45 protein-coding genes (1 of these 45 running past the window's edge) are annotated in these 57,671 nt (G+C 54.1%); 29 read left to right on the forward strand and 16 right to left on the reverse strand.

Going from position 1 to position 57,671, the window contains the following annotated elements:
* Window positions 1-145: 145 nt before the first annotated feature.
* The 9 genes from IEX74_RS21190 to IEX74_RS21230 all read left to right on the forward strand — a co-directional run bounded on the left by IEX74_RS21190 (window position 146) and on the right by IEX74_RS21230 (window position 7,506).
* On the forward strand, window positions 146-1,069 hold the full coding sequence (locus IEX74_RS21190; protein WP_188816089.1) for a VapE domain-containing protein: 924 nt from the start codon (window positions 146-148) through the stop codon (window positions 1,067-1,069).
* Between the two features lie 323 nt (window positions 1,070-1,392).
* Window positions 1,393-1,776, forward strand: coding sequence for a hypothetical protein (locus IEX74_RS21195; RefSeq protein ID WP_188816091.1), 384 nt, complete (start codon window positions 1,393-1,395; stop codon window positions 1,774-1,776).
* Between the two features lie 19 nt (window positions 1,777-1,795).
* Window positions 1,796-2,002: a hypothetical protein gene (locus tag IEX74_RS21200; protein ID WP_188816092.1), complete on the forward strand. Its 207-nt coding sequence runs from the start codon at window positions 1,796-1,798 to the stop codon at window positions 2,000-2,002.
* A 30-nt stretch (window positions 2,003-2,032) separates the two neighbouring features.
* Window positions 2,033-2,374 (forward strand): hypothetical protein, encoded by a 342-nt coding sequence (locus IEX74_RS21205; protein ID WP_188816093.1) that lies wholly within the window; start codon window positions 2,033-2,035, stop codon window positions 2,372-2,374.
* Window positions 2,375-2,430: 56 nt separating this feature from the next.
* Window positions 2,431-3,258 (forward strand): hypothetical protein, encoded by an 828-nt coding sequence (locus IEX74_RS21210; RefSeq protein WP_188816094.1) that lies wholly within the window; start codon window positions 2,431-2,433, stop codon window positions 3,256-3,258.
* A gap of 113 nt (window positions 3,259-3,371) precedes the next feature.
* Window positions 3,372-4,447 (forward strand): IS3 family transposase gene (locus IEX74_RS21215; RefSeq protein ID WP_373285592.1). Its coding sequence is split into 2 segments (ribosomal slippage): window positions 3,372-3,624 and window positions 3,624-4,447, totalling 1,077 coding nucleotides; the frame shifts between segments, so codons are not numbered across the junction.
* Between the two features lie 175 nt (window positions 4,448-4,622).
* Window positions 4,623-6,455, forward strand: coding sequence for a hypothetical protein (locus IEX74_RS21220; RefSeq protein WP_188816095.1), 1,833 nt, complete (start codon window positions 4,623-4,625; stop codon window positions 6,453-6,455).
* 19 nt (window positions 6,456-6,474) lie between these two features.
* Complete coding sequence (locus IEX74_RS21225; RefSeq protein WP_188816096.1) at window positions 6,475-7,059, forward strand: hypothetical protein; 585 nt, start codon at window positions 6,475-6,477, stop codon at window positions 7,057-7,059.
* A gap of 45 nt (window positions 7,060-7,104) precedes the next feature.
* On the forward strand, window positions 7,105-7,506 hold the full coding sequence (locus tag IEX74_RS21230) for a hypothetical protein (RefSeq protein WP_188816097.1): 402 nt from the start codon (window positions 7,105-7,107) through the stop codon (window positions 7,504-7,506).
* Between the two features lie 360 nt (window positions 7,507-7,866).
* On the opposite strand, the gene IEX74_RS21235 is transcribed toward IEX74_RS21230, so the two are convergent.
* Window positions 7,867-8,382 carry a hypothetical protein gene (locus IEX74_RS21235; protein ID WP_188816098.1) on the reverse strand — a complete coding sequence of 172 codons (516 nt, stop codon included), beginning with the start codon at window positions 8,380-8,382 and terminating at the stop codon, window positions 7,867-7,869.
* 215 nt (window positions 8,383-8,597) lie between these two features.
* On the opposite strand from IEX74_RS21235, the gene IEX74_RS21240 reads away from it, so the two are divergent.
* From IEX74_RS21240 to IEX74_RS21260, 5 genes are all read left to right on the forward strand, one after another.
* A complete protein-coding gene (locus IEX74_RS21240) occupies window positions 8,598-9,242 on the forward strand; it encodes a hypothetical protein (RefSeq protein WP_188816099.1) in 645 nt (214 codons plus the stop codon).
* 23 nt (window positions 9,243-9,265) lie between these two features.
* Window positions 9,266-9,955, forward strand: a complete 690-nt coding sequence (locus IEX74_RS21245) for a glycosyl hydrolase 108 family protein (protein ID WP_188816100.1) — start codon at window positions 9,266-9,268, stop codon at window positions 9,953-9,955.
* Between the two features lie 625 nt (window positions 9,956-10,580).
* Window positions 10,581-10,883: a type II toxin-antitoxin system HigB family toxin gene (locus tag IEX74_RS21250; RefSeq protein ID WP_188816101.1), complete on the forward strand. Its 303-nt coding sequence runs from the start codon at window positions 10,581-10,583 to the stop codon at window positions 10,881-10,883.
* Between the two features lie 40 nt (window positions 10,884-10,923).
* Complete coding sequence (locus tag IEX74_RS21255; protein ID WP_188816102.1) at window positions 10,924-11,286, forward strand: hypothetical protein; 363 nt, start codon at window positions 10,924-10,926, stop codon at window positions 11,284-11,286.
* A gap of 273 nt (window positions 11,287-11,559) precedes the next feature.
* Window positions 11,560-11,883 (forward strand): hypothetical protein, encoded by a 324-nt coding sequence (locus IEX74_RS21260; protein ID WP_188816103.1) that lies wholly within the window; start codon window positions 11,560-11,562, stop codon window positions 11,881-11,883.
* A 709-nt stretch (window positions 11,884-12,592) separates the two neighbouring features.
* Here the strand turns inward: IEX74_RS21260 and IEX74_RS21265 are convergent.
* The gene (locus IEX74_RS21265; RefSeq protein ID WP_188816104.1) at window positions 12,593-13,990 is read right to left on the reverse strand and encodes a hypothetical protein; all 1,398 of its coding nucleotides are present in this window, start codon (window positions 13,988-13,990) and stop codon (window positions 12,593-12,595) included.
* 526 nt (window positions 13,991-14,516) lie between these two features.
* On the opposite strand from IEX74_RS21265, the gene IEX74_RS21270 reads away from it, so the two are divergent.
* Window positions 14,517-15,524 (forward strand): SDR family oxidoreductase, encoded by a 1,008-nt coding sequence (locus tag IEX74_RS21270; protein WP_188816105.1) that lies wholly within the window; start codon window positions 14,517-14,519, stop codon window positions 15,522-15,524.
* A gap of 423 nt (window positions 15,525-15,947) precedes the next feature.
* Here IEX74_RS21270 and IEX74_RS21275 read toward each other — a convergent pair whose 3' ends face one another.
* Window positions 15,948-17,249, reverse strand: coding sequence for a PQQ-dependent sugar dehydrogenase (locus IEX74_RS21275; RefSeq protein ID WP_188816106.1), 1,302 nt, complete (start codon window positions 17,247-17,249; stop codon window positions 15,948-15,950).
* A 584-nt stretch (window positions 17,250-17,833) separates the two neighbouring features.
* Here IEX74_RS21275 and IEX74_RS21285 point away from each other — a divergent pair.
* Window positions 17,834-18,136 (forward strand): hypothetical protein, encoded by a 303-nt coding sequence (locus tag IEX74_RS21285; RefSeq protein ID WP_188816108.1) that lies wholly within the window; start codon window positions 17,834-17,836, stop codon window positions 18,134-18,136.
* Window positions 18,137-18,249: 113 nt separating this feature from the next.
* Here IEX74_RS21285 and IEX74_RS21290 read toward each other — a convergent pair whose 3' ends face one another.
* On the reverse strand, window positions 18,250-18,981 hold the full coding sequence (locus IEX74_RS21290) for an SDR family oxidoreductase (protein ID WP_188816109.1): 732 nt from the start codon (window positions 18,979-18,981) through the stop codon (window positions 18,250-18,252).
* 322 nt (window positions 18,982-19,303) lie between these two features.
* Between IEX74_RS21290 and IEX74_RS21295 the strand changes: the two genes are divergently transcribed.
* Window positions 19,304-22,006 carry a glycoside hydrolase family 3 C-terminal domain-containing protein gene (locus tag IEX74_RS21295; RefSeq protein ID WP_188816110.1) on the forward strand — a complete coding sequence of 901 codons (2,703 nt, stop codon included), beginning with the start codon at window positions 19,304-19,306 and terminating at the stop codon, window positions 22,004-22,006.
* A gap of 228 nt (window positions 22,007-22,234) precedes the next feature.
* Here the strand turns inward: IEX74_RS21295 and IEX74_RS21300 are convergent, their stop codons facing one another.
* On the reverse strand, window positions 22,235-23,305 hold the full coding sequence (locus tag IEX74_RS21300; protein ID WP_188816111.1) for an NAD(P)H-dependent flavin oxidoreductase: 1,071 nt from the start codon (window positions 23,303-23,305) through the stop codon (window positions 22,235-22,237).
* Between the two features lie 206 nt (window positions 23,306-23,511).
* Between IEX74_RS21300 and IEX74_RS21305 the strand changes: the two genes are divergently transcribed.
* Complete coding sequence (locus IEX74_RS21305) at window positions 23,512-23,802, forward strand: hypothetical protein (RefSeq protein ID WP_188816112.1); 291 nt, start codon at window positions 23,512-23,514, stop codon at window positions 23,800-23,802.
* An 82-nt stretch (window positions 23,803-23,884) separates the two neighbouring features.
* On the opposite strand, the gene IEX74_RS21310 is transcribed toward IEX74_RS21305, so the two are convergent.
* The 4 genes from IEX74_RS21310 to IEX74_RS21325 form a co-directional block, all read right to left on the reverse strand.
* A complete protein-coding gene (locus IEX74_RS21310; RefSeq protein WP_188816113.1) occupies window positions 23,885-26,110 on the reverse strand; it encodes a xanthine dehydrogenase family protein molybdopterin-binding subunit in 2,226 nt (741 codons plus the stop codon).
* A complete protein-coding gene (locus IEX74_RS21315; RefSeq protein WP_188816114.1) occupies window positions 26,110-27,102 on the reverse strand; it encodes an FAD binding domain-containing protein in 993 nt (330 codons plus the stop codon). Before IEX74_RS21315 ends, IEX74_RS21310 begins: the two co-directional genes overlap by 1 nt.
* Before the next feature lie 3 nt (window positions 27,103-27,105).
* Window positions 27,106-27,639 (reverse strand): (2Fe-2S)-binding protein, encoded by a 534-nt coding sequence (locus IEX74_RS21320; protein ID WP_188816115.1) that lies wholly within the window; start codon window positions 27,637-27,639, stop codon window positions 27,106-27,108.
* A gap of 505 nt (window positions 27,640-28,144) precedes the next feature.
* Window positions 28,145-28,585, reverse strand: coding sequence for a hypothetical protein (locus tag IEX74_RS21325; protein WP_188816116.1), 441 nt, complete (start codon window positions 28,583-28,585; stop codon window positions 28,145-28,147).
* A gap of 688 nt (window positions 28,586-29,273) precedes the next feature.
* On the opposite strand from IEX74_RS21325, the gene IEX74_RS21330 reads away from it, so the two are divergent.
* From IEX74_RS21330 to IEX74_RS21345, 4 genes are all read left to right on the forward strand, one after another.
* Window positions 29,274-32,483 carry a SusC/RagA family TonB-linked outer membrane protein gene (locus tag IEX74_RS21330; protein ID WP_188816117.1) on the forward strand — a complete coding sequence of 1,070 codons (3,210 nt, stop codon included), beginning with the start codon at window positions 29,274-29,276 and terminating at the stop codon, window positions 32,481-32,483.
* Window positions 32,484-32,501: 18 nt separating this feature from the next.
* Window positions 32,502-34,022 (forward strand): RagB/SusD family nutrient uptake outer membrane protein, encoded by a 1,521-nt coding sequence (locus IEX74_RS21335; RefSeq protein WP_188816118.1) that lies wholly within the window; start codon window positions 32,502-32,504, stop codon window positions 34,020-34,022.
* Between the two features lie 105 nt (window positions 34,023-34,127).
* Complete coding sequence (locus tag IEX74_RS21340) at window positions 34,128-37,895, forward strand: DUF4450 domain-containing protein (RefSeq protein WP_188816119.1); 3,768 nt, start codon at window positions 34,128-34,130, stop codon at window positions 37,893-37,895.
* A gap of 75 nt (window positions 37,896-37,970) precedes the next feature.
* Window positions 37,971-40,133: a hypothetical protein gene (locus IEX74_RS21345; RefSeq protein ID WP_229755407.1), complete on the forward strand. Its 2,163-nt coding sequence runs from the start codon at window positions 37,971-37,973 to the stop codon at window positions 40,131-40,133.
* 74 nt (window positions 40,134-40,207) lie between these two features.
* Here the strand turns inward: IEX74_RS21345 and IEX74_RS21350 are convergent, their stop codons facing one another.
* A complete protein-coding gene (locus tag IEX74_RS21350) occupies window positions 40,208-40,912 on the reverse strand; it encodes an SGNH/GDSL hydrolase family protein (protein WP_229755408.1) in 705 nt (234 codons plus the stop codon).
* 429 nt (window positions 40,913-41,341) lie between these two features.
* Between IEX74_RS21350 and IEX74_RS21355 the strand changes: the two genes are divergently transcribed.
* A complete protein-coding gene (locus tag IEX74_RS21355) occupies window positions 41,342-42,148 on the forward strand; it encodes a M57 family metalloprotease (RefSeq protein ID WP_188816121.1) in 807 nt (268 codons plus the stop codon).
* A 214-nt stretch (window positions 42,149-42,362) separates the two neighbouring features.
* Here IEX74_RS21355 and IEX74_RS21360 read toward each other — a convergent pair whose 3' ends face one another.
* Together IEX74_RS21360 and IEX74_RS21365 are read right to left on the reverse strand one after the other, a co-directional pair.
* On the reverse strand, window positions 42,363-45,017 hold the full coding sequence (locus IEX74_RS21360; RefSeq protein ID WP_188816122.1) for a S8 family serine peptidase: 2,655 nt from the start codon (window positions 45,015-45,017) through the stop codon (window positions 42,363-42,365).
* 132 nt (window positions 45,018-45,149) lie between these two features.
* On the reverse strand, window positions 45,150-46,796 hold the full coding sequence (locus IEX74_RS21365; protein ID WP_188816123.1) for a glycoside hydrolase family 28 protein: 1,647 nt from the start codon (window positions 46,794-46,796) through the stop codon (window positions 45,150-45,152).
* Window positions 46,797-47,029: 233 nt separating this feature from the next.
* Here IEX74_RS21365 and IEX74_RS21370 point away from each other — a divergent pair, with 233 nt between their 5' ends.
* Window positions 47,030-48,235, forward strand: a complete 1,206-nt coding sequence (locus tag IEX74_RS21370) for a glycoside hydrolase family 88/105 protein (protein ID WP_188816124.1) — start codon at window positions 47,030-47,032, stop codon at window positions 48,233-48,235.
* Window positions 48,236-48,482: 247 nt separating this feature from the next.
* Here the strand turns inward: IEX74_RS21370 and IEX74_RS21375 are convergent, their stop codons facing one another.
* Window positions 48,483-49,454, reverse strand: coding sequence for a hypothetical protein (locus IEX74_RS21375; RefSeq protein WP_188816125.1), 972 nt, complete (start codon window positions 49,452-49,454; stop codon window positions 48,483-48,485).
* A 334-nt stretch (window positions 49,455-49,788) separates the two neighbouring features.
* Between IEX74_RS21375 and IEX74_RS21380 the strand changes: the two genes are divergently transcribed.
* The 5 genes from IEX74_RS21380 to IEX74_RS21400 all read left to right on the forward strand — a co-directional run bounded on the left by IEX74_RS21380 (window position 49,789) and on the right by IEX74_RS21400 (window position 55,505).
* The gene (locus IEX74_RS21380) at window positions 49,789-50,649 is read left to right on the forward strand and encodes a TssN family type VI secretion system protein (protein WP_188816126.1); all 861 of its coding nucleotides are present in this window, start codon (window positions 49,789-49,791) and stop codon (window positions 50,647-50,649) included.
* Window positions 50,650-50,741: 92 nt separating this feature from the next.
* Window positions 50,742-51,926 carry a hypothetical protein gene (locus IEX74_RS21385; RefSeq protein WP_188816127.1) on the forward strand — a complete coding sequence of 395 codons (1,185 nt, stop codon included), beginning with the start codon at window positions 50,742-50,744 and terminating at the stop codon, window positions 51,924-51,926.
* 159 nt (window positions 51,927-52,085) lie between these two features.
* Window positions 52,086-52,985, forward strand: coding sequence for a hypothetical protein (locus IEX74_RS21390; RefSeq protein ID WP_188816128.1), 900 nt, complete (start codon window positions 52,086-52,088; stop codon window positions 52,983-52,985).
* Between the two features lie 178 nt (window positions 52,986-53,163).
* Window positions 53,164-53,589: a GPW/gp25 family protein gene (locus IEX74_RS21395; RefSeq protein WP_188816129.1), complete on the forward strand. Its 426-nt coding sequence runs from the start codon at window positions 53,164-53,166 to the stop codon at window positions 53,587-53,589.
* Window positions 53,590-53,651: 62 nt separating this feature from the next.
* The gene (locus IEX74_RS21400) at window positions 53,652-55,505 is read left to right on the forward strand and encodes a type VI secretion system baseplate subunit TssF (protein ID WP_188816130.1); all 1,854 of its coding nucleotides are present in this window, start codon (window positions 53,652-53,654) and stop codon (window positions 55,503-55,505) included.
* Window positions 55,506-55,510: 5 nt separating this feature from the next.
* Here the strand turns inward: IEX74_RS21400 and IEX74_RS21405 are convergent, their stop codons facing one another.
* The 3 genes from IEX74_RS21405 to IEX74_RS21415 form a co-directional block, all read right to left on the reverse strand.
* Window positions 55,511-56,647 carry an adenylate/guanylate cyclase domain-containing protein gene (locus tag IEX74_RS21405; protein ID WP_188816131.1) on the reverse strand — a complete coding sequence of 379 codons (1,137 nt, stop codon included), beginning with the start codon at window positions 56,645-56,647 and terminating at the stop codon, window positions 55,511-55,513.
* A 65-nt stretch (window positions 56,648-56,712) separates the two neighbouring features.
* Entirely contained in the window at window positions 56,713-57,546 is an 834-nt protein-coding gene (locus tag IEX74_RS21410) for an AraC family transcriptional regulator (protein ID WP_188816132.1), read from the reverse strand.
* A gap of 97 nt (window positions 57,547-57,643) precedes the next feature.
* Window positions 57,644-57,671, reverse strand: the 3' portion of a protein-coding gene (locus IEX74_RS21415; protein ID WP_188816133.1) for an SDR family NAD(P)-dependent oxidoreductase. Its footprint extends 992 nt past the window's final position; the window shows 28 of its 1,020 coding nt (coding positions 993-1,020); its start codon lies beyond the right edge, outside the window — the gene reads right to left on this strand; the stop codon is at window positions 57,644-57,646.

Here is a 57,671-nt window from a genome sequence, read left to right on the forward strand (position 1 = left end):
ACCGCCGACACTCCGCACTAGGCTACCGCTCACCGCACCAATTCGAACTTGACTGCCAGATTAACTTATCTTAGCCAGCTGTCCGTTTTTACTGGACCACCCCAATCAGGAGACTAACTACCTACAGGCTCAGCTGAATTGGCTGATGGCTATCGAGTACGATGGTCAGGACTACCTTCAGGACCTCTTGGATTCGATTCAGACAGACTCACAGGAGCTATTTAAAGTACAATTTAAGAAATGGTTGGTTTCGCTGGTAGCTCAGGCATTTGAGAAGGACAGAAATGACTATGTGTTCGTTTTGGTGGGACAGCAAGGGTCAGGCAAGACGACCATTATGGAGAACCTGCTGTGGGATGATAAATGGTTTGCGTCAATGCCTGACTTTAGCTTTGGCAACAAGGAACATAGACTCCTGATGGCTACAAAAGTGCTGATTCTATTAGATGAGATGCACCAGTACAGTAAAGCTTCGGACGTTCGTCAGCTCAAAGCTGGTATGTCGCAGAGCAAGATTACAGCAGACAAGAAGTTCCAGGAATCTGGAGACTATAGCCGTGCTGCTAGCTTCGCTGGTGCTTCAAACTCTTCTGATTTTCTGAGAGATGACACGGGGGACCGGCGTTTTTTAGTGTTCAATCAAGTTGGTCTTGACCTGGAAAAATATAAATCAGTAGATAAAAGAAAGCTTTGGGGTCAATTGGTATACCTGTTCAAATCTGGATTCGATTACAAGATTAGCCAAGCTGAAATCAAGGACATTGTTAGTCGCAACCTGGAAAATTATACGGTGCATAAGCCAGAGGATACCTTCATTTCCGAAATGTTGGAGGTTACTCAGGACCAGCAGGACTTCTTGAGTAACATCGAGTTGGAACAGCTGGTGAACTCGTACATGGTTAACTATAACCTTCGAGGCTATGGCATCAGCATCAGCACTGTTAAAGCCAAATTGAAGCTGCTGGGCGCACAACTGAGCGTGGTTAAAAAGCGGAATGGCATAGCCTGTAGAGGTACTGCATGTATAAAGCGCAAACTAGACTGCTTGGCTAGTGTGGACTTGGTATAATAGACCTTAATCCACGATAAATAACTGATAACCAAAGAGGTTACACTTGGTTACACTTGGTTACACTTCAAAACTGCCAAGTGTAACCTGTAACTAGCTGACAAACTACTACTTACAGCAAAGGTTACACTAGTTACACTAAAAAGAGAGTATAATACATGAGAGGATTCCCATTATGGGAATATGTAGATTATATATGGTTGAAAAACTAGTGTAACCGTGTAACTAGTGTAACCTTTCGAGATAAGCAACTGATAATCAACAAAATAAGGGTTACACTTCGAAATCAATAAAGTGTAACCTCGGGGGTAACAATTCAGAAAATGAGAACCACAGATAACAAATCAGAACAACAAGTCTATAACCTATATCTTAATTCGGATGAGCAGGAGTATGCAAAACAATTAGATAGCACGACCACGAGCTTCTTCAATATCTTATGCCTGTTCAATCACGACGTGCAGCAAATAAAGAGCTGGGTAGATAAAAACCATCAACATCATCTTTCTATCTACGAGCTAGTAGAAAAAGGCTGGTTACAATGGCTTCGGGACATGAAGGATATGCGAGAGGATTTCTACCAGAAGTTGTACCAGCCAGAAGTGGAAGCCAACTTCTGGAAATGGTGGAATTCTATACCTGAGGATAAACCAGATAGAAAAGTGCTGCAAGAAGAATTAGACAGAGATTTCTTCGCTTCCTTCTAGCCCTAAGAAAGCACTAGCCTTGCAACGTCAGGAATCTGAAATCATCATTGATGGTGTAGTAAACCACATCACTCAGCATTATTATCCTCAAGACTTCTTTGCCTTGACCATACATGATAGCATCACCACGACGTCGGATAACGCTGATTATGTCCAGGGGCTGATGCTACGGGAGTTTAGAAAATGGGGAGTAACCCCGATGATAGCAAGGGAAGAAATCAACTAACTTCCGGTCATTCACCCAACTTGAAATAAAATGCCAAGACTAAAAACTGTTTACTCTGATGACATTCTGGAGATACTGAGGGAAACAGCTTCTGATGCACTCGTAAACTTCAGCTTTCCCCCAGGCAAGAAGAAAGGAACTTGGCTATTACATGTAGGTTCGAATATCTACAACATCAATACACCCACTTTCAATATTATGAACCATTGGTGGCCGCACAACCTTCCAGAAGCACTGGAACGGCGTAGGCTTGAATCCCCAGATGGTTTTCTACACGGACAGACCAAAACTCAAGCTGAATTCTGTGCGGATTATCCTCCCATTACAGTAGAGGAGGTACTAGTCAACAGAGAAATTGCCAAGGGCACATAATACTAATCCATATTAAGATTTAGCCTACAGTAACCCCCTATAAGTAACACCCAGATATGCTCACTAAGCTTAAGGATAATCTACCTCTCGTTACCGTCTACTTGCTGGTAGTTTGTTTAACTAAATTGGTTGTATTCTACAAAGTCTTTGGTATAAACATAGTCGAATACATTGAAATAACGGAAGTAATAACTCTCCTTTCAGATTATCTTCTTTCCGTATTTGGTATAGCTATATTTTTTATATCATTATTTGTACTTATGTCATTGTTGTTTCCGGATGCTGAAGCAAGTAAATTTTATCTCCGAAGAGTGTATCCAAACTCTAGGCAACAAGAGAAGCCTAAACCTGAGTCTGTATCTGATAAAGATGAACAGAGTACTGCTGGTTGGATTATCTTTATTTTGGTGTTTGGTATTATTCCTTTGGGTTTTATGATTTTTGTTGAAGGATTTGAGTTTGTTTTTTATGTCGTTATTATTGTTATCGTGCTTTCTGTTGTAGTAATCTCTGTACTGTTTACAACAATGGGGCTCGTAAAAAAACACGAAGTAGAGGGAGATAATGATAAAATAGGACGAATAAAGGAATTGGGATTTACTATTCTTGGGCTACTAATATTTATAGGTTTCAATAGTTATTTATCCTTTCTTCAAGCAAGTGGTGTGAAGTATAATAAAATGGACCATTATTACAGTAGATACTTTGGGGAGAAGCCATACATGCATATAACTATTGAGTATGAAGGCAAATTAATTAGAACTTCTCCAACATATGCCTATATAGGTCGAACAAAGAACTTTACCTTTTTCTACAACAAGCAAACCAAGTACGCCCACGTGTATCCAAATTCCGGAATCAAGCGCGTGTACATGCGTGATTAAGAAATAATTATACGGGTGCTCTGTTGAAATCAGGAGTTACTGTACGCTTCCCTAAATAGAAGGCCAGTTGTGAGTAGAGAAAGACGTAACTTTCACTACCTGACGACTGACGAATGAAAAAGGGACGATTCAGCGAAGCCCAAATTGTGGCCATTCTCCAACAGCAAGCCAGCGGCCAGACCGTCGCCCAGATTGTGCGCGAGCACGGCCTGAGCGAGGCGACGTTCTACGCGTGGAAAAGCAAGTACGCCGGCGCCAGTGTGGCCGAGTTGGCCCGACTCAAGCACTTGGAAGAAGAGAATAGAAAACTCAAGCAGATGTTCGCGGACCTGAGCTTAGAGAATCAGGCTATCAAGGAGATCCTGCGAAAAAAGTAGCTAGCTCTGCGGCGCGGCGCCAGGCAGCGCAGGGCTTAGTAAGTAAAGGCTGGAGCCAGCGCCGGGCGTGTGCCCTGGTCGGGCTTGCGCGCGGCAGCTACCACCCGGTAGCGCACGGGCATAATGACGAGCCCGTGCAGCAGGCACTGCGGGCGTTAAGTGGGCGGCACCCAGGCTGGGGCTTCTGGAAACTGCACCACCGCTTGCGCAAGAATGGGCTAGTAATCAATCACAAGCGCACACTACGCATTTATCGGGCGCTGGCGCTAAACCTACCCCGGCGCCTGAAAAAGCGGGTGCCTGCTCGCGTCAAGCAGCCCTTAGCGGTGCCCACGACGGCCAACGTGTGCTGGTCGCTCGACTTTACAAGTGATGTGTTGACCGATGGCCGACGCTTTCGGACGCTAAACGTGCTCGACGACTACAACCGCCAGCTACTCGGCGTGGAAATTGACTTTTCTTTGCCAGCTAGTCGCGTCGTGCAGGTACTGACGCGCTTGGTCGACTGTCATGGCTGCCCCGCGCAGCTGCGCACGGACAACGGACCCGAGTTCATCAGTGCCCGGTTGAGCGAGTGGTGTGAGCAGCAAGGCATTATTCTGCACTGGATTCAGCCCGGCAAGCCGACGCAAAACGCCTATATCGAACGCTTTAACGGCTCGTTTCGCCGCGAACTGCTCGACGCCCACCTATTTCGCTCGCTGACCCACGTGCGCCAACTCGTGGACGAGTGGATGCACGACTACAACACCCAACGGCCCCACCAAGCTTTGAATTTTATGACCCCCATCGAATTTAAACAAGCTGCTTAGCCTCTGCTAACTACTGGCTTACCGAACGGGGAAGCGTACACTTCAGCTCTCCTCTACTGAGGTTGGTATCACTGCCACTAATAACATCTCGTTAAACGTACAGGGTAAGTTTATTGACTTCAAGCCAGATGCTAATGATAGACGGATTAATGCTTACTCCCCTATCTTTACTACAATGCTTTATAATGATTATAAAGCGGCTACAGTAGCTGATAAACGTGCTCTGCTTACTCGTGAACTGGGTGAAGAGCTATTTGCCCCTATTGGCAGCACTGGCAGCACTGGTTCTACACCCTATAATGACAGTGAGCTACGTACGCTTATTAATGCCAGAATTCCATTATCAGGTACAACCACAGCGAATCCAGTAACAGGTGATATCCATATAAACCACAGGTTGAATTTGCGTTTCCTAGGCAATGCGAATTCGAGTGGCGCTACGCTACAAATCGGTACCTATGGCTATACTACTAATGCAAATGCACAAAGCCAAGGTGGAAGTATTAGAAGCACATTCTTGGGTCCGTTCCTGTTTAATATTGACAGTAGCCTAAATGTTTACTCTAAGCAAGGTGGTAGCATCACGGCGATAAACCCAGGTAGTCAGCAAGATGCCAATATTGTAGAATGGAACTTCACAGGTATGCGTTTCTATAACGTCCCAGTCTACATAGGAACTGCTCAAAAAGAAGAGGAAGCTTACAGTAATAGCACTGGTGCGCTGGGTGTAGGAGATGCACTTATCACAAAATCACGTCTCCTGAAGGTTCTCAGTGGATATACAGGTGGTTCTAGTGGTACGACTTACAATGATACGGAGCTACGTAACCTGATTGCCGCCAAGCAAACTAAAGGTGATATCATCCAAGTCCAAGGTCCAGCTGGCAGTCAAGAACCACTGGTGAAACTTGTGGCTAGCAATGGAAATGAGTTGTCGTTTACCAAGGATGCCAACTCCATCCAGACTTCTGGAGCTTTCTATTTTAATGGCGGTGGTAATCTAGTCTTCCAGTCTAGTAATCAAGATGTTCTGGAACTTACGTCTGGCGCTATTTATCCAAAGAAGCCACTAGCAGAAGCCAGATTTACGAATGGTTTGCAATTGCAGCCAGGGTTATCCGGCACAGTAGGCCAGAATGGTACGCTGGAAACAGATGGCGACGACCTGTATGCGACACTTACTGGTAACCGAGTAAAATTACCGAAAACAGATGTCTCAGGTGCCGTAACTACGCTCCAAAATCATGACAATGCACCGCTCATGTGCTGGGGTTATAATCAATCCGCGCCTAAGTACCACTACTCCCTAAAAGCGGCTTTTGAGGACCCAGCTTTGCAATATGGTATTGTTGTCTGCCGCCAATCTCACATAGAAGCTGATGGTGATATCACCAATACAACCATTGAGAGCTTCGTTGGTAATGGTGGTATTTTCTACGCGAGTGGTCACAGTGTTAAGATGCCGCCGAGCGTGTATAATACTCGTTTTGCGGGTGGTACGGGCGGATTCGTAGCTTCTACAACTAATGGTAGCATTAGTACTGTCCTAGGAACGACCTACTATAACTGTCAATTTTCTAACCAGACCTTAGTTCCTGGAGGTCGGACAATCAAATTGGTGGAGTGTATGGCGGTTCTTTCCTATGGACTCAACACGGTGTTCACGTCGGGTGCAGGTACATTAATAATTGGTAATGGTTGTGAAATCCAGCCATCACTGGACCCTGCCACAACAATTGTTGATTTACGTGTTAGTTCAGTTAGTTCAAGTACTACTCTGGATTTCAGGTTTGAAGCTGGTTACGCACTAACCTACACGACAACAATTACCAGTGCGGACGCTGCTACTTATACAACTGCTTCTACCAGCAATATTGCCAGTGTAGAATATCGCGTAAATAATAATGTGGTAACCCTGCCATTTGCACTGGTAGCAGGTAACTCCTTAACAGTAACCATTACCAAAACAGATAACGCTGTTGGTGCTGTGGTTGCCATTAGAAATTAATAGTACCTAAAGTTATCTAATGTTAAGACGTCATATATTTTATTCCACTCGTATTCCTCAAGCTAAAAAGTATATAATTGACCCAGCTTCTATTACAACCAGTCCGGGTGATGTGTTTAGAGGTTACCCGAGACTTGGTGTCAATCAAGGTAACTACACCGTGCCATTATTTGACACGTCCGGAGTTACTTCAAGCAAGATTTTGACTGTAACCAGTGCTGGTGCAATTGGTGTTAACGGTGGTTACAACAATGCTGCTGGTGCTTTAGGTTATGGTCAAGATAGCTGGTTTACAGCACATTATGCTAACTCTGGCACTACTGTTAGCTACCAGTTCACAGGCTTGAATGATGCTGCTGTCTATGAATTAACCTTGATTGGTTCCCGAGCTGGTTCGACGGAAGTGCGGGTAACCAACTACACAGTGAGTGGAGTAACCAAGAGCCATCAATCCACGACGCAAGACGGTCTGGGTAACCGAACATTAACCAGTGTGTTTTCTAATCTGAAGTCAGCAGGTGGAAAGCTAAGCTTCAGTTTTAACGCTGCTCCTGGTAGCACGTTTGGTTACTTGAATATTATTCAACTTGTAGAAGTAGTGTAATTAATTACCCGCAGGCTATTTACTTCTATATATACTATTCAGAAATTGATACTAAACACACTATTACTACAAACACAAGTAGATACAGGATGGGATTGGAATAAGATTATACCAACCGCAGTTGGTGGCTTATTGGTAGCCATTATTATGCTGCTGATTAACAACTATAGGGATGGTAGAAATCAGTACAACAATCGTATTAAGGCCCTAGAAACGAAGGCTGTAGAACACGATTACAGGCTTGGTCAAATAGTCCTTGACCGTGAAAACCTCGTGGATAAGCTTGAAACCAGATTTGTAAGTGTAGAAAAGAAGTTAGCCACAGTTGACAACCTAACGATAGAGGTAAACCGCTTGACAACGGAGATTTCTCACCAGTCAAAAGCGATTGAAAAGCTTGAGAATAAGCTGGATAGAATAATTGAAGGATTGCGTGTGAGTAAATAATGTTTGGTTGGTTCCGAGACATCACTACCAATGCCAAGACGAATCATGTCGTAGCGTTGGACCTATTCAAAGCCCTATCGTTTTTCGCTGGCTTATTCTATTTCCTGCTACTAGTTCCTACTGTCATTCTGGTTACCCCATCTCATTTGGTTTTGCCAATGGAGCCTGGATTTTTCTTGACTGCGAACGGTTTTGGCTTGCAGGTGGTGAAGGAAGGTGCTAAGTACTTGGCAAGGAAAACAGCTGATGACCAAGGTAACCCGTTGGCTACTCCTACCAGCGTTGAACCTCCTTGTGAGCCTAAGCTAATGCCTCAGGTTCCCTGATGGATTAGGAATCTGAAATAGTGGCGCTACGCTATTACTTCATAAACGAGATTTCGACAACAGAATCTTTGGGGAGTTGTACAAACTTCGCCGGGATAAGACCGTTTTGATACAGGCTGTCCGCAACGATTTGCAAATTATACTCCGACATCACACCCCCCGCTGCGGCCATGTGCAGGTAGATAGCTGGGTTGTTATAATCCCAACGCTTCTCGGGAGAGTTGACTTTGATGAAAAGCTTCGAAAAAGGGCTATTCGTCATTAAGGAGCGTTCCACAACAATGGTGTCATTCACGACAACTTTGATGGATTGGGCATGGCCGCGCTTGAAGCAACAAAATATATTGTAGTAGTCGGCAATGTCGTTCGGCGCTAAGGCCAGTTCTGCAATGGTGTTTGTGTCTAAGTATACTCTAATAGGGTGAACCTGCTTCAAATCTTGGCTCTGAATGTAAAGCTTAAAATCCTGCTCCTGGGGCACGCAACTTGTTATTCCGAACAGCAGCCAACTCGGGAGTCTGTGAATGCGTGGAAGCTGTGGAATGTGCATGTGTTTGACAAAGGGGATGATGAGAAGCGTAGATATTGAATAGAGCCTAAATAACTGATTGATATACCATGAATACGAGTGTCAGATTTCAAATTATTCTACCCCAAATTGATTGCCAATGAGGGTGGATACGCAAATAACAAGCAAGACTTTTAGTCCATCCTGTGATTCCTTTCTACGTCTCGTCTTGACGTATCTATTTACACACAATAGATATGAAAAGATTGGATTTAAAGGGTCAACAATTTGGTAGATTAACTGTAAACGAATTCGCTGGTAGTAAGAGAGTAGGAAACCGCTACCGTACGTTTTGGCAATGCGAGTGTGAGTGTGGACAACAAACAGAGGTTAACACGGATAACTTAAGGAATGGGACTACACAAAGCTGTGGGTGTTTGCACCGTGAGTCCACAGCCGCTATCAACTACAAACACGGAGAAGCCAACTATTCAAAAGAAAACAAAACTTGGTTCGGTATTAAAGCTCGGTGCTACAACCCGAATGCAGAGAAGTATCCTCAGTATGGTGAGAGAGGGATTACAGTCTGTGAGCGTTGGCTGGATTCGTATGAAGATTTCCTACTAGATATGGGTAGAGCACCAACAAAAGACCATTCTATTGAACGTATCGATGTGAATGGTAACTATGAGCCTTCTAACTGTCGTTGGGCTACCGCTAAAGAGCAAGCCAATAATAAGACTACCAACGTGTTCTTAGAATTAAACGGTGTGATTAAAACATTAGCGCAGTGGGCTGAAACCCTAGGCTACAACTACAAAAGCTTTCACCGTTACATACGATATCAAAACAAATCCTTAGCTGATTTAGCAAGAGCTAGGGGATATAACCTAACAAGCTAATTACTTGAAAGTAAACTTTATAATTGTCTGATTTTAAATTATTCTACCCTAAGCTGATTGCAAATGAGGGTGGCTATCAAGCTAATCCAAAAGACCTAGGCAACGGACCCAGAGGAGAAACCTATAAGGGAATAGCCTCTCGATACCATCCGGCGTGGGCAGGGTGGAAGATTGTACACGCCTACCGTGAACAATGGTTAGCAGTAGGTAAGAAGCTCCAGACGAGCAAGGATTGGCTAGCCTTTAGCAAGTACTTGGCTCAGTCCACAGAGCTTGAGCAACTAGTAATACGTTTCTACGAGGCTCAATACTGGGACTCGTTGCTCCTGGACCTAGTAGCTAATCAGTCCGTAGCTGAGAGCCTAGCTGATGCGGGTGTGAACGCTGGCACGGGCCGCGTTGGATGGATGATTCAGTGGATATTGAGAGTAAGCTTCAATAAAGACCTAGCCTTGGATGGTAAGATAGGCCCGTTGACCTTGAAGGCTCTCAATGCTGTTGACCAAGCGCAGTTCCATGCTTGTTTTGCTCAGTTGCGCCGTGATTTCTACCGCTATAGGACTGGTCAATTTGGGAGTTACCAGCAAGAGCCAAGGTTAGTGGCGCTACACAAATTCTTCCGTGACAAGCTGCACTTGAAAACGGATGTGAGCCAGAAGGTATTTCTCAGGACGTGGTTACAGAGGGTAGACCATATGAAGTTCTCTGCCTAGGGTTACTCAGGAGTATTTAAGTAGTATGAAGAATCTTGTAACCAAACTACTTACCAATTTATACCCCGAACACGATGGGGGTACTGCCATGTTCATTTCAGGCCTATTGTTGTCTGCTATCATGATGACAATCATCACTATCAGTGATGCTCTAACTGAAGGTGCTGATATGTATGAAGTCGCGTGCATACTAATGTTCGTGTTGCTAGCTGCTGCTACCTACGTGTTTGGTAAGTCTACTCAAGAGTAGGGATGGTCAAAAGTTACACTTCAACTGCTACTAGGTGTAACCAACATGTGCCTGATTATCATTACGATAGCCAATAAGGTTACACTAGTTACACGGTTACACTAGTTTTTCAACCATACATAATCTACATATTCCCATTATGGGACTACTCTACACATATTATACTCTCTTTTTAGTGTAACCAGTGTAACCTCTAAGGTAAGTAGTATTATATCAGCAAGTTACGGGTTACACTTGGCAATTTTGAAGTGTAACCTTGTGTAACCAAGTGTAACCTGTTGCTGATTTTTATTTTGTTTTTGGTAAGTTTATTTTGATTGTGGTAAGTATTTACCTACCTTTGGTGTATACCAAGCAAGCCAAATCAGACTGACCATGCGAATCTTTACCAGAAAAGCAATCCAGGATTTTTCGCAAGCCAATGCACAAGCCAAGGAAGACCTAGCTGTTTGGTTTAAGCAAGTAGAACTAGCTGATTGGAAGGATTTTAATGCTGTGCGTAGCGATTTCCCGAGCACAGATTATATTGGTGACAATCGCTACGTGTTTAACATAAAAGGCAATCATTACAGGTTAATCGCAATGGTGTTCTTTCCACCTAGACAAGTCTATATAAGAGGTATTTTTACACATGCAGCTTACGATAAGCTTAGTAAACAGCAGATAATTAATCTGTAGCTCCAACCACAGTTCAGTTTCTCACTCAATTTCTCAGGCCATGTTCACCAGCATCACCAACGATAAGGAACACGAAGAAGCGGTAAACCAGCTTATTCAATGGAATCAGGCTCCTGACGCACATGAACGACTAGCAGAAATCCAAGCACTAGGAGAACTAGTAGAAGCTTACGAAATCGCAGCAGGCCACACGCCAGACCCGCCACAGACACTACGGGGTATTCTGGAAGTTGAGATGTTCAAGCGCCGAATAAGACAGAAGAACCTAGCTGAAATGCTGGAAGTAACCGAAACACGTTTATCAGAAATAATGCGAGGTAAACGGGAAATGAACATGGATTTCGCTCGTAAGCTCTACACCAAGTTGAAGATACCTGCTGATGTTATCTTAACCATAAGCTAGAACTGTCTAAACCCTTCGTACAAATTGATAGTGAGCCTCTTGGAGAAATCCGGGAGGCTTTTTTGTTGCCTTAAGTTGTCTTGAATTATTTGTAAGAAAATAATCTTACAAAGGTATTGTGTTGTAAGAAAATGTTCTTACATTTGAATATCAGAATGGCACACGGCTAAACTGATACTGTCTCAGCTCTTTGAAATCTGGAAGTAAACAAACCTAACCGACCTGCTACTAGCATTCAGTTGCTAATAGCCCCAACCTTCAAATTTACACAAAATGGAAACCGCAATCGTAAATCTCGAAACCATCTACAGCAAATTGGAAAAGATTTTCCGGACTAAGAAAGCTGTAAAAGTTGTCTGCTTTGACCACAAAGTAAAAGTGATTCACTACCAGACAACAATTTTCGAAGTGAATCAGGATGGTGAAATCACCTTAGACAATGGTGGTTACATGACCAGAACGACAAAAGACCACTTGAATGAATGCTTAGAAGCCCTAGGGAAAGTGGAGAGAATTTACCAGAAGAAAGGCAAGTGGTATGTATCAGGACTTGATACCACAGAGTTTACCCGAGGCTTTAAAATGACCACTTACTAGAAAAAGAAAAATGGAGCTGGTGAGACAGCGGCTCCTACTTCTTTTTATTGCTAACCTGAAAAAGAAAGTGGTCATGACTCGTTTCGCATTCGTATTCTTGGAAGAATTGAAAACCCAGGTAAAGCCTTTATATGGTTCAACATGAAAGCTGAGAGGGTAGAAGTTAATAAGGGTTTCATTATTAGCTGCCTACAGAATTCGCATCAACAAGCAACAGAAAATAAATTGCTCAGGATGATAAAAACCCAGGGTTATACCAAAGCCAGAATTTGGGAAGATAAAGAAAATCCAGGCTCTTATAGATATATCAGAGTCGATTAAATCAGAAGGGTAGGGGCTCCATGTCTCTACCCTTTTTTATGCGTAAATTTGTCCCTGCAACACTGAAATCACCTATCTGATGCCACTATCCACAGACCCTAATAAATTGCCCCACGTCAAAGCGCTTTTGAACGATTGGGGTATATCTGCTACCGATTTAGCTAATGGTATCGGTCTGAATACCAAGACAGTAAGTAATAAATTTAGCCCTAGCTTCCGTGATACCTTCAGTCCAGACCAACAGCAAGCAGTTAAGGAGTACCTGAAGCACTTGAGAGACGCCGTAGACCACTTACTCCAAGACTGGGAGTAAAGCCGTATCTTTGCATCAAAATGTAGCCGTTCGCGGTTTTCATTTTTGTGTAAATTGAAAGTGCCTGGGTCTTGCTCAGGCACTTTTTGTTTTAATTGCTTGCGCAACTCTTTCCCGTGCTTTTGCTTCTGCTTTCTCCTTTACGTTGGCTTTCTCAACCTTCAAGTATTTCAGGATTTCATTCGAAGTACTACCCAGCATCGCTTTTATTTCCTCTACTGAATACTTGTGTACGTTGTACATGTTGGTGACAAAACCTCGGCGTGATGAGTGATTGCTAATTAGTTCGTGCTTCTGGAATTCGAAATAGAAGGGTTGACGCCACTTATATTTTACAATATGGATGGTGTGCTGGTTTACCCCGTGACGCTCAAATATTTTCTTCAGGATTAGCTTGATATACTTATTATATTTTACCTCCGATACAAGGTTTAACTTCATTTCATATTTATTCAATATCTGCTCTATTCGTTCGTCAGTTGCCAATGGAATGAAGTAAGAGGTTTTGTTCTTGGTATTTCTACCTACTAACATTTCATCTTCTACCCAGAACTTACTATTCTGGATATCACTAACTCGCAAGCCTGTCAGGTTACCGAATACGCACAGGTCAATATACTTTTGCTCCCAGGTTTCTTGAGGCTGATAAGCACATATAAGATTTAATTCCTTCGGAGTTAGATAAATAATTTCCTTGACTTCACTCAAGACTTCAAAGGACCTATAGGCTGGATTTACTTGTATTCCATCTGCTACGCACTTATTGAGGAAGGTCTTCAACTTTTTAACGTTGGCTCCAAACCATCCATCAAAACTATCTCTCAATAACCAGTCCCCGTAGGCTTTGTAGAAAGCCTTATTCATGTTGTCGAAAGTCAGGGTAAACCCAGTTTCTTCGCCAAACTTGAGCAAGGTATTTTTCCAGCTAGTGATTTGTTGCCTCACTAGTTTGCTGGACTTGATGAAGGTGGCTGGATACTCGTCTAAGAGCTGACGAAAGTGAGCTACTGCCTTGGCTTGTTCGTCATCGTTGGCGTCTACAAAGGCTTGGGTAGATGCTATAAAGTTCTTATATGTTTCTACTGTCTCCTTGGTTTCCCTAGCCTGCCTGACTTTCCTCTCCCTAGGTGATTTGTCTTCTAGCTCATTCTGATAAGCATCAGTTTCCATTGCCAACCAACGAGCAAACAAAGCTTGAACCTGCTGCCAATCCTCTTTATCCTGAGCCTTGCTAGCTGCTATTTCCAACACACGCTTCTGGAAGGTAAGCTTGTTGTTTAGTTGGAAGGCTTCGTCATGGTCGTCACTTACTTTCTCATTTGTGGCGTCCCAGAGGTTAGGATGAATATTCAGCCCCAAGGATTTCCAATACTGTTGCCGAGCGACTGTGTAGCGTAAAAACAAGGGTATCTCACCTTTCTTACTGGGTTTACCTTTGGCCCGGATGGCTACGCTGAATGTCGTCTCTTTCATGTCTGTATCTCGTTGGATTCCAGAAGACAAGATACAAAACTACTCCTACATTTTTCTCATTTTCACTCCTACATTTCAAGAAAAAAGTGCTCCTATTGGCTGGAAATGAGGTTTTAGTTTGCTTTCGAATCCCAGCGGAATCACGAAAGCCTCGACGAAAGTCGAGGCTTTTTTGTTGTCTATTGAGCCAAGGCTCGGGATTTGTCGCCTCTGTGCTTACTGCGCGAAGCTCTCCTTTCCCATGCTTCGCAGCGTGGCTTACTAAACCCATGAGTTAATCCACGGGCTTACTGGTGAGGAGCTAGGTTTTACAGGCACAAAATTAAGGCTTTAGTAACCGTTTTTCGCTGGTTTTAGTATCAGAGACAGAATGACTTCTGAGCGGGGAAAGCTGATCGGAGCACAGGCATGAGGAGAACATCAAAAAAGGTGATTCTGTCAGGTTGCGTGACCTAGGTGCCGGCGGAGTAGGCCGGCTCAGAAAAGAGTCATTCTGACCAAACCTTAAAAAGAGCACAGCATTATCATGACAGAGGAACACAAACTCAGCCGGCGCAAAGTACTCGGCGGACTAGGCGTTAGCTTGGCCGCGGCGGCGGTTTCGCCGGTTTTGTCGGTTGAAGGCGCGCCCATTGCGGAAGCCTCGGCCCCGGAACCCCTTACCGACCCGACTACTAAATACCCTAAGCCGCCATTCAAAGGGCAGTCGCAGCCCTGGCCGGGACTGGCCAGCCAGATGGACCCGCGCCCCGACCACGGCGAGAGCAGCTACAAGGGCTCGGGCCGACTGAAGGGCCGCCGGGCGTTGATTACGGGCGGCGATTCGGGCATGGGCCGTGCGGCTGCTATTGCCTACGCGCGGGAAGGTGCCGATGTGGCCATCAATTACCTGCCCGCGGAAGAGGCTGATGCTAAAGAGGTTATTGCCCTGATCAAGAAAGAAGGCCGCAAAGCCATTGCCATTCCTGGTGATTTGCGCGATGAAGCTTTCTGCAAGCGGCTGGTCGATGAGGCCGTGCGTGGCCTGGGCGGACTGGATATTCTGGTCAGCAATGCGGCCCGGCAGCAGCAACACCAGTCCATTCTGGACCTCTCGAGCGAGGACTTCGACGCGACGATGAAAACCAACATCTACGCCCCATTTTGGATCATTAAGGCTGCGCTGCCCCATTTGCAGCCCGGCTCGACTATCATTGGCACTACTTCCGAGCAGGCCACCGATCCTTCCGCCGATCTGTACGATTACGCCCAGACCAAAGCTGCTACTACCAACTATGTCCGGTCGCTGGCCAAGCAGCTGGCTCCGAAAGGCATCCGGGTGAATGGCGTGGCGCCCGGCCCGATCTGGACACCTTTGCAGGTGAGCGGCGGCGCGACTCAGGAAAAGCTCAAGAAGTTCGGCGGCGACACCCCAATGGGGCGGCCTGGGCAGCCCGTGGAGCTAGCTTCTATTTATGTACAGCTGGCTGCGAGTGATGCCAGCTATGCCACCGGTCAGGTTTACGGAGCCGCCGGCGGCGGCGGGCAGCCCTAGGAGGTTGTTGTTGAAAGTGTTACAAGATTATAAAACGAATCTTGTAAAAGAAAAAAGGGGCTGCGTCAGCAGCCCCTTTTTTGTGTCTTGCTATTTAAGAAAAACCTAGGTAGGTGGTTAGTGTTGCCGTTCGTCTCAGTGTAGCGCTGACTTTGTAACCTTTGTAACTCAGGTTGTGAAGTCGTCGGACCGAGCCCCAGTGGGGCGGCATGTCGGTAGAACGTAGGAAGTACAAACGACCGAGCCCCAGCGGGGCGGCACCTAGGTTCCAAAGCCAGGTGCCGCCCGCTGGGGCTCGGGTAAAACAATACACGAACTTTCTATACCGATATGGCGCCCCGCTGGGGCTAACGCTGCCACTTGGGTTTTATACTCCGAGCCGTGAACGGGCTAAGCGCGGGCTACAAAGTCTGCGCTAGTGCGCTAGTTCTTGTAGCTCACGCGCCAGATTACGCCGCCACCATCTTCGGCAATCAGCAGCGAACCATCGGCGGCGGTAATAACGCCTACCGGCCGGCCCCACACCTGCGGGGCCGCTTTCACGCCTGCATTGAGATGCCAGCCCGTTACAAAATCTTCGTAGCTCGCACCCCGGCCGTTGGCGCTGGCGGTTTCGGGCAGACCGGCTGCATTCATGCGGATGCGTACTACCTTATAGCCAGAGCCCTCCGAACGGTTCCAGGAGCCGCGCATCGCCACAAAGATGTCGCCGCGGGCGTCTGAAGGGAACATGTTGCCGGTGTAAAATGTCAGGCCCAAGGCTGCGGCGTGGGCCTCAAACAGCACTTCCGGTGTGCGGGTGCTGGCTACCTGCGTGGGTAGCGGCCCCGTAATCCTAGGGTCGCGGTTGGTGGGCGCCAGGTACACCCAGGGATAGCCAAAGAAGCCATTACGGGGCACGGCCGTGGCATAGTCGGGCACCAGGTTGTCGCCTAGCTCGTCGCGCTCGTTCACGGCAGACCAGATTTCGCCGGGCCGGGCCGGGTTCACGTCGAGGCCCTGCGGGTTGCGCAGCCCCGAGGCGTACGTGGTCTGCCCGCTGCCATCGAGGTTAAACTCCTGAATGGTTGCGCGGCGGCTGTCCTCTTCCACCGAGGCGTTCTGTGATGAGCCAATGCCCACGTAGAACTTGTTGTTATAGATCAGTAGCGAACGGGCTGGGTGCTGACCTCCGCCAGGCAGGTCGGCTAGCTTAGTAGGCGCGTTGCCGGCCGCGGTTTGCCCGCTGGTATAGTCGTAGCGAAGTAATGCGTTAGAACAAGCCACATAAAAGGAGTTGCCCTGAAAGGCCATGCCCATCGGCCGATTTAATATGCCGCCACTGGCCCACACGGTTTTCTGATCGGCGCGGCCATCCCGGTCGCTGTCGCGCAGCACCGTAATCTGATTCAGGTTCATTTGGGCCACGAACACGTCGCCGTTGGGCGCAATAGCCATCCAGCGACCCGTCGCCAGGCTATCCTGGAAGATGTTCACGGCGTAGCCCTGGGGCACGCGCAGCTTGGCGTTGGCAGGGCGCGTATTTAGCACCTGCGGATAATTGGTCACCGACATAGTTGCGTAGGGTGCCGGCAAGTCGGCCACGCGAATGGTCGTCGGGTTGGGGGTTAGGGTTTCCGTAGGGAAGTTCGTGGAGATGGGCGGCGTGCCGCCATCATCATCCTGGTTGCAGGCGGCCAGCCCCAGCAGGCTTAGGCCGGCTAGCAGAAGGGTAGTGACTTTCATGAGCGAAAAAGAGTAAAAGGTGGGAAATAGGATTAGAATGTGTAAATGGAGTAACTTTCTGTTAATCAGAAGCTTATTTTCTGGCTGATGCGCAGAGTCAACCTAGGTCTGGTAGTTTGCAGCACGCGGGTCAGCTAAGCGCAGCTTCCCCCTGACGAGCGCCCGACAACGAGAGACCTAGGTTCTGGTCGGGTGAGGAATACGGCTGCGCTCCGCCAACCTGGGTCGGCACCCCGGCTTGCTTTTCTTGATCTTGTCCAGCAGCCTCTGAACGTTGTGAATAGCGCAACTTGCTCAGGCATAATAAGAAAGCGCGAAGGGGGTGAGCTGTAAGTACGGCTAAGCTATACGCCTGAGTTGCGGCCCGCTGCCCGAAAAAGAGTACATCTTCTTGGGTATTCCTGACGCCGGCAACATCTGGTTTGTCGCGGCCGGGCTTCTCTCCTGAAATGTGCTGCCAACTGCCCAAGTATTGCCCCAATACACCGCACTATTATCTGCTCAGCCAACGGTTCGTAAACTGAACCGTAGCTGGCTACGTAGAAGGGATAGTATTTCTAACTATTTGTATAACAACTTCTTCTATGGCAGATCCGAAGAATCCTACCAACCGCACCCCGGAAGACCTAGCTTCCAAGGGTACTCCGGACAGTCAGCCCGATAACTCGGCGGCGAACCAGCCAGGCGAAGCGGCGCCCGACGCAACACCCGACCCGACAACAAGCAGCTCACCGGCCGCAACGCCCGTGCAAACGGATGCCACGGCTACGCCAGCACCGCAAGAAGAGGAGCTATCAGTCGATGCTGATGCCGCAAACACCAGTTCCGGTGGCTACGACGACACCGATGCCAGCGCCAGCAACAGCACCGATATACACCCGCTGTAGCCCCTTTTGCGCCCGTAGCTTTGTGGTCTGTGCACAAAGGACCTAGGTTTTGGTGCGCTGATTATAAAGGAGCCAGCACACCAAAACCTAGGTCCTTGGTCAGTCGAAACCGCTTAGAGCGATTCGGCCATCGTGCGCATCTGGATTTCGATGATGCGCGAGCCGGGCGACTGAGTGCAGGCCAGCAGCACCGCGCCGGCTACATCCTCCGGCTCCAGCATTCCTGATTGCGACACGCCTTCTTCGGTGCGGCCCTTGCCCAGGGCAAACTCCGTTTTCACGCCGCCCGGACAAATCACGCCCACTTTGATGCCTTCCGGCCGCAACTCTTTGTCCAGGGCCTGGGCGAAGCCGACCTGCGCAAACTTGGTGGCGCAATACACTGCTTCGCCGGCAAAGCCATACAAGCCCGCCATCGACGACAGCATCAGGATGGTGCCGGATTTCTGAGCGAGCATAGCCGGCACGGCGTGCCGCGTGAACAGGAACGTGGAGCGCATGTTGGTGTCCATCATCTCATCGTAGTCGTCGGCGCTGGTGTCCACTAGGTTTTTGTAGTTGCCCGCGCCGGCATTGTTGATGAGAATATCGAGTTTGCCGAACGTATCGAGGGCGGCTTGCACGCTGCGGCGGGCGGTGTCTTCGGCGCGCACATCGCCGGCCACAATGACCACCTGCGTGCCTTGCGGGTGCAGCTCAGCCTTGAGCGCCTCCAAGCGGTGCTCCCGACGGGCCGTCAGCACGAGGTGGGCACCTTCCGCCGCTAGGGCCCGTGCGCACGCTTCGCCGATGCCGGCACTCGCGCCGGTGATGAGAACTACTTGTCCGGTTAATTTTCCTGCCATGATTCTGCTTTTTTAGATGGTTGGTCCTGGGCTTGTACGTTAGCCATCGGCTTACGGGCGAGGTAGGCAAGCTGCTGTTCTGCTCCGAAAAAAATAATATCACAATCGATTGCATCGATTATTTCAGCCGGAATACTGCGGGTTTGGTCCTGAAACGATTGCGCTAACTTTCCAGGGGCCTACTTTAGAGGTGTTCTTGAGGCTTTATGCGTAATCGGTAATCGGCGAAGCGCGGCGCAAAGTGGCATCTAATAGCCCTTGCGCGCCGCATAACCTAGGTGCTGGTACGCATGAATACTTACCCTTTCACCACTTCCAACGCATGAAAAAACCCATAATCGTCTTGTCGCTGCTGGCGCTCACCGGAGCAATCCAGAGTCAGATCCAGCAGGGCAAAACCAATACTGGCTCGCAGGCAATGGCTGCCAGCAAAGCCGAAGACTTTCCATTTCGCAATCCCGACCTGCCCATCGATCAGCGGGTAGATGACCTAGTCGGCCGCCTGACGCTGCCCGAGAAAGTGTCGCAAATGCTGAACGCCTCACCCGCCATCGATAGGCTAGGTATTCCGGCCTACAACTGGTGGAACGAAGCCCTGCACGGCGTGGCCCGCACGAGCATGAAGACCACCGTCTTCCCGCAGGCCATCGGTATGGCCGCTACCTTCGATAAGGAAGCTATGCTGAAGATGGCTACCATCACCTCCGACGAAGCAAGGGCCGTGCACCAGGAGTACGTACGGCGGGGCGAACGAGGTATTTATCAGGGGCTTACGTTCTGGACTCCAAACATCAACATCTTCCGCGACCCGCGCTGGGGCCGCGGCCAGGAAACCTACGGCGAAGACCCGTACCTGACCGGGCAGCTAGGTTCGGCGCTGGTAAAAGGCTTCCAGGGCGATGATCCAAAGTACCTGAAAATCACGGCCTGCGCCAAGCACTTTGCCGTGCACAGCGGCCCCGAGCAGCTGCGCCACGAGTTCAACGCCAAGATCAGCGACTACGACTTGTGGGACACGTACTTACCTGCTTTCCGCGACCTGATTGTGGATGCGAAAGTGGCGGGCGTGATGTGCGCTTACAACGCCTACGCCGGTCAGCCCTGCTGCGGCAGCGACATTCTGATGAACCAGATTTTGTATGATAAGTGGAAGTTCAAGGGCTATGTTACCTCGGACTGCGACGGCATCAACGACTTCTGGCAACACCACAAAACTGACCCAGATGCCGCTACCGCTGCCGCCAATGCCGTGCTGCACGGCACCGATATTGAGTGCGCCACGGGTAAGCTGTTTACCTACAACTCCTTGTTGGAATCGGTGCAGAAGAACCTGATAACGGAAAAGCAGCTGGATGTGTCGGTGAAGCGGCTCTACAAGATTCGCTTTCAGCTGGGTATGTTCGACCCAGTGGAGCGCGTGAAGTACGCCCAGATTCCGATGAGCGTGGTGGAAAGCCAGCCGCATCAGGTGCACGCCCTCAAAATGGCCCGCGAATCCATCGTGCTGCTGAAGAACGACAAGAACACCTTGCCGCTGCGCAAAGACATCAAGAAGATTGCCGTGCTCGGCCCGAATGCCAACAACGAAAGTGTGCAGCTCGGCAACTACAACGGCTTCCCGACGGACATTGTGACGCCGCTGGAAGGCATCAAGGCCAAGCTAGGTAAGAATGCGGAAGTGACCTATATACAAGGAGTTGACTACGCCAGCAACACCGTATATGAAACCTTCGACATCAATAAGAACCTAGCTTACAACGGCAAGCAAGGCTTCAATGCCGAGTACTTTACCGGCACTGAGCTGGCCGGCAAACCCGTAGCAACCCAGATTGAGCCGGGCCTCGACCGCTACCTGGCCAACACCAAACTGGAAATCGTGAAGGGCTTGCCTTCCGAGAACGTGTCGGCGCGCTACACGACGACGTTCACGCCCGAGAAGTCGGAGGAACTGGCTTTGCAAATCACCGGCGACGATGGCTACCGCCTGTTCGTGGATAACAAGCTGGTGATTGACAACTGGAAAAGCCGCGGCGTATCGACTAACCAGCACACGCTGAAGGTGGAAGCCGGCAAAAAGATTGACATCAAGATTGAGTACTTCCAGGCGGTGAGCCGCACCATTCTGAAGTTCACCGCGGCCCACATTGTGCCCATGAACGCGCAGAATATTCTGGCGCAAGTGAAAGATGCTGACGCCATTGTGTTCGTGGGCGGCATCTCACCTAGGTTGGAAGGCGAGGAAATGAAGGTGGACGTGGAAGGCTTCAGCGGCGGCGACCGGACCAGCATCGCGCTGCCTAAAGTGCAGACCGAGCTGATGAAGGTGCTGCACTCCACGGGCAAGCCGGTGGTGTTTGCTATGATGACGGGCAGCGCCATTGGCTGCCAGTGGGAAGCCGCCAACCTGCCGGCCATCGTGAACATCTGGTACGGTGGGCAAGCAGCCGGCACGGCTCTGGCCGATGTGCTGTTTGGTGATTACAACCCCAGCGGCCGCCTGCCCGTGACGTTCTACAAGTCGGAAAGCCAATTGCCGGCCTTCGACAATTACAGCATGGAAGGCCGCACGTACCGTTATTTCAAGGATACGCCTTTGTTTCCTTTTGGCCACGGCCTAAGCTATACCACCTTCAAATACAGTAACTTGAAAGTTGGTTCTGCTCCGCAAACCGGCAAGCCGGTGAGTGTGACTGTGGAGGTGCAGAACGCTGGTCAGCGCGCCGGGGAGGAAGTGGTGCAGCTCTACGTGAAGCACCCCGACGCGAAAGGTCGCGTGGCGCTGCACGCCTTGGAAGGCTTCCAGCGCGTGTCGTTGAAAGCGGGCGAAAAGAAAACGGTGCAGTTCACGCTTACCCCGCGGCAACTGTCGATGCTCGACGCCAAAGCGCAACGTGTGGTGCTGGCAGGCAAGGTGCAAATCTTCGTTGGCGGCGGCCAGCCTCTGAGCAAAGACCTGGCAGCCGGTCGCGTACTGAAAACCGACGTGGCGCTGACGGGCGGTATTTTTGTGGTTGATAAGCAATAACCTAGGTTGTGCTCATGGAAAAGGCTGGTTTCCCTTCTCGGCTGAGAAGGGAAACCAGCCATTTTGTTAGCCATAAAAAGTTGATAGCGCGTCATGCTGAGCATGTCGAAGCATCTCTGCCGCTTCGTTGTTGGCATTCTAATTACCACTGCGGTAGAGATGCTTCGATAAACTCAGCATGACTAGGTTCAAAATCCCAAACCCACTCTGAATTCTTTACGCAGAAAGCTAGCCACCTAGGTTGGCTTCCCGCATTTCCTCCACCAGCACGCGCACGAGTTCGGCGGCAGGCAGCGCACGCGCCAGCGCTACGCCTTGCCCGGCCCAATGCGCGGCGAAGTCGGTGGGGGTGCCGTACTGGCGGGCGGCGGCTATCAGGAGCTTGCCCGCCTCGTAGGCCTGCGGAAAAGGCGCGGCTTCCGGCCGCCCTGGCTGGTCTACTTCGCGCGCAAACCGATTGACTAGTCCGCGCGCCGGGCGTCCCGAAATAGTGGCCGTAATGGCCGTGAGTGGGGGAGGGCTTTGCAGCAACGTAGCCCGATATACCTCATCGGCCGCCGACTCGGGGCACGCTATAAAGGCCGTGCCCATTTGCGCCGCTACGGCCCCCAGGCGCCGCACTGCTGCAATGCCTGCGCCATCCATAATGCCGCCGGCTGCTACCACCGGAATGCGCAGCCGCCGCACCAGCAGGCGCGTGAGGGCTAGGGTGCCCAGGCCGGCGTCGCCCTGCTCGGGCTCGAACACCCCGCGGTGGCCACCAGCCTCCACGCCTTGGGCCACTACCACGTCAATGCCTGCTGCCTCGATGATGCGAGCTTCGGCCAGGGTAGTGGCGCAGGCGAGCAGCGTAGCGCCAGTGGCCCGCAAGGCCGCGAGCTGATCAGCAGGAGGTAAGCCAAAGTGAAAGCTGATGACTGCTGGGCGGGTTTCGAGCAATAGCCTGAGCATGGCCTCATTCTCTACGAAGCTCTTGTAGGGCTTGGGCAAACTAGCTGGTGGCGTGCTACCTAGCTCTGCAAAGAACGGACCTAGGTATTCCAGCCAACGGCTTTCGCGGGGCACGTCGGTGGCGCTGGGTCGGTGGCAGAACACGTTCACGTTGAACGGCCGCTCGGTGGCCTGGCGTACCTCGGCTATCATTTGGCCCACCGCTTCTACGGAAGCGCCACCGACGCCCAGCGAACCTAGCCCACCTGCATTGGACACGGCCGCCGCCAGGCCAGGGGTAGCGGTGCCGGCCATAGGCGCCTGAATAATGGGGTGGTCGAGTGCCAGCCGGGGAGATAAAGAAGTCATTTGTTTTGGACTGATGCGGTAAAGAACTTCTAATATAGGATGGTTTGTATCAATTAATTATTCAAAAAAGCTAACTCCTATTTCTCGGTAGCTGCTGTTGGGCCTGCAATCCGTTTTTCCGCTGAGCCCGTAGGTTGCCGCTTTGCTGGCCTGATCTTCGCTGCAATATCTCTGACGATTTTGACCTGGCTATTATCTATATCACATTGCGTCTTACTACGTTGGCTCCTGATCATCTGCTCACTTACCGTAGCCACGGCTACCGGGTAGAAGTATTGCACCGCATTGGTCGGTGTCAGCTCACATGCGCGCGCCACGCCTTTGCCGAGGACGTGTACATTGCCACCTGGGGCTCCTACAAAGTAACGGCTACAAGCGCGGCCAAAGCGCTGCACCATCTGCGCGACTGGGTGCGGGTAGAGCGCCTGTATGGTCAGTTCTGGCCCTGGGATGATTCCCGTCGGAACAATCATTCTTCGCAGGAAGAAGGGGGCTAGGTTTTTTTAAGCAGCCGAAAGCCAACAAAAAAGCCTCCCGATGAGGAAGGCTTTTTTGCTGTTGGTATTCGTTTAGTCTTATTTACAGCAGCTTGTCCAGCGTAATCGGGAAGTCGCGGACGCGCTTGCCGGTGGCGTGATAGATGGCATTGCCCACGGCCGCCGCTACGCCCACGAGGCCGATTTCGCCCAGGCCTTTCGCGCCCAGCGGGTTTACAATCTTATCGTGTTCTTCCACAAAAATCACCTCCAGGTCGTGAATATCGGCGTTGACCGGTACATGGTACTCCGAGAGGTTATGATTCATAATGCGGCCGAAGTCGTGGTCGAGCACGCTTTCTTCGTGTAGGGCCATGCTGATGCCCCACACAATGCCGCCCAGGATCTGGCTGCGCGCCGTTTTGGGATTGATAACACGGCCGCCCGCAATGGCACTCACCACGCGGCGCACGCAGATCTGACCTAGGTCTTCGTCCACTTCTACCTCCACAAACACGGCGGAGTGCGTGTTGCGGGAGTATTTCATCTGCTTCAGGAAATTGGGCAGGGCCGTGGTTTCTTCTTCGATGTAATTTATTCCGGTTTGCCGCATCGTCTCGATGATGGAGACGCTGGCTGAGGGGTTGCCTTTCAGCTGAATCCGGCCATCGGCAAACGCAATATCTTCGAAAGCAGCTTTTTTCAGCGGAGAGTCTTTGAGCTTTTTTGCCAGCTTAAAAAGCTTTTTGCCAATAGCCTCGCACGCTTCCTGCACGGCCGTACCCACCGAGGATACCGTCCAGGAGCCGCCTTCCAGCGGGGCTTCGGGCAAGGTGGTGTCGCCGAGCTTAAACGTAACAGCCTCAATCGGCAGACCTAGGGTTTCGGCGGCAATTATCGACATGGCCGTGTAGGTGCCGGTGCCGATATCAGCTGTGCCGCTTGCTACTACCAGCTTTCCGTCGACGGAAAGGTTGGCTTTGGCGGCGGCTTTCTTTTGCTGCGCATCCCAGATGCCGGTGGCCATGCCCCAGCCAATGAGCTTGGTGCCTTCGCGAGTCGAGCGGGGCACAGGGTTGCGCCTGGACCAGCCAAACCGCTCGGCGCCCTGGGCGTAGCACTCGCGGAGCGCCTTGCTGGAAAAAGGCTTGCCTTCCAGCTGATTCACTTCCGCGTAGTTGAGTAAGCGCAGCTCCAACGGGTCCATACCTAGCTTGTAGGATAGCTCGTCCATGGCCGTTTCGGTTGCCAGCACACCCGTGGCGGCACCAGGCGCGCGCATATCCATTGGCGTAGAAACGTCGAGGTTACGCAGGTAGTAGTCGAGCTTCACATTGTCGCACTGGTAGAGCGAGCCTGACCAGTTCACGATAACCTCCGTGTATTCCTCCCCGCGCGACGTTTCGCTCAGGGCCTCGTGCTTAATGGCTTGCAGCGCACCCGCTTCGGAAGCCCCCAACGATACCGTTTGCAGCGTGGCCGGGCGATGCCCGAGGCTGAACATCTGCTGGCGCGTCAGGGTCACGCGCACTGAGCGTTTCAGCTCCAGCGCGGCCATCACGGCCAGGTACAGCTGGTACTGCGGGCGCAGGCCCGACCCGAAACCGCCGCCCACGAAGGGTGATACTACCCGCGCTTCATCCTTGCTCAGCCCAAAAACCTGCGTAATGTACTTCTGACTATTGAAGGCGCTTTGCGTCTTGTCGTAGATCTTCAGCTTGCCCTCTTCGTCCATAAGCACCGTGGAGGAAAACATTTCCAGCGCATTATGGTGCTCCGGCATGTGCACGTACTCGGCCTCAAACTGCACATCGGCCATTTCGAAGGCTTTTTTCGCGTTGCCGCGGTCCTTGGGGGGAGTGAAGCCCGATTTGCCTTTGGGCGCTTTGTGCCCTTTGGGCTTGCTCGTGAGGTCCGTTTCCGGCTTTTCGGCTTTATATTCTACTTCAACAAGCGAAGCGGCGTAGCGTGCAATTTCAAATGTATCGGCCACAACCAGCGCAATCGGCTGCATGCTAAAACCGATTTCGGGGCTATAGAGCGGCTTGAGCGGCGCGCCGGCTACGGCGTCGTCATCCTTAAAGCTTCTATCGAAGTGTGCCGGGCGAGGCGCGTTTTCGTGGGTAAATACCTGCAAAACACCCGGTATGCTCAGCGCCTGCGAGGTGTCGATCTTGGTGATTTTGCCCTTGGTAATAGCACTCGAAACCACGTAGCCATAGACCAGACCCGCGGTGTTGAACTCGCCGGCGTACTTTGCTTCGCCGGTTACTTTGGCGCGGCCGTCGACGCGGCTTATCGGCTTGCCGACATAGGTAGTTGCTGCCATTATTTCTTCTTCATTTCGGTGGCCATCACCAGCGCCCGCACGATGGCGCGGGGAGCCAGCTCAATCTTAAACGTATTCGCGCCAAAGCCTTTGGCACCTTCCAACAGGGCCTCAGCCACTTTGCGGAAGTTCTCTTTGGTCGCTTTCTGGCCTTTCAGCAAAGCTTCGGCTTCGGGCTTGCGCCAAGGCATGTGCGCCACGCCGCCCAGGGCCACGCGTGCTTCCCTGATGGTGTCGCCTTCCAGCTCGAGGGCGGCCGCTACCGATACCAGCGCGAAGGCATACGACGACCGGTCGCGCAGCTTCAGGTAGTTGTAGTTATTCGCGAAGCCGTTTGCGGGCAGATCAATGCTGGTCACGATTTCGCCGGCTTCCAAATTATTGTCGTACTGCGGCTTGTCGCCGGGCAGGCGGTGAAAGTCAGCCATAGCTAGGGTGCGTTCCCCGTTGGGGCCGCTTACGCGAATGGTGGCTTCCAGCGCCGCCAGCGCCACAGCCATATCGGAAGGGTGCGTGGCAATGCAGTGCTCACTGGTGCCCAGAATGGCATGAATGCGGTTGAAGCCATTGATAGCCGAGCAGCCCGAGCCCGGCTCGCGCTTGTTGCAGGGCGTGGCTGTGTCGTAGAAGTAGTAGCAGCGCGTACGCTGAAACAAGTTGCCGCCATCCGTAGCCATGTTGCGCAGCTGCGCCGAGGCACCGGCCAGAATAGTCTTGCTCAGCAGTGGGTAGCGCTTTTGTACCTCTGGATGATACGCCGTATCGGCGTTCGTGACGAGCGCACCTAGGCGCAAACCGCCATCCGGAAGCGTTTCTATCTGCTTAAGCGGCAGGCGGGTGATGTCAACAAGGTGGTCGGGGCGCTCCACATTCTCCTTCATCAGGTCGAGAATGTTGGTGCCGCCGGCGATGAACTTGGCCGTGTGGTGCGCCTTGATTTCGCCGATAGCCGTGTCGACGGTTTCCGCGCGGGTGTAGGTAAAGCTGTTCATCGGTTACTGCGCGTTAGATTGACACACCTTCAGGGCTTGCTCCACAGCGGCCGTGATGCCGACGTAAGCCCCACAGCGACAGATATTACCGCTCATCAACTCTTGTATGTCTTCGGTAGTCTTGGCGTGGCCCTCGTTGATCAGGCCCACGGCCGAGCAGATCTGGCCCGGCGTGCAGTAGCCACACTGGAAAGCGTCATGCTCGATGAAGGCTTCCTGCACTGGGTGCAGTTGGTCGCCTTTCGCCAGGCCCTCAATCGTGGTGATTTCCTTGCCTTCCTGCATCACGGCCAGGCTCAGGCAGGAGTTGATGCGCTTGCCATCAACCAGCACCGTGCAGGCGCCGCACTGGCCATGGTCGCAGCCTTTTTTGGTGCCCGTCAGGTCGAGGTACTCGCGCAAGAGGTCAAGCAGCGAGGTCCACGGTGCTACTTCCAGCTGCTTTTCGGCGCCGTTGATGGTCAGCGTCACGCGCTGGAGCGGCGGCAGTGCAACAGGCACATCGCCGAGGGGTTTCGTAAGAACTTTGCTGCTCATAGAGCGAATCGAATAGAGTGGGTAGATGGATGAGGACAGGCGCCGAACATAAAAGAAGCCGTGGTGGGAGAGGTGCCGTGCATCCCTAGGGCGAATAGGTGCTGTACGCCTTGCACTAAGGCTAGGTTAACTAGATTGATTCTAACAAGATGCGGCGTATCGTCTTGATAAACCGCTATATATAGGCGTATATAACCGTTGGGCGGCGTGTATTTCGGTAGGTACTAGCCGTTTCAACGAGCTGCATTCTTGGTAAGCTAGCCCCGGTGGGGCAGGATATTGGTAGAACCTAGCCCGTACAAACGACCAAGCCCCAGCGGGGCGACACCCGTCGTTGAGACCTAGGTGCCGCCCCGCTGGGGCTAGGATGTGCTACTGCTTTGGGTTCTAATGATATATAGCCCCGCTGGGGCTATGTAAGTGTACCCTATAACGTGGATTACTCACAAGGCAGCTCGCCAGGAAGGACCTCTTGCGAATACGACCTAGGGCTGCTTTATAGTGCCTATGCGGCTGGGGTGCTCAGGTAACGCTGGGCCGGGAACCACTGCTCGCAGGAACGCAGCCACTGGTGGGCCCCGATTAGCTCATCGAAAACAGCTATCAGGGGCGTTTTGGTCATGCCGACGGCTTGGTCGGCGTACATCCGGCAATCCAGCGAAGGCGACAGCACCCAGGCAATGTACTGCAGGCCGGCCTCTGCGTAGCGCGGCATAGCCTCGGAGGCCACCCAGTCGGAGAAGTACCAAGTGGCGGCCTGCACGTTGGTGTTGTCGTTGAGGAGCTTGTTGCAGGACGTTTGATGCAGGCAGGCTAGGATAGCCTCCGTGCCGCGCTTCACCTGCTCCAACCCTAGCTCGTCCTGCCAATCAGCATAAATCCATTGATTATCAGGATCATGCGAAATGATAAGAAAATCTGACTCCAATAAAGTAGAAAGGCTCATCCCGAAATTTATAACCTATTAAGTAGAAACTCACCAGTCCGTAAAAAACCTAGGTTGGCTCGGTGCCAGGCAGCCTTGCTATAGTCCATAAGACGTAAGCGCTACTGTTCTGTTCTGTTGCAAAAAACAAATTCTTGACTAAGCGGAAGAGGGTAAAGCCGCTGAATGGAAAATTATCTTATATAAATTAAAATATTTAGGATAATAGTCCTGTGGAAAGCTAGATTTTTGTTTTCTTTTTTAGCTCGGGACTATGGCAGTTTGCCTTGGGTAAAAGTCCTGAATCTGGTTGGGCATTCTGGTAGCAGGAGAGTGCGGGAAGGATTTGCTGCCGCGGCAGGCCAGTTTTGGAGCGTGGGAAATAATTCAGGTGGTGCTGCCTGGATGATGTAGTCGTTAGCCGGCATCTGCAAATGCCGGCTAACAAACGTTTGCAGCCGCAAACGTTTTCCCTGAAGGCTCGTCGGCAACAGTACGCCGGCATTAGCGCTTCTCAGCGGCTCGCCTCCCGTAGGAAAATGGCGCTTTCTTGGCCTCTGGGTTGCTAAAATCCAAGTTTTTATAAAATAAAAATACGAGCCTGAGACATCAGAACGGTACTCTACAGGAGAGTTTCGGGCGGGTCAAAAAGTAGTTTTAATAGCTCTAATTCAGTCTTCCTCACGCTCACCTATTACTCAAAACCCCCATGAAGAAAACCTACAACTGGCGGCGTGGTCAGCCGGTGGCGCTAGCGGCGCTGCTGCTGCTGGCGAATCCCGCCGTCAGCACACTACAAGCCCGCCCGCTTGCCCGCACTGTTGCCGAATGGCAGCTGACGGGCCGAGTAGTTTCGGGCTCCAATGAGGGCCTGCCCGGCGTAACGGTAGTGGTAAAAGGTACCACCAACGGCACGACCACGGGCGCCGACGGTGCCTTTACGCTATCGGTGCCAGAAACGGCCGGCACGTTGGTTTTCAGCTACATTGGCTACCAGACGCAGGAGCGCAAATTCTCTGGCTCCGAAGCCCTGACCATCAAGCTGGTAGAAGATACTAAAGCGCTGGATGAAGTGGTGGTAGTAGGCTACGGCACCCAGAAAAAAGGCGACGTGACCGGTGCTATTGCCTCTTTCAACGCCGAAAAACTACAGGAACGCCCGCTCGCCCGCGTCGATCAGGCGCTGGTGGGACAGCTGGCCGGCGTGCAGGTGAAGCAGACGACCGGCGTACCGGGTCGGGGCTTCAGCGTGCAGGTGCGCGGTGCGGGTTCCATCACGGCCAACAACGAGCCGCTGTACGTGATTGATGGTTTCCCGCTGGAAGCAGCGGCTCAGAACTCCTCCGGGCGTTTCGCGAGCGGTAGCCCGCTGGACAACATCAACCCCAATGATATTGAGAATATTGAGGTGCTGAAGGATGCCGCCGCCGCCGCTATCTACGGTTCGCGGGCCGCCAACGGCGTCGTACTGATTACCACCAAGCGGGGCAAATCGGGCAAGCCGAAGATCAACCTGAACACCTACGCGGGCTTCACCCAGGCGGTGCGCAAGCTCGACATGCTCAACTCGGAAGAGTGGATCGACCGCTCTGTTGAAATCATCAACGCCAACTGGGTGGCCTCGGGTCCGGGGCGCCTTGCTACCCAAACGACGGCTGAGCGGCAGACGGCGCTGAAGGTAACGACCATCGACCCTAGGTATATGATTGATGACCGTTGGCTACAGCCTGGGCATCCGGGGCTGGATTTCGTGAATTGGCAAAAGGAAGCCTTCCGCACCGGCTTCACGCAGGACGTGCAGCTGGCGGCCAGCGGCGCCAGCGACTTTGTAAACTACTATGTTTCGGGTGATTACCTGAAGCAGGACGGCATGGTGGTCGGGCTGGGTTACAAGCGCTACTCGGGTCGCGCCAACGTAGAAGTGAAAGCCAGCGACAAGTTCAAGTTCGGCCTGAATATCTCACCGTCGTACTCCATCACCAATGACCCCGGCGTGGAAGGCAAGGACAACCTGCTCCACCTGGTAGCCACCAGCTCGCCGGTAGTAGAAAGCACAGCCGGCCTGAACACGAACACCGGTGACTTCACCTACTATAACTGGGGCACGACGCGCAACAGCCCGATCCGGCTACTGGAAAAATCCATCGGCGACACGCGCACGTTCCGGACCCTAGGTACCGTTTACGGTGATTTCCAGATTATCAAAGGGCTAGCTCTGCGTTCGACGGCCAACATCGACAACACCGATGCGCAGTCGAAATCGTATGCGCCGGCCTTCGTGAGCGGCAGCTTAGGTAACCGTCAGGCGTCGGGCTCCTACAGCAGCTTCCGTCGGCAGACGTTCGTGAACGAGAACACGCTGACCTACACCAAGACCCTCGGTGGCAAGCACGACATCACCGGGCTGGCCGGCTACTCCTACAACTTCACCAAGCTCTACTCGCAGGCGCTGTCGGCCACGGGAGGTTTTGTTAATCAGGCCGTAACGACGCTGAACGCAGCGGTCAACATCAGCGGCACGGCTAACAACTACACCACTGAAACCCAAAGCGCGTTGATTTCATACTTCGGGCGCGTGCAGTACGCCTATTCCGGCAAGTATTTGCTGTCGGCCAGCATCCGCCGCGACGGTTCGTCTCGCTTCGGCGAAAACACCAAGTTTGGCGTGTTCCCGGCCGCTTCGGTGGGCTGGCGCATCTCCCAGGAAGGCTTCATGCAGGGCATTGCGCCCATCAGCGACCTGAAGCTGCGGGCCAGCGTGGGCTACTCCGGCAACAACGGTATCGGCGACTACAGCAGCATCGCAACCCTAGGTATCTACAACTACACGTTCGGCGGCGCGCAGGCCAGCGGCCAGGCCCCCAACCGGGTGAACAACCCCGATCTGAAGTGGGAAAGATCCCGCACGTATGATGTCGGCTTTGATTTTGGCGTGCTCAAAAACCGCCTGACGGGTTCGTTCGACTACTACACCAAAACCAGCAAAGACCTGCTGCTCAACATTCCGGTGCTATCAGCGGCCGGCTTTAGCACCCAGCTGACCAACATCGGCGAAGTAGTGAACCGCGGTCTGGAGCTAGAGCTGACCAGCCACAACCTGGTAGGCGCGTTCCAGTGGAATACTTCCGTGAACGTGAGCCACAATTCCAACAAGGTAGTACACCTAGGTGTCGGCGACGCGCCAATTGAGATTCAGTCTGCGTTCGACATTCCGAACAACATCCTGAAGGTTGGCCAGCCGCTCTACAGCATTTACGTGGTGAAGCAGGACGGCATCCTGTCGCAGAGCGACATTGATGGCGGCGCCGCGCTCTACGGCTCTCAAACGGTAGGCGACCCCAAGTACGTGGATGCCAACAACGATAAGAAGATTGACGCCAACGACCGCCAGATCGTAGGCCACCCAAACCCGAACTACATCTGGGGCGTGACCAACAGCTTCCGCTACAAAGGCTTCGACCTGAGCGTGCTGGTGCAAGGGCAGAACGGCGGCTCTATCTATTCGCTCTTTGGGCGGGCCGTGGACCGCACCGGCACCGGGCAAGTGGATAACGTGATTGGTTTGTACCGCGACCGGTGGCGCTCACCCGAAGACCCCGGCGCAGGTCTGCGGGGCAAAGCCTACTCCACCTTCGGCCGCATCAAGAACACCGACTGGCTGTATTCTTCTGACTACTGGCGCGTGCGCAACATCACGCTGGGCTACGACCTAGGTCTGCTTATCAACAAGAGTATCGCGCAGGGTGCCCGCATCTACGTGACAGCTGAAAACTTCTTCGGTCACGATAAATACACAGGTGGCTTCAACCCCGAAGCCGTGAACACCGGCGGCGGCGACAACAACTTCCCGGTAGGCGTCGACTACGGCGGACTACCGCTCGCCAAGTCGCTCATCCTGGGGTTGAACTTTACCTTCTAAGCCTAGCCTTCCTTTCTCATGAAAAAAATAGTTTTTCTTCTGTCTTCGGTCTGCTGGCTTTCCCTGAGTGGGTGCGAGAAGGACCTGGAGCAAGCACCGCTTTCCAGCGGCTCAACCCCGACCTTCTACCAGACTCAAGCCGATTTCGACCAAGCCCTGACGGCCGCGTATCAGCCGCTGGTCACCTACCCGACCCGGGCGCTTAACCTTTCCGAAACCCGCTCCGACAACATTTACGGCGTCGATGACCTAGGTGTGCGCGACTGGGCGCCCGTCAACAATTTCTCGACGGCGCTGGTGAACAACCCGTACGTGGCCGAAGCCTGGAGCGGCAACTACAACGGCATTTTCCGGGCGAATACGCTCTTGGATCAGCTGGCCAGCAATGGTAGTGTGGTGGCCGAGGCCGCGCGCACCCGCTACGAAGGCGAAGCCAAGTTCCTGCGGGCCTTCTACTATTTCGATCTGGTGCGCTTCTTCGGCAAAGTGCCCCTGATCGACAAGGCCCTGGTGCCGGCGGAAGTGGCGAAAGTGCCCCGCACGCCCGTTGCCGACGTCTACAACCTGATTATCTCAGACTTACAAACCGCCATTGCCAACCTGCCCGCCGCCTACGACGGCTCTGTTACGGCCGACAAGCCCAACGTAGGTCGGGCCACGGCTAACGCTGCCAAAAGTCTGCTGGCGCTGGTGTACCTGACCCGCTCGGGCCCCACCTACGGCATCGAAGGTCCGGGCCTGAACACCAACGAGTACGCCAAAGCGCTGCCGCTGCTGAACGAGGTGCTGAACAGCGGGAAATACGCTTTCCTGTCTTCGTATCCCGATATTTTCTCCTACACCAACGAAAACAACAAGGAAGTCATCTTCGACATCCAGTTCCTGAGCGGCGGCGCCGGGCTGGGCAGCGACTTCCCCGGCTTGCTGGTGCCCGATGCGTATTTCACGGCGCTGAAAATTCCGTTCGTATCAGGCGGTCTGGAAATCCGGCCGATTGCTAACGATCTGCTGGATTCTTACCCCACCGGCGATGTACGCAAGACCTTCAACTTTGCCCAGGGCTACACCAGCACCACCGGCTTCAAGGAAACGCGCTGGCTGATGAAGAAGTACCTGAACGAAAGCGCCCGCGGCACCACCCGCACCGACTGGGGCATCAACTGGATTGTGCTGCGCTACACCGACGTGCTGCTGATGAAGGCCGAGTGCATTCTGCACGGCGCCGGCGGCACCCAGGCCGAGGTAGACGACGCCGTGAACCGGGTGCGCACCCGCGCTGGCGTTACCACCAAGCTCACCGGCGTTACGCTGCCGCAGCTGATGGAAGAGCGCCGTCGTGAGCTGGCTGGGGAAGGCTCCCGCTGGCATGACCTCGTGCGCGAAGGGCTGGTGCTCACCACCATCAACGCCTGGATTCCGAAGGAAGACACGCGCAACCGCATGAGCCGCAGCGTCGATGCCAACCAGATCATCTACCCCATACCGCAGGCCGAGCTGAGTGCTGCGCCTAACCTGTATGATCAAAACCCTGGCTATTAATATCTTGAAGGTCAGGTAACAACCCAGAAGCCCGGTTTTCGCAGACGACATGCACTGCGGAAGCCGGGCTTCTTTTTTAGGAAGTACGCACCGCTACTTACTTGAATGAGCGTTTCCACAACGACTTCGCGCTATCAAAACCTAGGTCGAGCAGGCTGCGCGCTTGGGTGTATGCTGCTGCTTAGCGCCGGCCTGACTACGGCGCACCTGGCTTCCGGTCAGCCTGCTTCTACTGCTGTTAGTGCCCAGCCTAGCCTCTGGCACGACCAGCAACGCGCGCTCCGCTACCATCCGGAAGGCCAGGATTTTGTTATCACGAATGGCAGCAAGCGCTTCACCCGCGCCCTCTACGGCACCAACACCGCTTTCCGCGCCGAGGCCGGCGACTTGCCGGAATTCGCGCTCTACCTGCCCGGCATGGGCGGCAACCTGAAGTTTGGCCTGCTCGCGGCCAATGGGCAGAGCAAGTGGCTGATTAAGGCCGACAAAATAACGGCCCGCTACCGCCCCGGCGGCATGCTCTACGACATCACGGACCCGCTGCTCGGCACGGGCAGTATGCACCTGGAAGTGCTGGCAATGGCTGATGCCGAAGGCTTGCTGGTGAAAGCTAGGTTTGACAAAGTGCCGGCCAGCCAAGTGCGTTTGCTCTGGGCCTACGGCGGCGCGACAGGCAAGAAATTCAGCCGCGACGGCGACATCGGTGCCGACCCCGAATCGGGCTTTTACCTGAAGCCGGAGTACTGCCAGGGCAATACATTCGAGCTGAAGAACAACACCTTCACGCTCTACTACGGCGCCGAGGCTAAGAGCACCGAAGCCGAGCGCTACGAGATTCAGCCGGCGGGTCAGGTGAAAAAGCCGATGCCGACGGTGCGCAAGAGTCTGCTAGGTCTGGTGCCGCCAACCTCAGCCACGCACCTAGGTGATGCCGCGCAGCAAGATTCGCCGCAGCAGTTGCTAGCTTCTAAAGCTTCGGATGCGCCAGTACTGACAGGTGCCATTTCGGCCAAAGCAGGAGAGGAGCTATACTTCGCGGTGCAGAAAGCAGAAGGCGCTGTAAACCTGCGCTATGCGGATCTGTCGAAAGCCTTTTTCAAAGCCGAAGCCGCCCGCCAGCAGCTTGCCAATCGGGTGCAGGTTATCACGCCCGATCCGTACATCAACACCCTAGGTGGCGCCCTGAGCGTGGCCGCCGATGCCATCTGGGAAAACCCTTCCTATATGCACGGGGCCGTGGCGTGGCGCATGCGCCTCAACGGCTGGCGCGGCCCGTATGCCGCCGATCCACTCGGCTGGCACGACCGCGCCCAGACGCACTTTCGAGCTTACTCCAAGTCGCAGCTGACTACGCCGGCTGGCCCCGTGGTAATGGATACGACCCTGAACCTGGCCCGCAGCCTGGAAAAGCTAGGTACCAGCGTGTACAGCGACGGCTACATCAGCCGCAACCCTGGCGGCGACTTCCGCCCGCACCACTACGACATGAACCTGGTGTACATCGACGAGCTGCTGCGCCACTTCTACTGGACCGGCGACCTAGCTTTTGCCAAGGAAATGTGGCCCACCTTGCAGCGGCACCTGGCCTGGGAAAAGCGCAACTTCGACTCCGACAATGACGGCCTGTATGATGCCTACGCCGCCATCTGGGCCAGCGACGCTTTACAATACAGCGGCGGCGCCGTCACGCACACCTCCGCTTATAACTACTGGGCCAACTCCGTGGCCGCGACTTTGGCCGAACGCATTGGCGAAAACCCGGCGCCGTATCGCCAGGAAGCAGCGCATATCCGACAGGCGCTGAACACGCGGCTGTGGCTGTCGGGCAAAGGCTGGTACGCCGAGTTTCAGGATGGCCTAGGGTTGAAGCAGCTGCATTCCTCAGCCGGGCTCTGGACCATTTATCACGCGCTGGACTCGGAAGTGCCCGATCCTTTTCAGGCGTATCAGGCGCTGCGCTACGTGGATGCGGAAATTCCGCACATTCCGGTGCGCGCCGCGGGGCTGCCCGACGACGGCTACTACCTGCTTTCGACTACCAACTGGCAGCCCTACGACTGGTCCATCAACAACGTCGTGCTGGCTGAAGTGCTGCACACTACGCTGGCCAACTGGCAAGCAGGCCGCACCGAAGAAGCCTTCAAGCTCTGGAAAAGCGCCTTGCTGGAAAGCATGTACCTAGGTTCCAGCCCCGGCAACATCCAGCAGATTTCCTTCTACGACGCCAACCGTGGCGAGCTGTACCGCGACTTTGCCGATCCCATCGGCATGACGGCGCGCTCCTTGGTGGAGGGCTTGTTCGGCATTGTGCCTAATGCGCTAGCCGGCACGCTCACCATCCGGCCGGGCTTGCCGATGGCCTGGAACTCGGCCACCCTGCAAGTACCCGACCTAGCTTTCGACTTCAAGCGCCAAGGCAACCAAGACACTTACATGCTCACGCCGCACTTCGCAAAGCCGCTAAAGCTTCAGCTCCAGGTAAAGGCCCGCACGACTTCTATCAAAAGCGTCACTGTAAACGGGAGCAAGGCGGCATGGAAGAATGTGGATTCAGCTGTCGGTCAACCCATTATCGAGATTGATAGCGCCCCGGCGGCGCAGTACGTGGTGACTATCGAGTGGCAAGGCGACGCGCCGGATGTGCCGAACCTAGGTTCGAAGTATGCGGTCGGCGACGCGTTGAGCATGCGCTTGTCTCATGCCAGCATCACCAAAGTCTTCGATCCGCAGCAAGTACTGCAAGCCGCCACGACGCAGGCCAACGAGTTGAAAGCTAGGGTTACGGGCGAAGTGGGAAGCCGTACGGCCTTCGCCCAGCTCCACCAAGGCGACCTGACCTGGTGGGCGCCGCTGCCGGTAGAAGTTCGCCAAAGGGTGGCCATTGTGGAGGAGCCGGAAAGCAACGGGTTGCAGTTCCGGGTGCAGAACCACATGAATGCGCCGGTGCAAGCTCGCGTGACAGTTGGAGCTGGAAAGAAAGCTTTTGTCGATAACATCAGCGTGCCCGCGCATGCCACTTCGGCGGTGGTGGCGGTGCCGACCGCGCAGCTCATGCCCGGTAGCAACCCAGTGGCGGTAGAATGGGGCAACAAGCAGCGCGTAACCAAAAACCTGCTGTCGTGGACGGTGCCTGCCGTGGCAAATACGCGCTACGAAACGGTAGACTTGGCGCCGTTCTACAACGACAAGGTGACCAGCATTTTCCAGAACAAATACCTGTCGCCGCGTCCGAAGGGGCCTACGTTGCAGTTGCCTACGCAAGGCATCGGCAACTGGTGCTACCCGACCACGCAGGCCATCATCAACGATGCCGGTTTGCGCAAGCTAGCCGGCGCGCAAAACCAGATTCAGCTGCCCTGGGGCGCTCCGCTCCGCACGCCCGGCGCGGCAGACACGAAGAACGTGCTGTTTGTGTCGCAGTGGAACAACTACCAGCCTGAGCACACGGTGCCGCTCAAAGGCAAAGCCTCGCACGCTTACATGCTGATGGCCGGCTCCACGAACCCCATGCAAACCCGCCTGACCAACGGCGAAGTCATTGTGACGTATGCTGATGGCTCCCAGGAGAACCTAGCTCTGCGCAACCCCGAAAACTGGTGGCCCATCGAGCAGGACTACGCGCAGGATGGCTTTGCTTTCACCACCGACGCCCCGAAGCCGTGGCGCGTGCACCTGCAAACCGGCCTCATCACCCGCGACTTCAGCCAGTACACCGCCATCAAAGGCTATAGCACCCGCGCTATCGAGGGCGGGGCGGCTACCGTGCTCGACCTGCCGCTTGATTCCAAGAAGAAGCTGAAAAGCCTGACCATTAGGGCGCTGGCCAATGATGTCGTGATTGGCCTGATGAGCATGACCTTGGTGCGAGAGTGACCTGAACAATAAAATCTTGCCGTCATGCTTCGACCAGCTCAACATGACAGACCAATAAAACCCTGAACACCGCCTATGCCTTACCCCCCCAAACTACTAGCTAGCTTACTGCTGACTGGCGTAACCCTGACCGCCTTCCCGGTAGTCGCCCAACAAACGCCCATCGACCGAAAGGCCTTAGTGGAGCGCCACAAAGTCGTGAATACCAGGACGGATTCGCTGGCTTCGCTGACGGTGGGCAACGGAAAGTTTGCCTTTACCACCGACATTACCGGCCTGCAAACCTTCCCCGAGTACTACCAAAAGGGCGTGTCGCTGGGCACGGAATCGGAATGGGGCTGGCATAGCTTCCCGAATACCGATAACTACAAGGTAGAGGAAGCTCAACGGGAGTACTTGCTGAACGGGCGCAAAATCCCGTACACGGTGCAGGTCAAAACGCCGGCGCGGGCTGTGGCTGCAACGGATTTTCTGCGGGCTAACCCGCACCGCTTGCAGCTCGGGAACCTAGGTTTTGTGCTGCTGAAAAAGGATGGTTCGAAAGCCACCATCAACGATCTGCGCGACATTCGGCAGGTGCTGAACCCCTGGACCGGCGAGATTACCAGCCACTTCACGCTGGAAGGCACGCCGGTGGATGTGGTGACCCTAGGTCATCAGGAGCGGGACGCGGTGGCCGTTCAGGTGAAGTCGGCATTAGTAAAGCAGCAGCGCCTGAAAATCTTCTTGCGTTTCCCGTACCCCACAGCCGAGTGGACCGATGAGGGCGTGAACTATAAAAATGCCGATAAGCACCAGTCGAAAATAACGCGACAAGACAGTAAATCGGCCTTAGTGGGGCACGAAATAGATGACGATCAGTATGCTGTGCACTTTGCTTGGAGTGATAAAGCTAAGCTAGCTACTGGCAAGCAGCCGCACGAGTTCGTGCTAACGGCTGACGGTAAACAAGACCAGTTGGAAGTAGTGGTGGAGTTTATCAAGCCGCAGACGAAAATGATGGGACCGTCACTCTCCTTCGCCGCCACGCGCACCAGCAGCCAAACGCGCTGGAAATCGTTCTGGAGCAGCGGCGCCGCCGTCGATTTCAGCGGCACCACCGACCCCAGGGCCGCCGAGCTGGAGCGCCGCATCGTGTTGTCGCAGTACCTCATTAAAACGCAGACCACCGGCCACTTCCCGCCCCAGGAAACCGGCCTGACCTACAACAGCTGGTTTGGTAAGCCGCACCTCGAAATGCATTGGTGGCACGACATGCACTACGGCCTTTGGGGCCGCCCCGACTTGCTGGAAGAAAGCCTCGAATGGTATCTGCGTCCCGAGGTTCAGGCCGGCGCCAAAGCCATTGCCAAGCGCCAGGGCTTTGAGGGGTTGCGGTGGCAGAAGATGACTGATAATCAAGGGAAAGAAGCGCCGTCGTCGGTGGGCGCGTTCCTGATCTGGCAGCAGCCGCACCCCATCTACATGGCCGAGCTGATCTACCGGGCTAAGAAGGACCCCGCAACGCTGAAGAAGTACCAGGATATGGTGTTCGGCACGGCCGAGTTCATGGCTTCGTACCCGTATTATGAGAAAGACAAGGACCGCTACATCTTGGGCAAAGGCTTGATTCCCGCCCAGGAACGCTTCAAAGCCGAAGAAACCTTCAACCCAACCTACGAACTGGTGTACTGGCATTGGGCGCTGAACGTAGCCCAGCAATGGCGTGAGCGCGCCGGCCTAGGTCGTAACCCGAAGTGGGACGAGGTGATTAAAAAGCTCTCGAAGCTGCCCGAAGCCAACGGCGTGTACCTGGCCACCGAAAGCGCCACCGATTCCTACACCAACCCCGAATACAAAACCGACCACCCGTCGGTATTTGGCGCTTTGGGCATGATGCCCAACACCGGCCAGCAAAACCTAGGTACCATGCGCCGCACCTTTGATTTGATCTGGAAAGACTGGAGCTGGAATGACACCTGGGGCTGGGACTTCCCCATGACCGCCATGACCGCCACCCGCCTAGGTCTGCCCGACAAAGCCATCGACGCGCTGCTGATGAAGGTGCACACCAACACCTACCTGCCCAACGGCCACAACTTCCAGGATGACCGCCTGCGTATCTACCTGCCCGGCAACGGCGGCCTGCTCGCCGCCATTGCCCTCATGTGCGCCGGATACGACGGCAGCACTGAAGCCACCCCTGGCATTCCGAAAGATTGGAAAGTGAAGTGGGAAGGCCTGCAAAAAATGCCGTAACCACCTTTGTATGAGCTGGTAGCCGGTAGTTATTGGCGGTTAGCTCTTATTCAGAAAAAGCTAACCGCCAATAACTACCGGCTACCAGCTAACATCAACTTAACCACAGGTTCTATCAGCTTCTTCGAGCCTGCCGCATCCAGGTGCAAGCCGTCGGCGGTCATGGTTTCGACGTTCAGGCCGGGCGTTTTGTAGCCATTTACAAAAAGGCAGTTGTTGCGTTTGGCTACTTTTTGGAAGGCCTTGCTCATTGCTTCCACGCGTTTGCCGCCGCCTGCGTATTTCGCTGTGGCCTCGGCTTTTGCGCCATAAGGAGGCGGGGAGATGATGATAATCCTGGCATTGCTGATAGTCGGATAGGGGCAAGTCTTGATCTGCTTAACGAGCTTCTCCAGGTTATCCGGTACTTCTTGCTGTTGGTCGGCAAAAACGGCTTTGCCGTCGTTGGTACCTAGCTCCACTACCACAAAATCAAAGGGGCGGGCTTGGGTAAAGTCGGCGGCTTTCTTCAGGTTTTCGTCCAGCACCAACAGCGAGTTCAGGGTGCTGTCACCTAGGTTCAGAAATCCGATGGTTCGACCCGACTTGCTGATGTTGAACACCTGCGCATTCGGCAGGGCATCTTTGAGCTGCTTGGGCCAGCTTTCCGGAAAAGTGCCATTGCTGTCGCCTAAGGTGAATATGTTCAGGGGTTTACTATCTAAGGCGGCGGTTTGGGCGGAGAGCACAAAGGGAACAAGCACCAGAAAGGCGAGTAGGAACTTTATCTTATTATTCATATGCCTGTCTGATTATCAAACAATTGCTATAAGTGCAATTAGCGCAAGAACTCGTGCCACCCGAAAGCTAGGGCATCTTGGGAAATAGAAGCAAAACAATTGGTAAGACTTCTCTCAGCCTGTGGCAATCAAGCGCTGAGCACCAGCTAAAATCGTCTTTTCAGGACTTATTTGGGTAAAACCTGTGACATACGAGTCCGAAGAACGATTGGTTTATGAAGATTTGATGAAGTCACAATGGGTTGGGTTTATTCCATTTCTTATGACTTTACTAATTCATAATCAGGCTATAAAGGATTGAAAATGCTGGATACACGGTGAGAGAAGCTCGTCACAAAAGGGTTTCACACGTCCTTTCCGACGGCGCTAAATAGGCGGAGATTGGCCTCGGATCCACTCTTCATCTCACCAAAACTAATCAACCGTTCTATGAAAGTTTCAACCGTACTTTCTTCTCTTTCCCTTATTGCCTTCTCGGTGCTAGGCCTAGCTTCTTGCCAGAAGGAAAGTGAAAATGTTGTTACCAAAAATGAAGTGCCCCAGGAGGTGCTGGGCAAGATTCAGCAGCTAGGTCTGAGCACCCAAAACGCCCAAAAAGTAGAAGGCGGCTACCTGGTAGAAGGTGATATCATGTTGACCGACACCGATCTGGAAGAAAAGCCAGACTACAAAATGCTGCGCGTAGGTGCCGAAGAACAATACCGCACCAACAGCCTGGTAACCGGCTTGCCCCGCGTCATCACCGTATCCGTGTCGAGCACCCTAGGTTCGGCTTACGTAACGGCGGCCGACGAAGCCATCCGGCGCTATAATGCAGAGGGTCTGCGTATTACGTTCCGGCGCGTGACTTCGGGCGCTAATATTGCCTTGGTGAAGGCTCCTGCTGGTGCTGGTTACCTAGCTTCAGCGGGCTTTCCCTCGGGTGGCAACCCCTACAACCAGGTGCTGGTAAATTCCGCTTCGCTGGGCTCCAGCTACGCCACCACCACGATTGCCAGCGTGCTGGCCCACGAAATCGGCCACTGCATTGGCTTCCGTCACACCGACTACGCCGACCGGAGCTATAGCTGCGGCGGCCAGTACACCAACGAAGGTGCTAGCAACGTAGGGGCCGTCCTCGTTCCCGGCACGCCCGCCGGCGCCGACCCGAACTCGTGGATGCTGGCTTGCATCGGTGGCGGTCAGAACCGTCCCTTCAACGCCAACGACCGCACGGCGCTGAACTACTTGTATTAGAAAAGAGTAGCCCAGGCGGTACTCTGATTTGGAAACCGCTTTGAGGGTGCTTTTACAAGCTATGAAAACAGAACAGCCCGGCGCTAGCTATAGCGCCGGGCTGTTCTGTTTTAGTGTCTCTTGTCATTCCGAGCGCAGTGAGGAATCTGGATTAGCTAACATAACCATTGACTCAGATTCCTCGCTGCGCTTGGAATGACAAGAGGCATCCACTTTATAGAATAACCACCCGCACCACTCGCTCCAATCCGTTTTCAGCCTGAACCCGTAGCAGATACGTGCCGCTACCTAGCCCTGTCACATCCACCGTATGGATCGTGCCGGTTGATTCCGTTTCGCGGCGCAGGCGACCTAACAAGTCGTAGATGCGCACCCGAATGGCCTCAATCTCGCCCAGAATAAGCTGAAGCGGCTGCTCCGGGCCGACGGGATTAGGAAAAGCCACCAACTCATTGGCCCGGATATATTGTACTTCTTCTGGCTCGCTGTAGAAGGTGCGACCAGTACTGGTTTCGAGCCGCACGCGGTACACATTGCGGCCCGGCTGGGGTGCTGGGTCAGCTAATACCATTGCTAGATGATTGACCGGAGAAATAGTCTGCAACTGTGCAATAGTCGGTTCAAGGCGTTCCAGCGTGAGGGATTTCAACTGGTATACGCTGCCCAGCGTGAGGTCGAACTGCACTGTGTCGGTGACGAGCTGACGGGGCAAAAAGGAGCGCACGTAGCATGCCGTGCCCTGCTGCGTGTAGTCGATGGTGGAGCCTCGTTCGCCGGGCACGCCCCGTACCACCGGCGCCACAGCGTAGTGTAGCGCCGGAGATTGGCTGCGGTTGAGCACGATAACTGTGTCAGTGGTTTGGGCGAAGGGCTCTAAGTAATTAGTACCTAGCCTATAAACCTGGTAACGAGCCACGCCTGGCACCGGCGACCAGTACAGCAGTGCCTCCTCCTGGCAGGCGTAACCAACCTGCAACGCCAGCGGCCGCGTAATCGAAAAGGTATCCGACTCAAAGGCTGCGCCGTTCACCACGCACCGGACTTGCGCCCGAGTTAAAGTTTCGGGCACGCGCCAGGCAAACGTATCCTGCGCCAATGCCACTGAGGACGTAATTTCCTGCCATTGGGTGTTGCCTACCGCTTTGTATTCGAGGCGGCCGGCAGTGGCAGGGCCGCGCCATTGCCACCGTAGCGCGTAGCTGGTAGCAGGCCGCAGGTTGGTGCCAGTGGTTGGGCTAACCCAGTTGAAGCCGCTGCCCAACTCAAAAGCTAGGCTAAAGGCTTGCGAACTAGCAGAAACCCGGTAGCCGCGTACGCGCAGCTCGTAAGCGCCAGCCGCGGGTAGCGTCAGCGTGATTTGCTCGGCATTGTTCAGGTGGTCGGGGCGACGATGGGCGGGCAGGGCCAAGGAATCGGGGTGGGGGCTGAGTACCCAGGGCTGCCACCGCTGCCCGGTAGCTAGGTGCACCAACTCTAGGTCAAGGTCGTGCACCAGCGCTTCAGCGGCGTTGACATCAGCGGCAGGGTCAGTCCAGACCAGTGTGGCTTTCAGCTCGTACGTGCCAGCGGGCACCGTGAGAGGAGTTATCTGCTCCTGATTTTGGCTTACTGCGGCATTTACAAAATGTTTGTCCTGAATGACTTGCACAGCGCCTTGCGCATCTGCCTGGCCGTAGCCGCTTACGAAATCGACGGCGGGGCGGCCGGTGTCGTCGGCGCTGGTGAGCAAGGCGGCTTTCACCAGGGAAGAAGGCGGCAGCGTGCCGTATTGGTCACGATATGCTTGCTGCAACAACAGGCTAATGCCCGACACCAGTGCCGACGCGTCAGAGGTACCATCGGCGCCGTAAGCCACCAGCTCGGGCTTCACGCGGCCATCGTAGGCGGGGCCGCGGGAACTGAGGGGCGCTACCTGACCCAGCGCGTCGGTAGCTCCCACGCTGATCGTGTTCTTCGACATCTTGAACTGCCCGGTGAGGTTGGCCACCCCAGCTAGGTCGCGGTAGGTGCCGCTGGTGCTGGCGCTGGTTCCCTCGTTGCCCGACGAAAACACGTGTACCAAGCTAGGATACTGCACACTCTGCTGGTCGTACGCCTGAGCCTCCAGACCGTAGTAGTTCTCGATGCCAACCCCGTAGGAGTGATTTTGCACCGATACGCCCGCCTGGGCTAGCTGCTGACCATCGTCGGGGAGCAGCTCTGCGAAGCTGGAAGTAGCTAGCCTAGCCTGCCAAGCCGCACCTTTGCCCGTCGGGGCTGAGTTGCCACCACCGGCGATGAGCGTCGCCATGGCTGTGGCGTGGGCCGAGATGGTTCCCGTAATCTGCTCAGGGTTCAGCACCCGGCCTTTGAAGTCAATATCCTTCGGGTCAAACGGATTTTCCTTTACCGACACAGTTAAGCCTTGGCCCGTTAGCCGCGGAAAATGGCTGTGCAGCGGCGCAATCTTGTTGACACCTAGGTTGGAGTTATCAAGCTGCCGCTCCTCGTGGGCTGCCCGGTTGGGCACGTCTACAAACTCCAGCCACGGAAACGTCAGCAGCTCAGCTAGGTTTGCGGCATCAAGGCCTGCTACGAGGAACGTGCGAGGGGCGGAGCGAAGAGGACAGTAGCTGAGGTGCTTGCCTGACCGTTGTACCCATTGCTGAAAAGCAGTTGAGTCTTGCACCTGCACTCGGTACGTGTGGCGCGAGCCCTTGGCAGCTCGAAGCGCAGTTTCGGCTACTGCCGGAGCTAGCTTGCCTGGCCGGGTGCGGGCCTGTTGCTGCGCCAGTAGCTGCCCCCAAGGCCAGCACCCACTACCCAGCACCAGCAGCACCACCCACAGGCGCCCTTGACGCTTTACTTCACACAAACGATACGTAAACATTAATCCACAAGCTATTTGCACCGGTCAGGCGGCCTATACCACCGGCACAATCTAGCAAGTTGCCGTCACAATTGACTTTTGCAATGATCAGTGCTTAGCACCTAGGTAAGTCGCCCAGGCACAGCTAGGCCGCTACTTACTCCAAGTGCTGCTCCGCCAGCCCTGTGGCTTCTGTGGTGTACAGTCTTTGAACTGAATGTTCGCCGACTTTTCGCCTGATACATCCGTTAGCAGCGCATTTCCCGGCACGGTAAACTGCACTCTGTCAAACAGAACCTTCCGAGTATCCAGCAGGGTGATGTGCGCATCCTGAGTGTGAATAGTCGCGTTGCGGATGGTAAAGCCTTGTACATCAGCGGCGGAGAACAGCTTATTGGCATTCACCACCAGGTTTTCCAGCACAACATTCGTAAGCGGCATCTCCGGAATAGCCTCCACTTTCACGAATTGGCTGGCATTTTCCACGATGATGTCCTTGGCGGTGATATTGGCATAACGGGGCGTCAGCGGGTTAAGGGGCCGAGCGGGCAGCCGGTTCGCCAGGTCGCCCACGTAGGTTTTGCTGCCGAGCATATCCCAGTTAAAGGCCGCATTTTTCAGGTTCATGCGGATGCGTTCGTACGTCAGGTTTTCGCCCCCACCGCCGCGCGGCCGCCGGGTTTTGAAGCGGATGCCCACGCCGGTATTGTCGAACACACAATCGTGCACGTACAGGTTGCGGATCATGCCCGCCGTTTCGCTTCCGCAGGTGATGCCGCCGTGCCCTTCCCGCGCCAAACAATACCGAATCACGACATTTTCCGTGGGCTTATTCACCCGCAAACCATCTTCGCCCCGGCCCGCCTTGATGGTGAAGCAATCGTCGCCGCAGCTCAGCGTGGTGTACTCAATCAGCACATTGCGCGACGACTCTACATCGATGCCGTCGCCCCTGGGGATTCCCACCGAGTTCACCGTCACGCCCCGGATAATCACACCGTCACAATACACCGGTACAATGTTCCAGAAAGCTGTGTTTTCCAGCGAGATACCTTCAATGTACACCTTCTTGCAGTTGATGGGCGAAATGAACATGGGCAGAAAAATGGGGCTGCCGTTGTAGCCCTCATACACCCGTTCGGCGACGGGTTTGGTGGCGGGAATGATGTTTTCCACCACGTCGCCTTCCATCACTTGCTTGCGCACCGAGCCGCCTTGGGCCGGGCCGATCAATTTGCCTTTACCCGTCACGGCAATGTTCTCCTGTCCGTTGGCGTAAATGCAGGCGCCCAGCGACATAACTTCCACGCCTTCGTTGCGGGTAAATACCGCCGGGCGGTAGTCTTCCACTTCTCCGCTGAAATACAGCTCCGCTCCCGCATCGAGGCGCAGGTTCACGTTGCTTTTCAGGCTGATACGCCCCGTGTTCCATTTACCGGCCGGAACTATAACGGTGCCACCGCCATGCCGATTTACTTCATCAATGGTGGCCTGTATTTCCTTCGTGACCTTGGCGCCTGACTGCGCGCCTCGCTCGGTAATGCTGAGCGCATAGTTCGGAAAGGAAGGTTTCTTGAACAATGGCATCGTGAAAGCAGCCTTAACCGGCGCAATGTCGGCCGGCAGATTAAGCGCCCCGACTTGTTCCTTGGTCGGAATAGTAGCGATAGGGCTAGCTGGTTTGTCGGTGCGGAACGCCGCACCCGATGCCACTAACAGCAGCACGAGCCATAACGCAGATGCCGTGCGGTGCTTAGCAAACAGACCTAGGTTACCTTCTGGATTATATTTTATTCTCATCAGTGCTTTTGGGAAAGAAGGGAGTACGGTTTGGAGCAGTCTAGTGATTGTCGGGGTAAACCAACTGGCCTACGCAGGCAAAACCGTCCTGCACCATCCTGACGCCAAGATGGTTGGCGGCCGATAAGTCAGCTTCAGGATGGTACAGGACGGTTTCGCAGCTGCTTTTTGCGACTTATGCTGGCCTGACCAACCTAGCCTGCACTTTCGCCTTTGTATTTATCCCTTTCCAGATGACCAATCCACTCCGCTTTTTTCTACTCAGTCTGCTCTTGCTAAGCCAAGCTAGCTGGGCCCAAACTAAGCCCAAAGCTGCCGCCGCTACAAAGCCGCTTTCGCAGCGCATGACCGATTCCTTCATCGCTGAGTACCCCGATTCGCTTGGTATTCAGAAGAGTAGAATAGCTAGGTGGGGCTACGAGCAAGGCGTGATGCTGGCGGCCATCGAGCGGGTAGGGCAGCGCACCGGCGACCCACGCTACCTTGACTACGTCCATAAAATAGTAGACTACTCGGTGCAGCCCGACGGCACCATCACCGGCTATAAGGCCGATGATTACAGCGTCGATAACCTCCCGACGGGTCGTTCCATCCTGACGCTGAGCCAGAAGTACCCGAAAGAAACCAAGTACCGCAAAGCCGCTGATTTGCTGCGTCAGCAGCTCACCACGCACCCCCGCACGAAAGAGGGCGGCTTTTGGCACAAGAAGCGCTATCCCAACCAGATGTGGCTCGATGGCCTCTACATGGTGGAGCCCTTCTACGCCGAGTACAGCAAGCTTTTCAACCAGCCCGCCAACTTCGACGACATCGCCAAGCAGTTTGCCTTGATCGAAAAGTACTGCGTCGACCCCAAAACCGGCCTGCTCTACCACGCCTACGACGAAAGCAAGGAACAAAAGTGGGCCAACAAGCAGACCGGCCAGTCGCCGAACTTCTGGAGCCGCGGCATGGGCTGGTACGCCATGGCGTTGGTCGATGTGCTCGATTACTTCCCCAAAAACCACCTGCAGCGCGCCCAACTTATCAAGGATTTGCAGCGCCTCGCGCCCGTATTGGCGAAGTATCAGGACCCGAAAACCGGCGGCTGGTATCAGGTAACCGACCAGGGAACCCGCGCCGGCAACTACATCGAAACCTCGTCGTCGAGCATGTTTGTGTATGCGCTGGCGAAAGGCGCCCGCCTAGGCTATCTGGATAAAAAATACGCCGCCGTAGCGCAAAAAGGCTACGACGGCCTGGTAAAAAACTTCATCGAAACGACCCCTGATGGTGCGCTCGTCATGAACGGCACGGTGAGCGTAGGCGGCCTGGGTGGCGACCCCTACCGCGACGGCAGCTACGAGTATTACCTGAGCGAGAAGATCAAGAAGAACGATTTTAAAGGCGTCGGGCCGTTTATTATGGCGAGCCTCGAAATAGAAATGGCTAAGCGCTAATCCAAATAGGGCGCGACAGAAAAGAGGACGTTATTAACAGAACGTCATTCCGACGACAGGAGGAATCTCGCGTGCAATGGTAACTCCAATCGTTGGGAAATTACCACCACAACCTCAGCACGCGAGATTCCTCGTCGCTGCTTAATGCGCAGAATGCTCTGCATGACGTTCTGCTAATGACGTTCTAACGAAGCACGCGAGATTTCTCCCGCTGGTCGAAATGACGGCCTGAGCCTAAGAAGCAGCGCTACAAGCGGGTGGTTGTATACCCTAGGATAGCCGTGTCGCCGGCGTTAGATAGCACGAAGGATTGGGCTGTTTCGGCTACTTCGTAGTGCAGCACAACGTCCGTTTCGAAGGCGACGAAGTACCGGCAAAGCAGTTGCAGCGCCCGCGCCTGCCAGCTATCGGTGAAGTACACTTCCAGCATGGGCGCCGACAAGGACTCGATGGTGATTTCCAGGGCGGGTAGCGTTTCCTGGTAGAAGCCGCCCAGCACCAGGTCGCGCCCCAGGGCCGCCTGGCCCAGGGTCGCGCCTACGGCTTCGCCGCCGGTGTCGGTGGCGGCTAGCTCGTGGCGCAGGGGCGCGATGGTGCGCAGGCGCACGGCATTCTCCAGCACGCTCTCGAAGCACAGCCGCGTAAGGTGCAGGTCGCCGACGATGCGATGCACCACGGGCAGCAGGTAGAGCAGATTGGTGATCTGGCGCGGCGGCAGACCTAGGTCGTGCAGCTCCCAGAAACGAGCCAGCATCTCGTTGTACCACTGCGTAGAGAGGTTGGTGAGATAGCGCCGCTCTTCCTGCTCCAGCAGTACCCGATGCCGGTAAAACTCCTGCTCAAACGGCAGGAAAAACCGACGGGCGGCCTTCTCCTTGCGGCGCTGCGTTTGGATGTTTTCTACCACCGAGCGCGCATCCTGACGGGGCGAAGGATCGGTGAGGTGGTGGAAAATCTCCTGGGGCATTGCATCATAAAGACCCTCGCGGTGCACTTCTACGGCCAGGCGCGTGGGGAGCCACCGCTCGGCGCGCTCGGTAGAAAAGGTGCCAATGTCGCGCCGGTAGCGACGGGCAAACAAACTCACCGGCCGGATAATAAAATCGTCGAACTGATATCCATTCGCTATCAATTCGGCCAGCACCACTTCCAGACGCAGGTCCAGCGGTTGGCGCTTTAAGTAGGCAAAGAGCTGAGAAAGACTAGTAGGCGTAGACACAGAAACAGGTTTACGGATTGGCGTAGCATACTACGCTTTTCCCGGCAGATTAGGTAGCTGCCGTGGGCCTCACCCCCGGCCCCGGTCTGCTTGGTGCGCAGAACCCTAGGAGAGGGGAGCCTGACGACCTAGGTAATAGCGGTTTGCTGATGTTTGGCTCCCCTCTCCTCCGAGGAGAGGGGCCGGGGGTGAGGTTTACGTAAGACGCAACAAAGTTGGAGCTGAACGGTACACGTTAGCACCCTTCCAATCGTACTTGCCTGGCGTGGGGTTTCCGCTATTTTTGGAAACCAAACTGTCTTGTTTTACTCCGGTTCCTGATTATACAACGACAATGCTACAACCCAATCTTGAGTCGCAGGGGCGCAGTGCGGCGGGTAACGTCTTCTCCGGAGCGCAATCGAGCCTGCGACGCAACCGGGTGCTGGTGGGCATTCTGCTGTACCTGCTGGGCAGCTTCGTGGTGTTTGGGCTGGTCGGTTTGGCGGGCGGGTATAGCCCGTTGGCATTTCGACCGACGTTTCTGCTCGGGCATGCGGTGGCGCTGGGGCTAGGTATTGCGCACCTAGGTTTGCTGCCGTGGGCGCTGCCCTGGTTCGAGCCGGACAACCGCAAGCAGGGTACGCTGCTCACGCTCGGAGCGGCCGTGGCGGGCGCCCTCGGCATTGTGCTGCTCCAATGGCTGCCCAAGATTCAGCCGCTCACGTCGCCGGTGGCGTTTGTGCCGGCGGTGCTGCCGTTCGTGCTGCCGTACTTCTTCTACCAGGCGTACCTGGCCTGGAATCAGATTCCGGACAGCGTGTACAAGCTCTGGTATTACCGCGCCAACGCGCCCGGCCCCGACCTGGCCCGCGTCGACCTGAACAACTTTATGGTGGTGCACTTCTGGATGGCGCGCCGCTACGGCGAGTCGCTCTACCACGATTTTTCCTCGAAAGCGCCCTACGAAATGCGCTTCAGCGACTTGTTTCACATCTTCCTGACCGACTACAACGTCATGAAGCCCGAGCAGGCCATTCAATATCTTGACGAGCAGGGTCGTTCTTTTGGCTGGCTCTTCTATGCCAAGCAGCCTTGGTGGAAGCCGCGCCGCTACTACGACCCCGATCATACGTTCCGCGATAATTTCATCCGGCAGGGCAATATCATTGTGGCCCGACGCGTGCCGGCCCCGAGCGGAACGCGTGAGACCTAGCTTGCCTATCTTGTTGCTGGCTTATTGGAGGCGAAACTGATGGTGAGCCGCGCAACGTATTTCTTCGTTCTTCCTCGTTGAGTTGACTAGCTATGCTACCTGAAATAAAACACTACCCGGTAAACTGGGTCGACGGGATGAAAATCTCCCGGCGACATTTTACCGAGTTGGAGCAATTCACCACCGAACACCTGCGCGACGCCACGGCCCTAGGTCTGAGCGCGCACCGCTACGGCCTGCTGCCCACCGACCCGCACGGCTTATCGTCGTTTGAGCTGCTACTCAGCGTCGATCAGCAGCAGGGTGTGCTGGCGCGCCTCACGCATTGCCGGGCCATCACGGCCGGGGGCGCCCGCATCGAGATACTAAATAGTGCCGAGCCGCTGACGTACCGGACCAGCCTGGCGCAGCTGCTATCGGAGTTCAACCTCACGGCCACCGAGCAGCTGCGTTTCAGCGTTATTGTGTCGGTAAACCCCTACGTGCGCGTGCCGATGGGGCAGCCGGCGCCCGAGGAAATTCCGCCCCGCCACCCGTACACCACCCCCGAATACAAGCTGAGCGTAGTGCCGACGCAGCAGGTAAACAGCGCCGCCGTCGGCTCCTTTCACCTGGTGGTGGGCGAGCTGCTGTACGCAGAAGGCGCCCTGCGGCCGGTCGCGCAGTTTATCCCGCCCAGCTTGGCGTTGGTCAGCCATCCGGCGCTGCTGAAGTGGCTGCATCAGTTTGAGCATCAGCTGCAAGAGATTGAAACCGACGCCTTCAAGATTATCCATAAAATCAAGCTGCGGCCTGATAAGAAAAGCACGCTGAGCGAGCAGGTGCATTTTCTGGCCGAGCGCACCACCTTTGCCCTGGCCCAGCACCTGACTAGCCTCCACCTCACCGCCGCCGAGCTGCCGCCCATCAACCTGCTGGATATCTTGCTGCGCTTAGCCAAACAAGTAAAGACGACCCTCGACTGCCTGACGGAACCCGAGCGGGAAGAGCTGCTGAAGTACTGCGAGCAGTGGTCGGAGACGCTGCCGGCGACCGTGCTAGGTGCCCTGCGCGGCGCCGTGACGATGACCTACGACCACCACCGCGTGCACGAGCACTTGCAGCAGCACTACGAGCTATGGCAGCTGCTGGCCAACATCTTCCGGCAGCTCAGCCAGCTCGAGTACATCGGCAAAAACAAGGAAGGCTGGCGCACATTCATCAACGAAAACCCGGTGGCGCCGGCTCAATCGCCGCAGGTGCAGGAAAAGTCCAGCTCGCGCTGGAGCCCGTTCTGATTTGGGTGGTGAGAACTTAGTAAAGAGTAGTCAGCTATAAATCAGTTTGTTGGCTTGCACTAATTTGTGTTTAATCGCACTGCTCACTACTCATTACTCATTAATACTCACTACCTAGGTCTCGCTACGTAATTGCCCGCTGGTTTCCCACTCTCTTTCATGAAGCCCCTTAACCAAGCTGAACGCACCACCCGTCTGTGGAAATTCCTGCTCCTGTACTTGCTGGCCTTGGCGTTGCCGCTGGTGGCGTCCTACTTTATTTTCTCCGATAAGACCATTGCCGAAGAAAATGCCCGCCTCAAGCAGGAGCTAGCCCAAACCCAGGCCGAGCAGCGGCGCCTGCTCACGCAGATGGATACGCTCACCAGCCACCTACAGCGCATTGATGTCATTGACCGCCAGATGCGTACCGAGACCAACGACCTCGTGTTGGGCGAGCTTTCCAAGCGCACCCAGGATTACCTCAACGCCGTGGCCCTCACACTGAGCGAAGTGCGGCGCGACTCGGCCCAGATGAAGACGGCTTCCAATAAGCTGATTTCGCAGAACGTGCTGCGCCAGTTCGACCTCTTCCGCAACAATCGCAGCACGGTCGACTTTCTGCGGCAGGAGCTAGGTCGGCGCGGCATCGACGTATCGAACCGGGAGCAGACGGCCGTGGAGCTGGCCCAAACCAAGCAGCTGCTGGCAACCTACCAGGCCGCGGCGGCCAACCGGCCGGTAGCCCCGGCGGCCGGCGGCGGACGCAGTGGCGGCGGGGGTGGTGGGGGCGGGGGCGGCGGCAGTGCCCGCACCGCCGACCTGCTACAGCGCCTACAGGATAGTGAGCAGCAGCTAGCTTTGCTCAACGATCAGGTGACGTTCGCCAATGCCGATTGCCTGCGTCTGCGGGCCGTGGACAAGAAAACGGCGCAGCGCAAAGAAATGCTGGAGCAAGCCCGCAAAGGCTTCCTGGCCATTCTCCAGAATCCTAGCTCCGACGATATGAAGGCAAGCGTGGAGAAGATGATCGACTCCATTGATAAAGAGCTAGGTCGTAAGCGGGGCTTGTTTAACTAAGAAGCTGCTTGAACGGCGTAGAGACGCAACATTTTGCGTCTTCTTGGTCGCGCCATTGGGCTTCGTTCAGACCTGATTGTTCAATGGGAAGACGCAAAATATTGCGTCTCTACGCCGTTTTGGTCAACTCAAACCAGCTTCTAAGTCGTAAAGCATCGCAACCTAGGTTATAGCCCGTATGAGCAACGAGTTCTACCGTATTCCGCTCGATTTTGAGGAGCTGTTGCAGCGCCGCCACTTGCCGCGCTGCTCCGTGCAGGAGTCGATTGCCCAGCACCTGTACCTGATGCTGACCACCTACTTCGGCGAGTCGCGCTTCGACTCGACCTTCGGCTGCGTGGTGTGGGAGCAGGACTTTGAAGCCATGACCAACATGCGCTGGAAAGATGCCGTGCAGCGCTCCGTGGAGCAAACCATCAACGCCCACGAGCCGCGTTTGGAGCAGGTGCGGGTGCAGGTAGGCGTCGAAGATTTTGAGTTGAAAGGCGTGCACCAGCGCATCCGTAAGCGCCTGGATGTCATCATCAAAGCCGTACTACGCCACACCAACGAGCCCTTCGGCTTCCGGGCCAGCCTGTTCGTAGCCCCCTTATCTGTAGAGTAATTGAGTGAATGTTCAGACCTAGGTAACAGAACAGCCACTCAGTCAGTCACTCAGTTACGTTTATGCAACTGCCTTCCAACGACTTTACGAAAGCCAGCATCAAAAGCCGCCTGACCCGGAAGGCGGCCGAGCTGTGGGGTTACTCTGAATCCGACATTGAAGGGTTTGACCCACTGGTGGAGCTGCTGCTGGAAGCCTGCGCCGTGGAGTTTGAGAAAGTAGGGCAGGAGATAAATCACACCCAGCACCGCCTTGTGGAGCGGCTGGCCGGGCTGCTGAACCCCGACGTGATTGACGCCCCCCGCCCGGCCCACGCCGTAGCGGTGGCTCAGCCGCGCGAGCCTCAGCTGCTGCTGCCCGCCGATGCTCAGCTGGTGCATCAGCGCCCCGTGGGCCTGCGGCAAACGGCGGCCCCGCCTGTGTTTTTTTCGCCCTTGCAACCTACGCGCCTCACCGATGGCGCCGTGCGCTACCTGGCTACCGATTCGGCTGTATGGCAGGTGGAACTAGCTGGGCACAAGCGCATTACGGCCCTTGCTGCGCAGTCGGTACCGGCCGAGCACCGGCGCCTCTGGATCGGGCTGGAGCTTAACGCCGCCATTACCTCGCTCACCGACCTAGCTTTCTACTTCGATTGGCCCAATGAGCCCCGGCGCGAGCAGTACCAGCCGTATTTGCCCGGCGAAACCTGGCTGCTCAGCGACCAGCGCCTGCATGTAGCGAGCGGCTTCTCCGCCGCTTTCGATGCGGAAGAAGCGGAGCCGTTGCTGCACCAGGAGTTCGACTTTCTGCGGCGCGTGGAGCAGCAGGTGCGGGCAACGTACGAGGGGAGCTTTGCACGCATCGTGGCCGCGCCCGTCGATCTGGCGACCTACGTGCGGCAGCCGTACCCGCCGGCATTTGCACAGCGGTTTTCGCCCAATGAGCTGCAAACGCTGGAAACGCCGCTGCTGTGGCTGGAAGTGCGCTTTTCGCACGCCTTGCCGCCCGAAGCGCTTACCAACCTGACCTGCGCCATCAACTGCTTTCCGGTGCTCAACCGCCGCCTGAACAAGCGCCTCTACCGGCTGCAACAAGCCCTGAACATTTTCCCGCTCGACACGGAAGAGGCTTTTTTGGCCATGCACGAAGTGTACAGCCTGAGCAACGTGGTGTACCGCTCCACCACGCTCAGCGGCTTGCAGGAAGGCCAAACGGACACCTACACGCTGCGCACTCACGGCGTCGGCCGCTTCGATACGCGCACGGGCAAAGAAGCTCTGCTGGAGCTGCTGGAGCTGCTGCGCGACGAAAGCCGCGCCTTCACGGCCACCGGCACCGACTTTATTTCAAGTATTCTGCGAGAGCTGAACCAGAACCTGGCCCGGCTGGAAGACCGCCTGGAGCAGGCTCGCGCCGCTACCCGCGAAGCGCCCGTGCCCTACGTAGTCCTGCGCCCCCGCGACGCCAACGACAGCGTGTACCTGGAATATTGGTCGAGCGACGGCGAGGGTGGCAACCGCCTTCCCGCTGGTAGTCACCTGCACGTCTACGACGGCCACTACCTTGATCAGGTGCGGCTCATGACGACCACGAGCGGCGGCCGGGAGCGACCCAGGCCCGAGGAGCGGGTGCTGGCGCTGCGCAAGAATCTGCTCAGCCGCAACCGCATCGTCACGCTCGAAGACATCAAGGCGGCTTGCTGGGCGGAGCTGGGCAACCACCTGGGTCGGGTACACATTGAGAAGGGCTTTCGCACCGGCCCCACCCCCGACGCCGGGTTTGTGCGCTGCATTCGAGTGGTGCTCACGCCCGCCGCCACCAGCCGCCTGACCGCGCAGGAATGGCAGCGCACCGCCGAAGAGCTGCAAGTGAGCCTGGCTGCGCAATCGGCGATGAATCTGCCGTATGAGGTGAGCATGGCGCCTCATACCTAGGTCCGTTAGGCGGCTTCAGAATCAGGCCAATCTACGCTTACTATCCCTACTTTTTCCAATTTTCCTCTGAGCAGGATTTGCCCCAGAAATTCCGTCTTCATGCGTTGGCTGGTGCCCGTTTTTTCTAATAGATATTCAGATACGAGAAATTCCTTATTGTATTGATTGCAAACGCTCTGTATCCTGGCGGCGGTATTTAATGTGTCGCCGTGGTAGGCAATATCTCTTTTTATTTCGCCTATTTCCACGGCCGTTACATGCCCCGTATGTACACCGGCCTTGAAGTGAGGAATAATGCCATAGTTTGCTGTATAGTACTCGGCTCTATTCTGAAACTGTTTTTTACAGGCAAAATAAAACCGGATACACAAATGGTCTTGTAATCCTTCACGCTCAGGCCACATCACAACAATTTCATCACCAACGTATTGATAAACCTGGGCAGAATAAGGAAACAGTACTTGATTTATATCAGCAAAACAGTCCCTAATGAAAGAGCTGTATCGGCTATGGCCCAGCTTTTCAGCTATAGTAGTCGATGATTGCAGATCCATGAACATGAAAATTCTTTCTTCTTCCTTCGGGGTTCGGTATTTACCTAACAGAAGCGGTAGTAGAACGCCTGGTCCGTATTTTTTATTGATCTGATTGATAAAGCTAATTACAAGTGTCATAAAGAAATAATAAACTAACAGCATATCAAATATATAACTCCAGACCTTTTTATCGGGAGAAGTGCCTGTTCTGAATAGGGGCAGCGAAATAAGGGAGTGCTCTAATGCGAGCCGCAGCAGCCATAAGAACAAGGCAATCAAGGCCAGCGACAATAAGGCTTTGATTAAAATTATTTTTCCGAGGGCTACTTTTCCGAAAAGACTCTTATCCAGGTAATAGCCTGGTAAACCTAGGCTCACGCCCCACAAAATCCCGAATATAACAGCCGCAAATAGTGATAGTCCAAACCCCCCGGCCACAGGCAGGTTAAATACCTGACTAATTATCCGGGCGTGCAGCGCCAGGAGCGATACAAGCAATAAATTGGCAACAATCCAGAAATTTGCTTGTATACCCACGTACGCAAGCACCGGAAACCTAGCCGTATGGCGCTGCGCCACAGTAGTGTACTCAAAATTATTTGCCATTTAGCGCAGGTTATTTTGTTGCAGGAAGGCGCTGGGCGGTGGACAGCAAGTAGCGCGTAAGTTAGCTAGGTGTGCTGCCGGCGAGTGGCTTTCGGCGTAATTAAATCGGTGGGAGAGTAGCCAAACTGCTTTTTGAAAGCATACGAAAAATGCGAAAGGTTTTCAAAACCTGTTTCGTAGCAAACGTCAGTAGGTTTTCTTTTCTGCTCGGAAAGCTGGTAATGTGCTAACCCCAGGCGCTTTTCTGTAAGCCACCGCTGCGGGGTTGTATTAAATGCTTTCTTGAAATCCCGTTTGAAAGTAGTTAGGCTGCGGCCTGTCAGGTAGCTGAATCTCTCCGCGGGCATGTTAAACATATAATTATTTTCCATAAAGCTGATTAAATCAACTTTATGCGGATCATCAAAATTGGCCAACATGCCATCAATGTCGGGGTTAATTGCTCGCAATATGCTAATGGCTTCCGTGATTTTTAAAGAAGCTAGGTTTCTCGGGAATTGCCCCTTTATAGAAAAATAAGGAATTAAGGATGCTAGGCAGCTTTCCAGGAGAGGATGATTGCGGAAATAATAGAGTTTTGAGAGAGGCGCAGAGCTGGCCTTTACATCAATTCGGCTGTAAAAGTCTCTTAAGGTTTTTTCTGTCAACAGCATTACCACTGATTTATGTGGTAAGCCATTATCGGGGTAGTTAATGATAGTTGCCGGCTTGTTTCTGGGGATTAAAAAAATGTCGCCTGCTTTAAAGTGGTGTGTTTCTTCTGCCTGCACAATTTTGGTTTCGCCGGAAATAAACCAGACGAGCATGTGTTGGTCGAAGATGATTTCGGATTTAAAGAATTTGTCTTCGTAGCAGGAAAGCTTTATTTCCGGCGTCAGGTATTCGGATGTGTGTTCCATTGCGTATAGATTATCGTTGCTCTTCCGTGCAGCGCTGCCCCATTATTGCTTTCAGGGTGGCGGGTTTCTATCGTACTCTTGCATACCAACCTAGGTATTAATTAGCGAGAAATGCTATAGCAGTC

The sequence above is a fragment of the Hymenobacter cavernae genome, from assembly GCF_014641455.1.
In the GTDB taxonomy this organism is placed as follows: domain Bacteria; phylum Bacteroidota; class Bacteroidia; order Cytophagales; family Hymenobacteraceae; genus Hymenobacter; species Hymenobacter cavernae.

Excerpts from the sequence above, each read along its gene's own strand:
- IEX74_RS21260 (WP_188816103.1), top strand. The coding sequence starts at position 11,560 with ATGGAAACCGCAATCGTAAATCTCGAAACCATCTACAGCAAATTGGAA.
- IEX74_RS21275 (WP_188816106.1), bottom strand. The coding sequence starts at position 17,249 with ATGAAAGTCACTACCCTTCTGCTAGCCGGCCTAAGCCTGCTGGGGCTG.
- IEX74_RS21300 (WP_188816111.1), bottom strand. The coding sequence starts at position 23,305 with ATGACTTCTTTATCTCCCCGGCTGGCACTCGACCACCCCATTATTCAG.
- IEX74_RS21400 (WP_188816130.1), top strand. The coding sequence starts at position 53,652 with ATGCAACTGCCTTCCAACGACTTTACGAAAGCCAGCATCAAAAGCCGC.
- IEX74_RS21210 (WP_188816094.1), top strand. The coding sequence starts at position 2,431 with ATGCTCACTAAGCTTAAGGATAATCTACCTCTCGTTACCGTCTACTTG.
- IEX74_RS21335 (WP_188816118.1), top strand. The coding sequence starts at position 32,502 with ATGAAAAAAATAGTTTTTCTTCTGTCTTCGGTCTGCTGGCTTTCCCTG.
- IEX74_RS21295 (WP_188816110.1), top strand. The coding sequence starts at position 19,304 with ATGAAAAAACCCATAATCGTCTTGTCGCTGCTGGCGCTCACCGGAGCA.
- IEX74_RS21410 (WP_188816132.1), bottom strand. The coding sequence starts at position 57,546 with ATGGAACACACATCCGAATACCTGACGCCGGAAATAAAGCTTTCCTGC.
- IEX74_RS21405 (WP_188816131.1), bottom strand. The coding sequence starts at position 56,647 with ATGGCAAATAATTTTGAGTACACTACTGTGGCGCAGCGCCATACGGCT.
- IEX74_RS21380 (WP_188816126.1), top strand. The coding sequence starts at position 49,789 with ATGCTACAACCCAATCTTGAGTCGCAGGGGCGCAGTGCGGCGGGTAAC.
- IEX74_RS21320 (WP_188816115.1), bottom strand. The coding sequence starts at position 27,639 with ATGAGCAGCAAAGTTCTTACGAAACCCCTCGGCGATGTGCCTGTTGCA.
- IEX74_RS21325 (WP_188816116.1), bottom strand. The coding sequence starts at position 28,585 with ATGAGCCTTTCTACTTTATTGGAGTCAGATTTTCTTATCATTTCGCAT.
- IEX74_RS21265 (WP_188816104.1), bottom strand. The coding sequence starts at position 13,990 with ATGAAAGAGACGACATTCAGCGTAGCCATCCGGGCCAAAGGTAAACCC.
- IEX74_RS21190 (WP_188816089.1), top strand. The coding sequence starts at position 146 with ATGGCTATCGAGTACGATGGTCAGGACTACCTTCAGGACCTCTTGGAT.
- IEX74_RS21360 (WP_188816122.1), bottom strand. The coding sequence starts at position 45,017 with ATGTTTACGTATCGTTTGTGTGAAGTAAAGCGTCAAGGGCGCCTGTGG.
- IEX74_RS21270 (WP_188816105.1), top strand. The coding sequence starts at position 14,517 with ATGACAGAGGAACACAAACTCAGCCGGCGCAAAGTACTCGGCGGACTA.
- IEX74_RS21385 (WP_188816127.1), top strand. The coding sequence starts at position 50,742 with ATGCTACCTGAAATAAAACACTACCCGGTAAACTGGGTCGACGGGATG.
- IEX74_RS21240 (WP_188816099.1), top strand. The coding sequence starts at position 8,598 with ATGAAAAGATTGGATTTAAAGGGTCAACAATTTGGTAGATTAACTGTA.
- IEX74_RS21255 (WP_188816102.1), top strand. The coding sequence starts at position 10,924 with ATGTTCACCAGCATCACCAACGATAAGGAACACGAAGAAGCGGTAAAC.
- IEX74_RS21285 (WP_188816108.1), top strand. The coding sequence starts at position 17,834 with ATGGCAGATCCGAAGAATCCTACCAACCGCACCCCGGAAGACCTAGCT.
- IEX74_RS21235 (WP_188816098.1), bottom strand. The coding sequence starts at position 8,382 with ATGCACATTCCACAGCTTCCACGCATTCACAGACTCCCGAGTTGGCTG.
- IEX74_RS21355 (WP_188816121.1), top strand. The coding sequence starts at position 41,342 with ATGAAAGTTTCAACCGTACTTTCTTCTCTTTCCCTTATTGCCTTCTCG.
- IEX74_RS21220 (WP_188816095.1), top strand. The coding sequence starts at position 4,623 with ATGCTTTATAATGATTATAAAGCGGCTACAGTAGCTGATAAACGTGCT.
- IEX74_RS21290 (WP_188816109.1), bottom strand. The coding sequence starts at position 18,981 with ATGGCAGGAAAATTAACCGGACAAGTAGTTCTCATCACCGGCGCGAGT.
- IEX74_RS21205 (WP_188816093.1), top strand. The coding sequence starts at position 2,033 with ATGCCAAGACTAAAAACTGTTTACTCTGATGACATTCTGGAGATACTG.
- IEX74_RS21225 (WP_188816096.1), top strand. The coding sequence starts at position 6,475 with ATGTTAAGACGTCATATATTTTATTCCACTCGTATTCCTCAAGCTAAA.
- IEX74_RS21340 (WP_188816119.1), top strand. The coding sequence starts at position 34,128 with ATGAGCGTTTCCACAACGACTTCGCGCTATCAAAACCTAGGTCGAGCA.
- IEX74_RS21315 (WP_188816114.1), bottom strand. The coding sequence starts at position 27,102 with ATGAACAGCTTTACCTACACCCGCGCGGAAACCGTCGACACGGCTATC.
- IEX74_RS21345 (WP_229755407.1), top strand. The coding sequence starts at position 37,971 with ATGCCTTACCCCCCCAAACTACTAGCTAGCTTACTGCTGACTGGCGTA.
- IEX74_RS21390 (WP_188816128.1), top strand. The coding sequence starts at position 52,086 with ATGAAGCCCCTTAACCAAGCTGAACGCACCACCCGTCTGTGGAAATTC.
- IEX74_RS21365 (WP_188816123.1), bottom strand. The coding sequence starts at position 46,796 with ATGAGAATAAAATATAATCCAGAAGGTAACCTAGGTCTGTTTGCTAAG.
- IEX74_RS21330 (WP_188816117.1), top strand. The coding sequence starts at position 29,274 with ATGAAGAAAACCTACAACTGGCGGCGTGGTCAGCCGGTGGCGCTAGCG.
- IEX74_RS21195 (WP_188816091.1), top strand. The coding sequence starts at position 1,393 with ATGAGAACCACAGATAACAAATCAGAACAACAAGTCTATAACCTATAT.
- IEX74_RS21395 (WP_188816129.1), top strand. The coding sequence starts at position 53,164 with ATGAGCAACGAGTTCTACCGTATTCCGCTCGATTTTGAGGAGCTGTTG.
- IEX74_RS21350 (WP_229755408.1), bottom strand. The coding sequence starts at position 40,912 with ATGAATAATAAGATAAAGTTCCTACTCGCCTTTCTGGTGCTTGTTCCC.
- IEX74_RS21250 (WP_188816101.1), top strand. The coding sequence starts at position 10,581 with ATGCGAATCTTTACCAGAAAAGCAATCCAGGATTTTTCGCAAGCCAAT.
- IEX74_RS21310 (WP_188816113.1), bottom strand. The coding sequence starts at position 26,110 with ATGGCAGCAACTACCTATGTCGGCAAGCCGATAAGCCGCGTCGACGGC.
- IEX74_RS21370 (WP_188816124.1), top strand. The coding sequence starts at position 47,030 with ATGACCAATCCACTCCGCTTTTTTCTACTCAGTCTGCTCTTGCTAAGC.